This is a genomic window from Acidocella sp. (assembly GCF_027352905.1).
GTDB lineage: Bacteria > Pseudomonadota > Alphaproteobacteria > Acetobacterales > Acetobacteraceae > Acidocella.
In genome coordinates, this window is the sequence record NZ_DAIEIF010000003.1 from 1 (window position 1) to 49,091 (window position 49,091).

Genomic DNA, 49,091 nt, shown 5'->3' on the forward strand with positions numbered 1-49,091 from the left:
GCCGCCGGTATCTGGGCCTCGCTCCAGTCGGGCTACGCCCTTCTTGCGCGAGGCCCAGATACCGGCATATTACCAACCAAACCGGCAGAGCTTCCACTTATAGATTGCGAAACGGTGTTCAGACAAAGCCGGCCACCTCAGGCCAAGGGCCAGACCACACGCCTTAATACCCGGTAACGGGTGGCGTAAAGATCGAAGGCGGCTTCGACCAGGCGGGGATCTAGACGTTCCAAAGTGGCATAGATCGGCAACACCATGAAAAGCAGGAAAGTATAGACCAGCCCCAATAGAATGGCCGGCTGATTGTATAAGAGAGGCAGAGGATGGCTGATGACCCTGAGCCAGGATAACACGTTATTGATCAGCCCCTCATCACGCAGAATGAGAATCAGCAATAGGTACGGATCAGTGTGTTAATCCAGAACGGCAAGGTCACCAGCGTGAGAAGCAGGCGGCGCCGGCTGGCGGGCTGGCAAACGATATACCAGGCCACCGGAAAGCCAACCGCCAGAGACAGCACGGTGGCGAGCGTGGCAAGGTAGATGGAACGCCAGACGATGAGCAGGTAGCTCGGCGTGAAAATCAGGCTACCATCGAAATCCTGCGTGAAGAGCATCTGCACGTAGGCGCTGACGCTGGGCGGCCAAGTGACGCCGCCATAGGTATCGGCGGTGGCGAAGGAATAGATTAAGGCGATCAGCAGCGGGATCGCCATGAAGACGAAAATGATAGCGATGGCGGGCGAGAGAAGGGCGAGCGCCGTTTTAGCCCGCATGGCCAGCCTCACTCATCCAACTGCCACTCGGCCTCGTCCGGCCAGTGGAGCCGCACGGTTTGCCCTGGTCTCGCTTCCGCCGCGCTTCTGCGCAGGCGGGCGCGAATTGTTAATATTTCGCTCCCTTGCGGCACGGCGATTTCATACATCGTATCAGCGCTAAGAAACACGGCTTCCCGTACTTCGCCCTCGAGCCGGGCCGGTCCGGCGGGGGTGGAAGCAAGGGTAACCTGTTCTGGCCGCACGGCGAAAATTCCGTCCCGGTGTAGGGCCGCGCCGGGAATGAGATTCGCCTCGCCTATGAAATCCGCCACGAAGCGCGAGACCGGCCGGTGATAGATCTCATCTGGCGTGCCGGTTTGCAGTACCCGCCCCTTATTCATCACGGCGAGCCGGTCAGACATCGCCAGCGCCTCTTCCTGATCATGGGTGACCAGTACGAAGGTGATGCCGGTTTCGCGCTGCAAGCGTTTCAGCTCGCCCTGCATTTCCTTGCGCAGCTTGAGGTCGAGGGCGGAGAGCGGTTCGTCCAACAACAGCAACTCGGGCTGCGGGGCGAGGGCGCGGGCGAGTGCCACACGCTGTTGCTGGCCGCCGGAAAGCTGGGCTGGCTTGCGCGACCGAAACGCCTCCAGCCGCACCAAAGCGAGCATCGCGGTGACCCGCGCCGCGATGCGCTCCTTTTTCCAGCCCAGCATTTCAAGACCAAAGGCAATATTCTGTGTTACCGTCAAATGCGGAAACAGAGCGTAATTCTGAAACACCATGTTGACCGGCCGCGCCCGCGGCGGCAGATTTGCCACCGGCCTTCCATGCAGCCGGATTTCGCCACGGGTCGGCGTCTCGAACCCAGCCAGCATACGCAGCAGGGTCGTTTTGCCGCAGCCGGACGGGCCGAGGAGGGTGAAGAACTCCTTGTCGTAGATATCGAGGCTGACTCCGTCGAGGGCTTTATGCCCTTCCGTTCCGGCGCCAAAAATTTTATCGACGGCGTGAATCTCGATGCAGTGATGCGGCTTGGTGTCCGTCACGCGCGGGCCCAGAAAATCGCTCCAGCGTAATTCATTGAATTGCCCTTATTCCTGCGCCCAGAACGTGTTCAATAATATGTCACCGAGTCCGCTCTGATTGTCAACGAGAAGATAGTATTCCTGATACTCATTTCTCCATTTTGACAGGCGCGCGGCGGCGAAGCTATCGGTGGCGGCGGCCTGTGCAACCGGAGAAACGCGATGCCCCCTTGTCCGCCGCTGACGGAGGAATGTCTCGATATTCCGGGCCTTGAGAATCCGGTCGAGATCGTCATCGACCGCTGGGGAATTCCGCACATCACCGCCAGTTCCCTGCCGGATTTATTCTTTGCCCAAGGCTTTAACACGGCGCGGGACCGCCTGTGGCAGATTGATCTGGGGCGCAAGCGCGGACTCGGCTTGCTCGCGGCGGATTTCGGCCCGGGGTATCTGGAGCAGGATCGCGCCGCCCGGCTATTTCTCTACCGCGGCGATATGGGCCAAGAATGGCGCAGCTATGGCGAGGATGCCGAGGCGATCTGCACGGCCTTCGCCGCTGGCATCAACGCCTATATTGCCCTTACCGAGGCGGAGCCGGCTCGCCTACCGCCCGAATTCGGGCTCATGGGCACCAAGCCGCAACGCTGGCGGCCGGAGGATGTGGTGCGGGTGCGTACCCATGGCTGGGTCGGCAATGCCGGCTCGGAACTGGCGCGGGCGCAGGTCATGGCCCGGGCTGATGCTCGCACCGACCTGCTGCGCGTCCATCTCGAGCCGCCGGTCACCCCCATTCCGGCGGAAGGCCTCGATCTTGCCGCCATTCCTCCCGAGGTCATGCATATCCATGCGCTTTCCACCGCGCCGGTCACCTTCAGCCGCGCGCGGTTGGCGGCCACCCTCGCCGAGGTGGCGCGCTGGCGGGATGTAACGGCGCTGGAAGACGGTTCCGCTGGGCTGCAAGGCTCCAATAACTGGGTCGTGAATGGTGAGCGCAGCGGGACAGGCAGAGCCCTTTTGGCGAGCGATCCGCACCGTCTCCATTCCGTCCCCTCATTGCGCTATCTCATTCATCTCACCATGCCTGGCTTCGATGCGATCGGCGCGGGCGAGCCGTCTTTTCCTGGCATCATGATGGGCCATAACGGCTATGCGGCGTTTGGCCTGACATTGTTCTTGGGGCCGGATGTCGAGGATATTTATGTGTACGAGACGCGGCCCGGCGACCCGGAGCATTATGCCTATCAGGGGGGCTGGGAGAAGATGCGCGTCGTTACCGAGCAGGCGGATGTCAGGGGCTGCGCCGCCCAGCCTGTCATCTTAAAATTCACCCGCCACGGTCCTGTGATCCATGAGGATCTGGTCCGGCGGCGTGCCTATGCGGTGCGCACCGTGTTCACCGAGCCCGGCGCCGCCCCCTATGCCGCCAGCCTGATCTCGATGCGCAGCCGGGGATTCGCCCCGTTCCGCGCCGCCATGCGGCAATGGGGCGTGCCCGCCGTCAATCAGGTTTACGCCGATGCGGAGGGGAATATTGGTTGGGTGACCGCCGGCTATAGCCCGGTCCGCGTGGGCTGGACGGGGCTGTTGCCGGTGCCAGGCGATGGCCGCTTCGAGTGGCAAGGTTTTCTCGACCCCGAGCGCCTTCCCTGGGCGGAGAATCCGGTGCGTGGCGTCTTAGCCACCGCCAATGAGATGAACGTGTCGCCGGATTGGCCCACCCCGCCCGAGGCGATTGGCTATGAATGGGCCGGGCCCTCGCGCGCCCGGCGCATTGCGGAGGTGCTCGGCACGGACGCGGCTCATGGCGTGGCCGAGGCTAAATCGTTGCAAACGGATGTCGTCTCGCTAATCGCGCGGCGCGCGCTGGCCGTGCTTGCCCGTCTGGAAGGGAAAGATGTTGAAACCCTTGCCGCCTTGGCGCAGCTGCGCGGTTGGGATGGAGCGTTGCGGGCGGAAAGCGCCCCGGCCGCTTTGTTCGAGCTGTGGTGGAGCGCGCATCTCAAGCCGGGGCTGATTTCCCTGGCGGTGTCCGATAAAGCCGCGCGCACCGTCATCTTAGCCGAGGCGGATGACGAAACCGCCCTTGATGAGATCGAGACGCCAGGACGGTTTTTAGAGTCTGCGGCAGCGCGTGATGATCTCCTGCGCGTCACCCTGGCCGCAGCGTGGCGCGATGCGCGGGAACGGCTGGGGCCGGATCCGGGGGCTTGGTCCTGGGGACGGCTCCATCAAGCCAGGTTCACTTCCGCTCTGGCGCCGCTCCTGCCCATCTCGGAGGCGGCGCCCCTCACGATCGGACCGCTGCCCATGGGAGGCGGCGACAACACGGTCATGATGGCGGCCTATCGCCCTCAGGATTTCCAGGTTTATCTTGGGGCTTCGGTCCGCATCGTGGTGGACGTGGGCGCCTGGGATAATAGCGTCTGCATCAACGCGCCCGGTCAATCTGGTGATCCCCGCTCCACCCATTACGGCGATCTCGCGCCGCTCTGGGCAAAGGGGGAATATGTGCCGATGCTCTATAGCCGCGACGCCATTCTTGGCGTGGCGGAACGGCGCATTCATCTCATGCCGGGCTGAGCAGGGGTAGCAATCGGACTGATTGAATGGGATGCCCGCCGCGGCGGGGCTTCATCCTCAAATCCCGGACAATTCCTCCAGGCCATCCATTCAAATTGCATGAATGGGCCGTGCGATGTCGGGGATGCAGGCAAGCAGGCGGCGCGTATAATCGGCCCTGGGCGAGAGAATCACTTCCCGCGTGGGGCCGGCTTCGACGATCCGGCCTTCATGCATAACCAGGATACGGTCTGCGTATTTGGCGGCGGTGGAAAGATCGTGGGTGATCATCAATATGCCCATGCGTTCGGTGCGCCGAAGATCGTCCAATAAAGCGAGAATTCCGGTTCGTACCGAAACATCGAGCATGGAGACGGGCTCATCTGCCAGAAGCAGCTCAGGCTTGAGAATGAGGCTGGCGGCGATGGCCACACGTTGGCGCTGGCCGCCTGAAAGCTCGTGCGGGTACCGGTAGAGAAAATCCTCCGCTGGGGTGAGCGAGGTGCGTTTCAGCACGTCCTCGATCATGGCCAGACGCTCACGCGCCGTCGCGCCAATGCCATGGATCAGCAGCGGCTCCTCGATGATGTCCTTCACGCGATACCGGCTGTCGAGGGATTCATACGGATCTTGGTAGATCATTTGCACCCGGCGGCGCAGGGGGCGCCAGGCTCGTGCGTTAAGTGCCGTTGTTTCCATCTGACCGATCCGCACCGAGCCTTGAATGACCGGCACCATGCCCAATACGGCTTGGAGCGTGGTCGTTTTGCCGCTGCCGGATTGACCGACCAGCGCCACAAGTTCCCCGTACCCGACAGCGAGCGAGACATTGTTCACGGCCGCCATGGGTTGCGGTTGCCTGCGGCGGAACAGATCCCCTGGCGAGACCGTGCGTTGATAGACTACGGAAACATCCCGCGCCTCGAGCAGGGGGGCATGATCTTCGGGAGGGGGCGGGCGAGTCTCTGCGGCGGCGGATAAGGAAGGGATGGCGGAGAACAATTCGCGCGTATATGAATGGCGCGGCTGTGAGAAGAGAATGGGTACCGCGGCCTGCTCCACGATCGCGCCATGACGCATGACCGCGGCCCGCTGACAGACAGCGCCAACCACCCCGAGATCATGGGTGACCATCACAACCGCCAGCCGTAACTCCCCGGCAAGCCGGGCCAGGAGTTTGAGAATCTGATCCTGCACGATCACATCGAGCGCGGTGGTCGGCTCATCCGCGAGCAGGATGCGGGGGTTGCAAGCCAACGCCATGGCCATGACGGCTCGCTGGCGCATGCCGCCGGAGAATTGATGCGGGTAATTTTTGCCCGACGCGGGGGAAATGCCAACGAGATCGAGAAGTTCAGCGGTGCGCCGCCGGATATCCTCCCCGCGCAAGCTGGTATGGGCGCGAATGGCTTCGCCAATCTGCCAGGATATAGATTTTACGGGATTGAGGGCGTTCATGGCGCCCTGAAACACCATGGCGATGTCTTTCCACCTATGCTGGGCAACCGAGCCGGGCCCATAGGCGAGAATGTTTCGGCCTCCCAGCAGAATCTCGCCGCTCACCCTTGCCGCTGCGGGTAGCAAACCCATTGCCGCCAGAATGGTGGTGGTCTTGCCGGAGCCCGATTCCCCGACAAGGCCCATCAACTCTCCTGGACGGATGGAAAAATTTACATCCTTGACGACATGAGCGAAGCGGTGCCGCCCCTCGAACCAGACGTTCAAATCGCGGAATTCCAGAATAGGCGAGGGGTCTTGCTGGAGGCTGTTCATCCGTTTGCGCCCTTCCGGGGCTGGGCCGTTGGCAATAATTTCCATTCCCGTGGCGAAAGATAAGAAATCCGCAAACGAGGGTTGAGCGCGTCCTCGATGGCGCGCCCGATGAGATAGCCGCCCGTAGTGATGAGCGCGACCGCCATGCCCGCCGGCACTATGGCCCACCAGGCGCCGCTGCTAATCGCGGCGCGGTTGAAGGCGTGAGTCATAATGGAGCCCCAGGTGATGGCATCCGGGTCCGATAAACCAAGAAAAGAAAGTGCCGTTTCATTAAAAATAGCCACAGTAATTGCGAGAACCGTGTTCGCCACCAGAAGCGGGCCAAGCTGCGGCAGGATGTGGTGGAATATGATACGGGTATGGCCTGCCCCCAAGGATTCGACGCGCCTGACGTAGCTGCGCTCCTTGAGACTCATCACCTGGGAACGCACCAGACGGGCCGTGCTCGTCCACATGAGAATACCAATGGTGAGAATGACGTGCGAGATGCTCGCTCCCCAAACGGCGGCAATGACGATCATCAGAGGAATTTGCGGAACGACGAGAAAATAATCGGTGATTCTCATCAGAATTACATCGGTCCAGCCGCCGAAATAACCGGAGACGATGCCGATGGCGCCACCCAACCCAATGGCGATCACCGCCGAACAGGTTCCGACCAGCAGGGAGATGCGTCCGCCATGCAGCACCAGGCTGAAGACGTCGATTCCGCCATCGTCACATCCGAACCAGTGATGGAGGGAGGGTGGCGCGAAAACCGGGCAGCTTGCCTCACGCAGCGGGTAGGGCTCCAGAAATCCTGATGCCAGGGTGATAATCGTGATAAAGGCGACAATCGTCAGCCCTACCATCGCACCTGGTTCCCGGAAGGCTTCTGCCATTGTGGCCCAAAAGCCATACCCGGCCTGCACCTCGGCAGGAGGCTGCGAGGTTGTCATTTCATTCATAACTGTGATCCAAAGCTGTATCCTGGCTGGCGAGGTAAGAGGAGAAAGAAGGATCAATTTACCCGCGGATCGAGACGATAATAAAGTAAATCTGATATCAGATTGAAGAGGATGACGACGATGGTGATTACCAAGAACCCGCCCTGCAGCATGGGGTAATCCCGTTGAAGCACCGCTTGGTAAAGGGCCTGGCCGATACCGGGCCAGGAAAAAATCACCTCGACGAGGATGGAGCCGGTGACGATGCTGCTGAGTGACATCGCCACCATCGTCGTGATCGGTAGCATGGCGTTGCGCAGGGCGTGCGACCAGATGATTTTGAGAGATGACAGGCCTTTGGCCTTGGCGGTGAGAATATAATCCTCCCCCAATGTTTCCAGCATAGCGGAGCGGACGATGAGCACGTTGCCGGCGCAAAGCGTGAGCACGAGGGTGAGGACAGGCATGATCATGTGTTTGGCGATATCAATCGCCTGGCCGATGACCGAATTATCAAGTAGAAAAGGATCGACCATTCCCGCCGACGGCAATACGCCGGAGAAGGCGATGAGAATCATCATGCCAAGAAATTGAGTGGGAAACGCATAGAATATGACGGAGGCGGCGGTGACAATATGGTCCGCGACCGTGCCCCGCCTGACCGCGGAAAACACGCCGATCGCGATACCCAGAATGAGGGCAAGAACCGTACCAAGAGAGACCATGGGAATGGTATTGAGGAAAGATTGCCACAAAAGATCGGCCACCGGCTGGCGTGTGGCGAAAGAGACGCCTAGATTGCCCATCGCTGTCTGGCGGAGATAATCAAGAAACTGGATGAGAAGAGGCTTGTCCAGGCCGAATTGGACCTCAAGCGCGTGCCGCAAGGCGGGCGAGGCATTGGGGATGCGCGCAATTCGGTCCGCCGCGTTGCCCGGCAGAACGCGGAACAAGACGAAATTAAAAGCCACCGTAACGAATACAGTGATGAAGGCGACGCCGATCCGGTTCCAGATATAATCTGTTCGTTTAGCCAAAGGCGGACGTCCTCCAATTTCTGCTTGACCGTCAGTTGATATACTGACTATAATATAACCAAAATATCATACGTCAATCGTTTTGCGCGTGAACTTGGGGATGCGGTGCGGATGTCTCGGTTGGCTTTGCCCTGCGGCTTGGATGCGGGGGTCTGGTGTGGAGCGTTCTGGGGGATAAAATGAAGCGTTGGAATCCTGGTAAATATTTGCAAATTACCATTGTGGCGCTCGCGGCCTCCGGCAGCCTTGGGGCGGCCCGCGCGGGAGCGGATCCGCTTATTCTGCGCATTGGCGCAACGCAGCCCATCGATTCGCTAAATCCTTTCGTATCCCAATCGGACTACAGTCTCGTCATTTATGAATATATATACCCTCATCTCGTTCAATATGATCAGGACCTGAAATTCGTCCCGTATTTCGCCACGGATTGGCAAACATCTTCTGATGGGCTGAAGTGGATTTTTCATACGGTTCCCGGTGCAACCTGGTCTGATGGCACACCGCTCACCGCCCGGGATGTGGTTTTCACGCTCAACATGATCATGCAATACCAGAATGGTCCCACGGGGCAGCTCGCGGGGCTCGTTGCCCACCTCAACAAGGCGGAAGCGCCTGACGACAATACGGTCGTGCTGACCTATGCCCAGCCGGTTGCCAATGTATTGGCTCAGATGCAGGCCGTTCCGATTCTGCCCAAAAAAGTCTGGTCTTCTCTGGCAACGGGCAATGGCACCGGGATCACCACCTTCAATAACACGCCTCCTGAAATTTCGGGTGGTCCGTTTATCCTCACTAAAGCCGTTCCCAATCAGTCAGCGCTTCTGGTGGCTAATCCCCGATGGTGGGGCAGCGTCAAACCCAAAATCCAGGCGGTAGGATTTCAATTCTACGCAAATGATGATGCCATGGTAATGGCAATTTTGTCTCATCAAATTGATTTGGCCGGCGAGCAAATCCCCCCGACAGCGGTGGCCACTCTGAAACAGGCGGGGGTGTCTGTGGAGACGATGCCGAGCGTGTCGTTCAAAACATTCATCATAAATACCAACCCAAGCAAGAAAAATAATCGCGAGTTGTTGGATCCGCGAGTGCGGGAGGCCTTTGAGTATGCCACAGACCGGGACGCGATCATCCGCACCGCGTGGCTGGGCTTGGCGACGGCGGGCTCGACGATCGTCGCTCCGGTCACCGGGTGGCACGATGATTCCATCCAGCCTTTGCCTTTCGATCCAGGTAAGGCCAACCAAATTCTCGATTCTCTGGGCTATAAGAAACAGCCGAACGGAATCCGGCTCGCCAACGGTCATCCAATGGCCTATGATGTCGTGTTCCCGACCGAGGAGAACGGGACTGGTGACCGGACGTTCCAAATTTTGCAAAATGATTTCACGCAGATTGGAGTCTCCATCATCCAACGAAAAATGGATCCGACCGCCGCCACCACGGCAATCCAAGGAACGGATGGAAGATACACTGATTTCGACCTTGCCATGTGGAATTGGACGCCGGTGGTCGACCCTGATTTCGTTTTGAGCGTGATGACCTGTGCGGCCCTGGGCAATAATAGCGATAGCGGGTATTGCGACCACGGCTATGACCAGATGTATCAAGCGCAGAGCACGATGCTTGACCCGGCGCAGCGGCATCTCGAAGTCGATAAAATGCAGGAAAAAATTTACACTGACCGGCCCTATATCGTTCTCGATTATCCAGACGTCATCGAGGCCCACAGCAAGGATTGGACCGGTTTCGTTTTGTCGCCTTTGATCGGGTCGGTTAATAATTTATCTACACAAACTCTGCTCGCGGTAACAAAATCCGCTTCGCCCTAATTTTGGATCGGACAGAAAAAGCTGATGTTAGACGTGTCCAACTCGGTTGATCTCTCACTTTATCCGGATGGTACTATTTTCGATCCGAAAGACGGGCTGCGCATTGGCGGATGCCGGCTTGATGACGTCGCCAGAGAATTTGGCACACCCGCCTATGTCCTTGATGAGTTTTCATTGAGAAACCGGGCGCGGCGCTATATAAATGCGTTCCGGGCGCTTCACGCCAATTCCCATATATTTTTTGCATCCAAATCGTTCCCGTCCACACCTGTAATTCGGGTTCTTGCCGAGGAGGGGTGTGGCGTAGATGTGGCGGCCGAGGGTGAATTGCTGATGGCGCTGCGGGCGGGCGCCGACCCAGCTAGAATGGTCTTTCATGGCAATGCAAAATCAGACGCGGATGTGAAAGCCGCTATCAAGGCAAATATAGGTTATTTCGTTATCGATAATTTCGATGACGTGCGGAGGATTAAGGCTTTTGCCGAGCGGCCGGTAAAAGCCTTGCTGCGGGTTAGTCCGTCTATTGTGGCTGAGACTCATAAAAGTATGGCAACGGGCCATGACGAATCTAAATTTGGGATACCTTCGGTGCAGGTTGCCGATGCGATTAGCCTGATTCAGGCGGAACCGTTGATCGATTTGCGTGGCCTTCATTTTCATATCGGTTCCCAGGTATTAAAGCTCGATCAGTTCGAGGCGGCGATAGAGGCGGTGGCTAGGCTGCCGCGCTTCCCTGTCTATGACCTTGGTGGTGGCTTGGGGGAGCGCTATATACGGGGTGACCATGCGCCCAGCATCGAATTATATGCTGAGCGCGTGGTAAGAGCAGTGCACAAGCATCTGGGAGAGAATGTCGAGATCATTCTTGAGCCTGGCCGCTCCCTGATCGCAAAAAGCGGCGTGTCCTTATACCGTGTCGTTACGGTGAAGTGCGGATTGCGCACCCATGTCGCGGTGGATGGCGGCATGGGTGATAACCTTGAAGTCTCGCTTTATGGCCAGAAATTCGAGCCTGCGATGGTAAAGCCTGGCGGCAGAATGGAAATTTGCGACGTTGTCGGAAGGCATTGCGAATCCGGCGATACCCTGGCGGTGAACGCTCCCCTTAATGACCCGCAGGTAGGTGATCTGCTCGTCGTGCCGGTGACCGGCGCTTATTGTTTTACGATGGCTAATAATTACAATGCTGCCTTGAAGCCGCCAGTTGTGTTTTGTTCCGGCGGCCGGTCGCGTCTTGCGGTGCGGCGCGAGACCTTCGACGATTTGATCGCGCGGGATGTCTTGAACTGATGCAGAATCAAGATGAATATTTGCGGGAGATAGCGGGGTGGGCGGAAAGCCTCACGAAAATATGGCCGCTGCCGGGCGGAGTGATGGGTCTGCTCGACGCTGAGGGCCGGATGGAGGCCGTTGCGTTTGGTCGTTCGGACCTAGAGCGAAACATCGCTGCCCATCCTGACGACATGTTCATGATCGGCTCGATCAGCAAAATATTTCTGGCACTGATCACGGTTCATCTCGCCGGGCTCGGATTCTTGAACCTGGATGATCGCGTCAATGATCATCTTTCCTGGCTTCAGCCTTCCCTCGGCGCTGGTGTCAAAATTCGCCATCTCTTGCTTCATACGGGCGGCCTGGTGAAGGGGGCGGATGCGTTTCCTGATGAATTAGCCCAAATCTGGGAAGCGCGCCGTGGCACGAGCGGTGGCAAACCTGGGCATTTCTTTCACTATTCGAATCTTGGCTACATCCTGCTGGGGTGCATTCTGCGCGCCGCAACGGGGGAGAGTTTGCCCGTTCTGTACCGGCGTTGTCTGCTAGAACCGTTAGGAATGACGCGCAGCTTGGTTGGGGTGACAAATGCGGATCGTGCTCGCCTGGTCCAAGGCTATAACCCGGCGCGGGATGATTGGCCATGGGCGCCAGGAGACGCGCTGAGCCCGGCCCCCTGGTTTGAGGTCAACGGCGCGGATGGCAATATCGCCACGACTGTCCATGAGCTTTTGCGATTCGCCGCGCTGCTCCGCGATGACGGTCAGTTCGAGGGGCGTTCCATAGTTCCATCGTCCGTGCTTCAAAAAATGCGCGGATACCGTGCGCCGGGGGGTGAAGACATCGCCTTGTTCGGTGAGACGGTGAGCGAGAGCCGCTATGGCCTCGGCGTCAATGTTGAAACCGTTCTCGGCTCGCCCTGTCTTAGCCATGGCGGAGGAATGGTAGGGTATAGCAGTTTTTTATTGATAGACCTTGGCAGGCGGATCGCGCTGGTGGTGTTGACGAACGCGCCAGGAGAATGTCCCGTGGCGCAAGTGATCGCCCGTGTTGCGCACCTCGGATTATGCAATCCAGAACGGGTCGAGGCGGCGATGAAACAGAGCCTTCTCCGCGCGAATGATGATGGAATCGTCACTACTTCGCATAGGTTATTTTTGCATGCGACTGGATCGAGGCGAGGACGTCCGGCTGAGGTCACGCTGACGCCGAACGACGATGAAATTGAAGTGATCGGCGGTGGCATCAAGGCGACGCTGCACCGGGATTGGAGTGGACAGTTTGTCACGTCCCACCCTTTACTCCGGGATTTTCGCTTCTGCCGTACCAAGGATGGATGGGAGCATGGCGACGCCATATACAAGGCCAAAAAATCGGACTCGACGGCAAAGAGAGAGCCTCATCCCGCCGTGGGGCAATATCGCAGCTACTCGCCCTGGTTTCCCCGGTTTCGTATCATTGAGCGTGAAAATAGCCTGTTTTTGTCGGCTCCTGGCGGGGTGGAGGCCCCAGGCGGGGATATGCGTCTCGTCCAGCTATCCCCCGGATATTTTCGTATCGGAGATGAGGCGCATCTGCCTGAACGGTTGACTTTGGGCCCGATGGTGGAAGGTAAGGTAATAACGGTCAATCGGGATGGTTGCGTGTACTCCCGTGCATTTATGGAGTGATCTCCTCAATCGCATGATAGGAAAATTGGAAAAATAATTTGATACGGAGGCAAAAGTGAAATCATCGTGGTTTGAATTTCGGTTTCGTCTGGTATTGTTGTCGGCCTCGTCTTTGCTTTGTGCGCACAGCGCTTTCGCGCTGAGCCAACCCGATCCCATTATGATCGATGGGGGGCCGCTTGGCCCTATTCAGCTTTCGGGCGGGGCTGATGGATATTTTTATGAGCAGAGCGGAACATCCAGTAGCAGCGGCTCCAGTACATTGGGCAGCAACGAAAATGGCGTGAATCTCGGATCAGCCCTGATTCAGCTGCAAAAGACGACAGGCGTAATCCAATTCAACATGGAAATCGCCGCGACGGACGGAACCCCTACCCTTGGCGAAGCAATCGGCAAAGCAGATGTGGATTCGGTCGGCACCAGCCCGCTTTATGTGGGGACGATCACCATCGCTCCCACAGGGATGCCATTTAAACTCACAGCGGGCGAGGTGGACTGTGTGGAAGGCCCGGAATCATCCTTCAGTTGGAATAACGCTAATCTCTTCTTGAGTTCATTATATTCAGTGGAAAATGGCCCCAGCCGGGGCGTCGAAGTTGATTACACTCATGGCCCGCTGACCGCGACGGTGATTTACGGTGATGGCTGGGACACGGGCGTTTTTAACTTCCTCCAAGCCGCGCTTGATTTTCAGTTCAATGACAATAATGAGCTTGACATCTATTATGGCGGCAATCTCGGCCGGACAGGACTGAACACCCGCACCTATACCGGCACTTCTGTGGCCGATTTTGGTCCTTATTTCATGAACTCCCAGATGTTTGGCGCATATTATTCCTACACACACGGAAATCTAAATCTCTTGCCCGAAATCCAATATGTGTATGCGAAAGTTGACCATCAGATTGGCATTGATAATTTTACAAGCAATTTTGGCGCGGCGCTGATTACTGATTATAACTTCGAAAATTCTCCTTATTCATTGGGAGGAATGGCGGAATATTTCACCAGCAATGGTCTGGGGGACTGGTTCATTGCGCCCGGCGCCCAAGGATTCGGGGTGGAAGCGACTCCGTCCTGGCAATATAAACATCTCTTCCTCCGCGCATCGGTAGGCTTTCTGCACCTCATCACAGGCGGAGCCTACGGTAATAGCGGCAACGGTAAAAATGTCGTCCAGACAGGGCTAAACGGCGGAATAATTTTTTAAGTCCCAGGAGCAAAGAAAAAGCCGTCTTTGAGACGGCTTTTTCCAATTCTTCATGCCCGCCGGTTTTTTTTATACTTCATTTTCCGATTTTGAATTGACCATTCAATATCATCTTTTAAGGTAAGAATTTCTCCGGTTCGGTTACTCGTCGTGTAAAAAACAAAATCAGCGGCGCGGTAGCTCTGGCACCAGCAATCGAAGGCAGTGCCATCGCTGGTGAGACTAACTCCCCGTATACGCACGATCTGTTCATTCCGGCGCAGATGAAGTTCCTGCTGTTCCATCAAGGAAGGGCGCACCACCTCGAAATATTGTTCGGTGCGGTCATCAATGAGCGCGTAATGTTCCCGCAGGAACCGATAGAGCGAACCCCCCTGGCTTAGCTCTTGATGATCCAGGACCGGGACGAGGGTTAGAGGTAAGATCGCCTGTTCTAGGATGGAAGGGGAATTCCGGACCCGGCGCAAACGCACGATTTCCCATACCGTATCTTTTTCTTGAAGGTTCAAAACCTGCGCCACTTCCCGGTTGGGAAACCCGGTGCTGATACGCAAAAGCTCAGTGGAAAGTTCAACCTTAAAATCGGCGGGGGCCAGCGTTTCAAGGAGTCCGCCAGGCCGGCTCGGGTCACTTATAATGCGCTGATGTGCAACAAACGTACCCACGCCTTGCTGGCGGATGATCCGGCCTTCATTTTCCAGCCTGTCCAGGGCGTGGCGAACGGAGATGAGGCTAACTCCCGACATTTTCACCAGCTCGGTGGCGCTGGGCAGGCGGTCACCAGCATTCATGCTGTTTTCAGTGATCAAATTCAGGATCATCTCGTAAACAAGCTGATGACGCAGTTTCTTCTTCCTGTCGGGAGTGTCCGCGGCCGGATACAGCATTTTCCTCTCCTGGAAATTTGCCGGACCATATCAGAAAAGGCGTAAAAGCGCAAAAGCTCCTGCCATGCCCGGCTTGGTTTCAGCTTTTGCTGGATTTTATAATGCTAACGATATGCTTGACGGGTGATTGGCGTCCATGGAAAATATACTCAATATAATGAGGCGGTAGGCGCCGTTCTCGGTGGAAAATTTAACGGAATAGGAAAAAAGGAGAGGTTAACATGGAGGGTGATGGACTTAAGCGTAACGCGCTTGGCATTGGCGATGCCATCATCATTGGGCTGTCGAGTTCAGGACCAGCACAAACAATGGCTGTCAGCCTGGCGGGTATCGTCGCGGCCAGCGGCTACGCTGGGATTTTGCCGATTCTTATATCTTTCATCCCCATGCTGGGGATTGCCATCGCCTATCAGCGGCTCAACCGGTGGGACCAGAGCTCGGGCGCCACTTATAGCTGGGTGGCGCGGAGCCTCAATCCCATGCTCGGCTTTCTCGCCGGATGGATGATTCTTCTTTATTACACGGTTGGTACATCCAGCCTCACGATTCCCTGCGGCACCTATACGCTGCAATTATTGGCTCCGCATCTTGTTAACAATAATCTGGCGGTTGGCCTCGTGGGCGCCGCCTGGGATATTTTGGTCACATTATTGGCATTGTGCGCCATCCGCGTGGCCGCCCGGTTCGAGTGGATGATCGCGATTTTTGAATATCTCATTCTGGGTTTCTTTGCTTTGCTGGGGATTGTTTGGGTATTTACCAGCAAAACCGCCGTCCCGCTTTCCGCCGATTGGTTTACCATCAAAGGGGCTGGCGGTGTTAAAGGTCTGGTCGCCGGTATTCTCATCGCCTGCTTTATGTATTCAGGATGGGACGCGGCTGTGTACGTTAATGAGGAAACACACAATCCGGCCGTCAATCCGGGCCGGGCGGCGATTGCGAGCGTGGTGATTCTCGCCATTTTTTATAGTGTCGCGACTTTTGGCTTCCAAGGTGTGCTCAGCGGGCAGGAGTTGCAGGCAAATGCCGGCAACGCTTTGGCGGTGATCGCCAACCGCCTGTTGCCGGGCCCATGGAGTTCGGTGATGAGCCTGGTCGTCCTCACCGGCACCATCGCCAGCCTGCAGGCCGCAGTCATTTCCGCAGCCCGCATCGGCTTTGCCATGGCGAATGACCGGGTGATGCCCACCTTCTTCCGCCTGACAAGCCCGCGCAGCGGCTCTCCCTACGCGGTCACGATTTTTATGGGCGCTATTAATTTAATTTTTCTGGCCTTGTCTCTTTTCACCAGCGGCATCGGCAGCGCCTTGTCCAACATTGTCAGCGCTCTCGGCCTCATTGCCCTTTTGTTTTATGGCCTCACCGCGTTCACCGCCATTTGGTGTTTCCGCCGTGAGCTGCACTCCAGCCTCGCCAATTTTTTTCTGGGAGGGGTTCTTCCCGGTGTCGGCGTGATCTTCAGCGTGGCGATGATCATCCTGTCCATCACAACCGGGGCGACGAATACCATTATTCTGATTTACGGCCTCGGCTCCATCATCATCGGCGCGCTGGTGGCTCTCTTCCTGCGCTTCACGGGCAAAACCGGCTTCTTCCGGGGCGAAATCAACACGTAAAGGAATCAAAATAAAATCGAATGCCGCTATTGTACCCATTATACATACCCAGTATATTGAGTGGCGAGGAGAACAATCATGTCAACCGGCCACTACCGCAACGCTGACCGCTACACAAAGAGCGCCCGCATGTTCAAATCCGCCTGCGAGGTTATTCCCGGCGGTGTCAACTCCACCGCGCGAGCCACTTGGTCCGGTTGGGAGCCGCATCCGCTTTTCGCCTCGCATGGCGAGGGCGCTTATCTGTATGACGTGGATGGCAATCGCTACATTGACTATCTGCTCGGCCTGGGGCCGATGATCCTCGGCCATCGTCCGCCCGCCGTTACACAGGCGGTTGTGGACGCGATCACGGCGCGCGGCACGGTGTTCGCGCTGCCTACAGAGCCGGAGACGGCGCTTACCCATAAGCTCATTGCCGCCGTTCCCAGCCTGGAGCAGGTAAGGCTCTGCAACACCGGCACGGAGGCGGTTCTTTACGCCGTTCGCTTGGCGCGGGCCTTTACCGGGCGTCCCAAGATCATCCGGTTCGAGGGGATGTATCACGGCTTCTCCGATGGCGTTTACTGGAGCAAGCATCCGCCGTTGAGCGCGGCGGGGACAGATCGCCATCCCATGGCGGTACCGCAGGGGCCGGGCGTGCCCGCCGCTCTTTCGGAGGGGCTGATTATTCTGCCTTGGAACGATGTGGAGGCGTTGAAGGAAGCCCTGGAAACCCATGGGGGTGATATCGCCGCGGTGCTGACCGAGCCGGTGATGTGCAATACGGGCTGTATCTTGCCCAAGCCGGGCTATCTCGAGGCGATGCGCGAGCTTACCCAGCGTCACGGCGTGCTGCTTATCTTCGATGAGGTCATCACCGGGTTCCGCCTCGCTTTGGGCGGCGCGCAGGCGCATTATGGCGTTACGCCGGATCTCGCCACTTTCGCCAAAGGCGTTGGCGGCGGCTTCCCTCTCGCGGTCATGGGCGGGCGGCGAGACATCATGGCGCTGGTGGCGGATGGAACCGTTTCGATCGCGGGAACCTATTCGGCCAATGTCATCGCTGTCGCCGCCGCCAACGCGACGATGGATATTCTGGCTACGCCGGGCATGTATGAAAAGCTCTACGAGGTTTCCGACCGTTTGCGGCTCGGTCTTGAGAAAATTTTCACGGATGCCAGGATTCCCACGCAAGTCGTGGGGGTCGGGCCGGTTTTCCAGGTCTGGTTCAGTGAAAAGCCGATCCATAACTACCGGGATGCCGCGCGCCATGCGAGCCATGAGCTGTTCCGTATCTGGTGGGAAGGAATGCTGGATCGCGGCGTGTTGTTTCATCCCGGCGCTTTCGAAAATCTCTTCGTCTCGTTTGCCCATACGAAGGAGGATGTTGATCAGACGCTCGAATTGGCCCGGGACGTGGCCAAGCAGATCGCTCAAAGTCGCTAATGGCGGCGGGGTTTCGCCTCGGCCTGGATCTCGGTACGTCCTCGTTGAAGGCCGTGATCGTCGATGAAGCGGGAGGCGAGGTCGCCGCTGGCATGGCGGCCTATCCCACAGTGTCGGCGCATCCCGGCCAAGCGGAGCAGGACCCCGCCGCCTGGGCGGAGGCGCTTGTCAGGGCCGTGGCGGATGCGCTTTTGGCTTTAGGGCCGGAGCGGGCCGGGGAGGTAAAAGCCATCGGCGTGACCGGCCAGCTTCCCACCCTTGTCTGCCTTTCGGCGCAAGGAAAGGTGGTTGGTCCCGCCATCACGTGGTGCGATACCCGAGCGGAGGATTGGGTGAGCGAACGCCTCGATAGTGAACGAAGGCGCGCGCTCTATGAGGCGACGGGCATGCCCATAGACGGGCGCTATCTGGCGCCCATGTTTCGTGTCCATTTCTCAGAGACGGCCGAAGTGGCGCATATCGTCTCGGCCAAGGATTATCTTTGCTATCTTTTAACCGGGCGGTTGATCACCGATCCCAGCACCGCCTCGGGCTACGCGGTATATGACATCAATCAATCAAGCTGGAGCGAAGATTTATGCGTGTTCTGGGGCTTGGATCCAAGGCTGCTTCCGGAAATCGGCGCGCCTGATTCATGCGCCGGCGGCTTGCGGGAGGATTGGGCGGCCCGGCTCGGCTTGGCGGCGGGCCTGCCCGTCGCGGTCGGTTGCGCGGATTCGGTGGCGGGCGCCTATGCATTATGCGGCTATGAGGAGGGCACGGTTTCGGTGGTGATGGGGTCGAGCACGATCATCATCGCCCCCTCGGACCATCTCTGTCCCGACCCAAAATCGCGATATCTGCTGACACCTTATGCCCAGGCGGGCTGGTTCGCGCGTGAGATGGATCTGCTGGCCACCGGTACCGGCTTTTCATGGCTTAGCAATCTTCTGGGCCATCCCGCGAACATGATCGAGGCCATGGCGTTGCGTGCGCCACCCGGCGCGGATGGCTTGCTGTTCGCCCCCTATCTAGGGGAGGGCGAGCAAGGGGCGCTTTGGGATAGCCGGTTGCGCGGCGTTCTCCGCGGGCTCAAGCTCGCCCATGGCCCGGCCCATATCGCGCGCGCCTATTTCGAGGGCGTTTTGTTTGAAATCCGCCGGTGCCTGGACGTTCTGGAAGAATTCGGCCCGGTGCGCGGGGTCACCATTTCGGGCCAGTTTACCCATTCCCCCGGGCTCTTGCTGCTGGGTGCCAATGCGCTGGGGCGAAAGCTGACCCTGCGGGATGTTTCTTCCCCGTCTGCGGTAGGGGCGGCTCTTCTCACCCCAGGGAGCCCATATGGAATAGCGGCCAAGCCACGGGCGCTCATCGCTCCCACGGAGCATCAGGCGCGATATGACGAATTCTATTCCGCCTATCTGCAAATTTTTCCTCATCAGGCTCGATAAGGATTAAAAACGTGAACGTCGAATGGTTTCCTGGTCGTGCGGCGCTCAGCGAGCGGGCGTTTGGCCTGGTCGCGGATATGTTGAAGACCAAGGCCCGGACGGTAATGGCGTTGCCCACCGGCGAGACACCCCTGCGATTATATGAAAGGTTGATCCGGGCGGAACATTCCAAAGAGATACAGCTTTCCGAGGCCCGGTTTTTTAACCTGGACGAATTCGTGGGCAAGGGGCCGGCCGATCCCGGCAGCTACGCCTATTTCCTACACCGGAATTTCTTTGCTCCCGCCGGAATCGATCCGGCCCGCATCCGGTTGCTACGTGGGGATTGTGTCGATTGGCGGGCCGAGTGCGAAGCGTATGAAGCCGCGATCCTGGCGGCGGGCGGAATAGATTTGGCCATTCTGGGGCTTGGACGTAATGGCCACATAGCCTTCAACGAGCCGGGGTCGGATTGGGCCTCCCGCACCCGGCGCGTAACATTGGCAGAGAAAACGCGGGAGGCGCAGGCTCTCTTATACCCCAACCCAGAGGACGTGCCGCGGGAGGGCCTCACCATGGGCATTGGGACGATTTTAGAAGCCCGCCATATACTGCTCCTCGCCTCGGGAAGCGGAAAAAAGCGGGCGATGGCGGCATTGCTCAACGGTAAGCCTGACCCCGCTTGGCCGGTAACGGCTCTGCTCAGCCACCCTCGCGTGTCTGTGCTGGCCACGCAGGATTTAGGACCTGTCGATTAATATCACATTTGATGATCTGATGCCCTTACGCGGGGCGCGCGTTCTTATGCCCCCCGCGCCTCCTCTCCCTCCAGCCCATAAGCCGCCAGAACCCTCCCCATCCAGGCGATGACGAGGTCATCCGGCGCGAACAGGGGCTTGGCGGATATCAGCCGGGCCCATTGCAGCGCGCCGAAAACGAGATGGTCGGCCCAGTTTGGCGCCTCGCCCGCGATGAAATCCTGGCCCGCGAGCAGGCGCTGCAAGGGTTTCAGCGTGGCGCGCAGGGTCTTCTCCGCTTCCGGCCGCGCTGCCGCCATCTCCTCCAGGCTGCGCTTGAACATCGCCTCCCGCGTCTGGCGGAAATAGGGCTGGTCCCGCGGGTCCAGACGCTCGCAAATATCGGGCATCACCACCGCGGCGATGGCGGGGTGCAGCGCGCCCTCCGTCCAGCTTTTCACGAACATGCATAGGGCGCGCGCCGGCGGCTCGCCATATAAGGAGGGCGCGTTGGGATAGCTCCGCTCGAGATAATCCGCGATCATCTGGCTGTCCGAGACGATATTCGCCCCATCCACCAGCACCGGCACCTTATCCTGGCCCGAGGCGGCGATCGCCGCCTTGTCGGTAAACCGCCAGGGGATGGTCTCGTAATCCAGCCCCTTATGCGCGAGCGCCAGCTTGGCGCGCCAGCAAAACGGGCTGAAGCGCGTGCCGTCAGCGGCGGCGAGATCATAAAGCTTGCGGGTCATCGGGCGCTCTGCCCAAAAAGAACCGCCCGCGATTCCTCGGAGACGGTGGCGGCGGTATTGATCTCCCGCGCTTTCTCATAGGCCCGCTTTACCGCCGGCCGGGCGGCCATGCGCTGGAACCAGGCTCGCAGATGGGGAAAATCCTCCAGCTTTTGCTGCTGTCGCTCATAAGGCACGATCCAGGGGTAGCAGGCCATATCGGCGATCGAATACGCCCCCGCGATATACTTCCTGCCATCGAGCTGCTTGTTCAGCACGCCATAGAGGCGGCCGGTTTCCTTGACATAGCGCTCCATCGCGTAGGGGATGCGCTCCGGGGCGTATTGAACAAAATGGTGGTTCTGCCCGGCCATCGGCCCCAGCCCGCCCATCTGCCAGTAGAGCCATTCCAGCACCTTGAAACGCGGGCGGGGCGCCTTGGGCAGGAACTTGCCGGATTTGTCGGCCAGATATTCAAGAATGGCGCCGGATTCGAAAACGCTGAGCGGCCCGGCCCCGTCCTCCGGTGCCAGATCACGAATGGCGGGGATGCGGTTATTGGGCGAGATTTTGAGAAAATCCGGGTTGAACTGCTCTCCCTTGGAGATGTTCACCGGAAAAATTTTATAGTCGAGCCCTGCTTCCTCCAGAAAAATCGTGATCTTATGCCCGTTCGGCGTCGTCCAGTAATACAACTCGATCATGGTTTTTCTCCTTCAGGCAAGGGCCTTGGCCGCCATCTCGTATACGTTGGGGCTGAGCCGCTCCCGCGCGAGGATGCGCTCAAGCTCCGCCTTCATCAAGCTCTGGCGCGCCGGGTCGAACCGCCGCCAGGTGCCGAGCGCGGTGACGAGCCGCGCCCCGACTTGCGGGTTGGTCTCGTCCAGCCGCAGCACGATATCGGCGAGCAGCCGGTAGCCCGCCCCGGTCCTGTCGTGAAACACCGCCTGGTTGCCGGTGAACGCGCCTATGAGCGCGCGGACGCGGTTGGGGTTGCGCAGGTCGAAGGCCTCATGGCGCAACAGCGTTTGCACCCGCGCCAGCGTGTCCGCCGCCTGGCTGCGCGCCTGCACGGAAAACCATTTGTCGATGACGAGGGGCGTCCGCCGCCAGGCCTCATAAAACGCGGCGAGCGCCTCCTCCCGCGCCGGGCCGGGAAAATCGGCGAGCAGGGCCAGGGCCGCGAGCCGGTCGGTCATGTTGCCCGCCGCCTTGAACTGCGCGGCGGCGCGCTCCGGCCCCTCGGCGGCGGTAAGGTAGGCGAGGGCGGTGTTGCGCAGCGCCCGCGCGCCCATCGCGGCGGCTGAGATATCGTCCGGCGCGTGCTGGCCGAATGTCTCGTAAATCTCGGCGAATTTCGCTTTCAGCCCCTGGCCCAGCGCTTGCCGGGCGGCGGCGCGCGCCGCGTGGATGGCGTCCGGATCGGCGATTTCCATTTCATCGGCCAGCAGCGATTCCTGGGGCAGGCTCACCGTCTCGGCGGCAAAGGCGGGGTCCTCCGCCGCTTCCTCCAGCGTCGCGGCGATGGCGGCGCGCAGCCCCTCATCCAGGGTAAAATCCGCGCCCGCCTGCCGCGCGGCCACCGCCTCAAGCAGCGCGGCGGTGGCGTATTGCTGCAACGCGTCCCAGCGGTTGAACGGGTCGGTGTCATGCGCGGCGAGAAAGGCGAGGCGTTCGCGGCTTTGTCCCTTGAGCTTCACCGGGGCGGAGAAATGGCGGAACAGCGAGACCGCGGCGGGCGCGCGCGGCAGCGGAAAGCTGAAGCTCTGCTCCGCCTCGCGCAGCAGCAGGGTCTCGGCGCGCATGTCCCGCCCTTCCTCATCCAGCACTCCCATGGCGACGGGGATCAGCATGGGCTTCTTCTCCGGCTGGCCGGGGGTGGGCGGAATGCGCTGGCGCAAGGTGAGGGTGAAGACGCCGCCCGCCTCATCCCATTGCTCGGCGAAGCTGATCTCGGGCGTGCCGGCCTGCTCGTACCAGAGAAGTAACTGGCTGAGATCGGTCTTGGTGACCGATTGCATCGCCGCCCAGAAATCCTCCACCGTCGCGGCGGAGTTGTCATGGCGGGCGATATACAAATCCATGCCCCGGCGGAAGGCCTCGCGGCCGAGGATGGTCTGGTACATCCGCACCACCTCCGCGCCTTTTTCATAAATCGTCGTGGTATAGAAATTATTGATCTCGAGATAACTGGCCGGGCGGACAGGGTGGGCGAGCGGCCCGGCATCGTCGCGGAATTGGGTGGCGCGCAGCATCCGCACATCGGCGAGGCGCTTCACCGCCGCCGAGAAGCGGTCGGCCATATATTCCTGGTCGCGGAAAACCGTGAGCCCCTCTTTCAGGGACAGCTGGAACCAGTCGCGGCAGGTAACGCGGTTTCCCGTCCAGTTGTGGAAATATTCATGGGCGATCACCCGCTCGACATTCTGGAAATCCGTGTCGGTCGCCGTCTCGCTGCTCGCCAGCACATAGGCGGTGTTGAATATGTTGAGGCCCTTATTCTCCATCGCCCCCGCGTTGAAATCCGAGACGGCGGCGATATTGAAAATATCGAGATCGTATTCGAGGCCGAAAACCTCTTCATCCCATTTCATCGCGCGTTTGAGCGATGCCATGGCGTGGCCGCAGCGGGGCTCGTCGCCGCGCTCCACCCAGATGGCAAGCTCCACCGGGCGGCCCGAGCGGGTGGTGAAACCATCCCGCACGGAGACGAGGTCGCCGGCCACCAGGGCAAACAGATAGGAGGGTTTGGGGTGCGGGTCCTCCCATTCCGCCCAGGCCCTGCCGTTTTCCTCGCCGCTGGCGAGACGGTTGCCATTGGAGAGCAGCACGGGGAATTTTTGCGCGTCGGCGTGCAGGCGGACCCGGTAGCGGGCCATCACATCCGGCCGGTCCGGAAAAAAGGTGATCCGGCGGAATCCTTCCGGCTCGCATTGGGTGAACAGGCCGGAGCCGGAGGCGTAGAGGCCGGAAAGCTCGGTATTGGCGGCGGGGTGGATGCGCACGCTGGTTTCCACCAGCGCCGCGTCCGGCGCGTCATGGATCGTCAAGCCATCGGCGTCCAGCACATAGCGGTTATCGCCCAGCGCCTCGCCGTTGAGGGAGATGGAGAGCAGCTCCAGGGCGCGGCCGTCCAGGCGCAGCGGGCCGGGAGCGTTGCGGCGCAATTGCAGCCGGGCATGGACGAGCGTGGCTTCGGTGTCGAGTTCGAATTCCAGGGCAACCGTGTCAGCCTGGTAGGCCGGCGGCTGATAGTCGGCGAGTTTCACCGGGTTGCGCGGCGTCGTCTGTCCATCGGCCATCGTCTTGCATTTCCCTTCGCTCTGGCGGAACGCCCTGAGGCCGCGCATATGGGGGGCATGGCGGATCAGACGTTTCCCGAGGCGCGGATTTATTCACGCATCGCCGAGATCGGGCAAGAGGCATGGGATGGCTGCGCGTCCAGCGGCAATCCCTTCACCTCCTACGCCTTTCTTTCAGCGCTCGAGGATAGCGGCTCGGTAGGGGAGGGGACCGGCTGGCATCCCCGCTATCTGGCGCTGGGCGGCCCGGGCGGCGCGCCCGCCGCGGTGGCCCCGGCCTACGCGAAAACCCACTCCTACGGCGAATATGTGTTCGATCAAGGCTGGGCCCAGGCTTTCACCCAGGCGGGAGGACGCTACTACCCCAAGCTTCAGGTCGCCGCGCCGTTTTCCCCCGTGCCGGGGCCGCGCCTGCTGGGCCGGGCCAGCCCGGCGGAAATGGCGGCGGCGCTGGAGGCCGCGCGCGCCGCGCGCCATTATTCCTCGGTGCACGTGACCTTCTGCACCCGGACGGAATGGGAGGAGCTGGGCGCGGCGGGCTGGTTGCGCCGGCTCGGCATGCAATTCCATTGGGAAAACCGCGCCTATGCGGATTTCGAGGCGTTTCTGGCCGCTTTATCCTCGCGCAAGCGCAAGGCGGTCCGGCGCGAGCGGCGGGAGGCGCGGGAAGGGCTGCAATTCCGCACCCTGCATGGGCCGGAGATCACGCCCGGGCTGTGGCGGGTGTTTTACGAATTCTACCTTTCCACCGTCGAGCGCAAATGGGGCGGCGCCTATCTCACGCCGGAATTCTTCCCGCTGCTCGGCGCGCGGCTGGGCGGGCGCGTGGTGCTGATGCTGGCCGAGCGCAATGGCAGGCCGGTCGCCGGGGCGCTCAACCTGCTGGGCGAGGGTGTGCTCTATGGCCGCAACTGGGGCGCGGTCGAGGACGTGCCCTTCCTGCATTTCGAGCTTTGCTATTACCAGGCCATCGAATACGCGATCGCGCACGGGCTCGCGCGGGTGGAGGCCGGCGCCCAGGGCGAACATAAAATCCAGCGCGGCTATCTGCCCCGCCCGACCTATTCAGCCCATTTCATCGCGCATCGGGGCCTGCGGGAGGCGGTGGCGCGCTTCCTGGAGGTCGAGCGCCGGGAGATCGCCGCGGCGATGGTGGCGCTGGAGCGGGAGGGTCCGTACCGCCAGGATGGCGGGTAACCCGCGCCGGCGGGATCAGATCGGCAGCGGGCTTTCCTTCATCCGCTCCATGGCGAAACGGCTCGAAACATTGCGCAGGGACACGTGGCCGATCAGCTTGCGGTAGAAATTGTCATAGGCGGCGATATCCGGCACGACGACGTGCAGCAGATAATCCACATCGCCGCTCATCCGCCAGGCGCCGACGATCTCCGGCATGGTTTTCACGGCGTTGTGGAATGTTTCCAGCCATCCGGCGGAATGGTCGCCGGTTTCCACCGAGACGAAGACCGAGACCGGCAGGCCGAGCTTGTCCGGGTCCAGCACGGCGACCCGGCTCTTGATGATGCCGTTCTCCTCCATCCGTTTGATACGCTTCCAGCAGGGCGTGGCGGTCAGCCCCACCTTGTCGGCGATCTCGTTGAGCGAGAGCGAGGCGTCAGCCGCCAGCAAGCGGAGAATGGAACGGTCGATCTGGTCTAGCTCGGTCAAGTCAGCACTCCGGGCGGCCCGTGGCGGCGGCGCGTCCTCGGCGGCTTGCGGCGGTTGCGGAAACGCGATACAGGCCAAACCGGGTCACGCCCCCCCACCGGGGCGCTTTTCTTCTGCAAGGGAGATGTTTCATGGCTGATTTTTCTCCAGCCGCCAAGCCCGTGCTGCGTCCGCGCAATCCCCATTTCTCCTCCGGCCCCTGCGCCAAACGCCCCGGCTATTCCCTCTCGGCGCTGGAAGGCGCGATGCTCGGCCGCTCGCACCGGGCCAAGGAGCCCAAGGCGCGGCTCCACGAGGTCATCACCCGCTCCCGCGCTTTGCTCGGCATGCCGGAGGATTGGCTGCTCGGCATCGTTCCCGCCTCGGATACCGGGGCGATGGAGATGGCTTTATGGTCCCTGCTGGGCGCGCGCCCGGTGGATGTGCTGGCGCATGAGAGCTTTTCCTCCGGCTGGGCCACGGATGTGGTGAAGCAGCTCCAGCTGAAGAACGCCAGGGTGATCGAGGCGGTGTATGGCCGCCTGCCTGATCTCTCGCGGGTGGATTTCAGCCACGACGTCGTGCTGGCCTGGAACGGCACCACCTCCGGCGTGCGCTTTCCTGATGGCGGCTTCATCCCCGCCAACCGGGAGGGCCTGGTCATCGCCGATTCCACCTCCGCCGCCTTCGCCATGGACTTGCCCTGGGACAAGTTGGACGTCGTCACCTGGTCCTGGCAGAAGGTGCTGGGCGGTGAGGCGGCGCATGGCATGCTGGCCCTCTCGCCCCGCGCGGTGGAGCGGCTGCTCACCTACACCCCCCCCTGGCCTCTGCCCAAAATCTTCCGTCTCACCGCCAAGGGCAAGCTGATCGAGGGCATTTTCGCCGGCGAGACCATCAACACCCCCTCCATGCTATGCGTCGAGGATGCGCTGGACGGGCTGCGCTGGGCCGAGAGCATTGGCGGCCTGCCGGGACTCATCGCCCGCGCCGAGGCCAATCTCGCCGCCATCGCCAAATGGGTGGAGGGCAATCCGCGCATTGTTTTTCTGGCCGAGACGCCGGAGATCCGCTCCTGCACCTCCATCTGCCTGGTCATCGCCGCGCCCTGGTTCACCGCCCTCGACGCGCAGGGCCAGGCCAAGGCGGCCAAGGCGGTGACGGCGCTGCTGGAGACGGAAAACGTCGCGCTGGATGCCGGGGCGTATCGCGACGCGCCGCCCGGCCTGCGCATCTGGGGCGGGGCGACGGTGGAAACCACCGACATCGAGCGTCTGCTCCCCTGGATCGATTACGCCATCGACACGCTCGCCCAGGGCTGAGCCCCGAATTTCTCCAAGGAATACCCATGGTCAAGGTTCTCATCAGCGACAAGCTCTCGCCGGCGGCGATCGAGATTTTCAAAACGCGCGGCATCCAGGCGGATGTGAAGACCGGCCTCTCCCCGGCGGAATTGCGGGCGATCATCGGCGATTATGACGGCCTCGCCATCCGCTCCGCCACCAAGGTCACCAAGGAGGTTCTGGACGCGGCCCGCAACCTCAAAGTGGTCGGGCGCGCCGGCATCGGCGTGGATAATGTCGATGTCAGGGCCGCCACCTCGCGCGGGGTGGTGGTGATGAACACGCCGCACGGCAACGCCATCACCACCGCCGAGCACGCCATCGCCATGATGTTCGCCCTGGCCCGGCAGATCCCCGAGGCCTCCGCCTCCACCAAGGCGGGCAAATGGGAGAAGAACCGGTTCATGGGCGTCGAGCTTTACGCGAAGACGCTGGGGCTCATCGGCTGCGGCAATATCGGTTCCATCGTCGCGGACCGCGCGATCGGCCTGAAAATGAAGGTGCTGGCCTACGATCCCTTCCTCACCGAGGCGCGGGCGGTCGAACTCGGCGTCGAGAAGGCGGAGCTGGACGTGATTTTCGCCCGCGCGGATTTCATCACCCTCCATACGCCGCTCACGGAGGCGACGCGCGATTTGATCTCGCGCGAGGCGCTGGCCAGGATGAAGCCGGGCGTGCGCCTCATCAACTGCGCGCGCGGCGGGCTGGTGGACGAGGCGGCGCTCTATGAGGCCATCCGCTCCGGCCATGTCGCGGGGGCGGCGCTCGACGTGTTCGAGGTGGAGCCCGCGACCGCGAATCCGCTTTTCGAGCTGGAAAACGTGGTCTGCACCCCGCATCTCGGCGCGGCCACGGCGGAGGCGCAGGAGAATGTCGCCTTGCAGGTGGCGGAGCAGATCTCGGATTTCCTGCTCACCGGCTCGGTGGTCAACGCGCTCAACATGCCGAGCGTGTCCGCCGAGGAAGCGCCACGCCTGCGCCCTTATATGGATCTCTGCCGCCTGCTCGGCTCTTTCGCCGGCCAGCTCACCCAGGCCCAGGACGGCACGATCTCCCGCATCCTCATCGAGTATGAGGGCGCGGCGGCGCCGCTCAATCACCGCCCGCTCAACGCCGCCGCGCTGGCGGGGCTGCTGGCGCCGGTGATGGAGGGGGTGAATATGGTCAACGCCCCGGTTCTGGCGCGCGACCATGGCATCGAGGTCTCCGAGGCCTCGCATGACCGCACGGGGGATTACCAGGCGCTGGTCCGCATCTCGGTGACGACGGAGAAGAGCACCCGCGCCGTGGCGGGAACGCTGATCGGCAATGGCCGCCCGCGGCTGGTGGAGATCAAGGGGATCAAGGTCGAGGCCGATTTCGCCCCGCACATGCTCTATGTCACCAACAAGGACAAGCCCGGTTTCATCGGCCGTTTCGGCATGATTCTCGCGGAGGCGGGCGTGAATATCGCCACCTTCCACCTCGGCCGCGCCACCGAGGGAGAGGACGCGATCTGCCTCGTCTCCACGGATGGCGAGACCCCCGAGCCAGTGCTGGAAAAGGTCCGCGCTTTGCCGCTGGTGATGCAAGCGACGAATCTCAGTTTTTAAACCCCCGGCCGCGGCACGGGGGACACGCCGGAGACAAAAATAATCACCCCGGCTTCGATTCAACCTTAAGGATAGGTCTTCGGGCCTCATGCGCTCGGCCCCAGGATGGCCAACGGGCGTTCTTCATCCTCAAATGGCCCGCAAAACCGATCCAGGAAAAATGTTACGGAATGACAGGTTGTTGTTTCATAATGTTTCGTCCTTGGGAGTAAAAATTATTGTTTCTCTAGACACTTATTTAAGCCATAATTTATATTTAAACCGAAACGGGAAGGGCGTAAGCCCTAGTAAAAGGGGTATAAGATGGCGACAAAAATAGGAAATGTTGATCTCAAATGGCGAAATCTGGAGATTTACGGGTTTACTGGGGAAATCCTGGAAAATCAGCGCAGTTCAGAAACGAGAGTAACCGGTCATTCGAACAGCTTTACGGGTCAGGCGCAGATCCAAAGTCATACGACGCATTACCAGCATTTGTTTTTGCGCAGTCCTGATGGACGCGAGGACAATCTGGAGTTCCCGGCCAAAGTGGGGTTTCGCGCTGGTCAGACGGCTACCCTGGTCTGGGCCTCGACCAAGGGGCCAACCAAAGGCGAATATGTCGCGGTCTACAACAACACATCCGGCCAGATCAATCCGATCCGGCGCGGCAACAACCGGATGGCCTGTATTCCGGGATATACCTGGTTCGCCATCCTCGCTATCATCTTGGCGGTTGTCGGGGTGGCCACGGGCTCCCTCATCGTTGCGGCGCTCGGCATCGCCTATCTTGTTTTCATGATCTGGAGCCAGCGCCGTCTATTGAAAGGCGTGGAGAGACTCATGTTGAATTATCAGCCCGTCGCGGCGGGATCATGATTCGGCGCGGTTTCACACAAAAAAGGAAAGCTCATGCGTAAATGGGGATGTTTGGCTCTGCTGGTGTTTGGCGCCATGCCTGCCTATGCGGACGCTACCGATATAAGCGCCACGGCGGCGATTTTCGATGAAGCCGTCGGCACCGGCCATGCGAAAGCCTATTCTCTCGATGGCCCGGTGGTCGTCACCCAGGCGAGCACGGCAAATTGCGTTACCCATCTCCGGTCGGGTAAAGACGATTGGTCGATTGATTGGACGGCCTCTTCCATTAATGCCGACGAAACCACCGATAAAATATTGATGATAAGCATGGGGCCGACGCAGGATTTCGCTCTGCTTTTCAACGATACCGGCAAATTGCGGGCGGCGCGATCCGCCGGGGAGACATTGGCAACGGCATGCGCGAAATGAAAGTGGCCGAGGTGGCGGTGCCGCGCGACCTGTTCCGCCGTATCCTTGGCATGATCGACGACCTGCGACCACGAGAACCAGCACCGTGTTGACGGCCGAGGTCATCGGCACCCGGCGAGCGACAGGAGACGTGCGTCCACCGTGGGACGAAATGGCCGGAAATCGCGCTGTCGGGGGCGATCATGGCAGTCAGGGTGGCGAATTTGCCGCGGCGGACACGGTCGTCACGACATTCCGCCTTCCGATAGGGCTGGGATCAGGCTATCCCGCCGTCAATAGGCACCGGATTGACCGCTCATATGGGAAATGTCAGATATATTCGACTTTCTTGAAATCATCCAAACTTGGAACGAATATATTTTGAAGCACTCTCGAGTTCGGAGAACATAGCTTGATCATTGAAGCCGAAAAGATCTAATTCTTTCTGAAGGTCACGTTTGTGTTTTGCTTCGATTCTAATTTTATCAATCTTGAAATTATCAGGATTTTTTTCCAATGATTCATGCCTGAGGCCAAACAGTATGAACGCACCATTTTGCGCAACTATTCGCCTGTTATTGAGCTTTGGTCTCACCAGCAAATTTCGTTTCAGGTCGGACGGAATGATCTCAGGTGAGAAGTAAGGCTTTTCAGATTTAACAAAATGCAGGAGTCGACTCACCTCTTTTTCCTCATTGAAACTTCGAACCTTGCCTTCGCTCCCGTCAAAATTTTTCATATCTGGCGCGTGTCTAATGGCATTCCGTTCCCGAGGATTCATATATGCGAGATTAGCAACGCAACTAGCCGTATCACTGTCAAAAAATTTATCATCATTACGGCTAACGCCAATAACAACGACATCGCCGTCTGAGTTTTGTTCGTCCTTAACACAAAAATAAAGTGCTACGAGAGGGTTCCATGTGACGTCGAGTAAACGAGTCGGAAGAGAGAAATGCTGCATCCGCGCAAGTTTTTCTAATGTAGACTGATCATCCAGAAAGCTGTCAGGCTGAGAGGCCAAAAGCGATCGCAGGATTGATTTTCGGAGGAATAAAGCTTTTTATTTCTAAATAGTGACGGACTGGTTTCCCACTTGATGTTTCCATGGCCTCTATACACGATAACATAATTCTTTTTTTGTTCGCGATTTTGAACGAATGAAACAAAATCAGACAAACGTTTGATTGTTGGTTGGTTATCAGTAAAAAAGAAGAAGACACGACCCTCCGAACGCACAAGCCGAAACTAGGGATTGCGTACCTATTATAAATGCACACAATAATTGGTCAAGAATTCGTCGGCAGATCAACAGCAAGCGTAGCAAGGATGGGTGGACCGTAGTGTAACCCATCGCTTTGTTCCAGCCCCCGGCTGTTTTATGGGTTACGCTACGCTCCACCCATCCAAAGGACCGCTTTCGGGAAGGCTTCCGGCCCTCGGGAACGACCAAAGCGGGCGCAATCCCGCCGATAAACTTGGTGATTCCCAGGAAAGTAAATCATTTCGTCCCAAACGCGGGCAGCCGCTTCTTCCCGCTAGCCTCTTAAGGGGAGTTGATCCTGAGATCTCAGTCCAGCCGGGCCGCATGCGGGGGTCGAGCGATCGCGCGATGCCGGAATCATCGCGCGCCCACCAGGGGCGCGAGGATTCACGCCTGGCCCGGCTCCTGCGTCACCCTCACCCATTCTCCCTGAACAAGCTCGGCCAGACGGTCCGGGGACATACGCAAGGAGGCATTGACGGCCCCCGCCGCCGGAATAACGGTATCAAATCGTTTCTCCAGCGGCGGCGCCCCCTCCGGCAGGCGGGAGCGGATTTCCGCCCGCACCCGCGCCCCCAGCGGTACCCGCCCAAGCGGAAACCGCCGCGAAAAGGCTTCGGCCGCCAGCCGGGCGAAGCGGGCCGCCTCGGCGCCGGAGGGGCCGAGCAGGGTAAAAAATTCCCCCGCCCTCACCGTGAGATCGAGCCGCGCCAGCGCCACCGCGCCGCCATAGGATTTGGCGACGCCCCTCAAGCTGCACGATGGGTGGTCCGCGATCGGCAAAACGCTTTCCTGGGGAAGCCAGCGGCCAGCCTGCCACGCCCGACCCTGCCCGCTATTGACCAGCGACCACAAGGCGGAAGGCGCTGGCCCCGCCAAACGGTGTAATTATTTTACATGAAACTGTAAGCATCATCCGGACCGGCCGGGCGCCACCCCTCCCGCTTTTGCATGGCTGAAACCCATTGGAATGGGGCCTCCGCCGCCCATGTAAACCCCAGGCATCATCCAAACGGGGGTAGTGTGACAGATACAAACAGCCCGGCGGCGCGGCTCGCTCAGCGCCCTTACGCGCAAACCCTCACCGGCCATAAGGCCCTCGTCACCGGGGCGAGTTCCGGCATCGGCCGCGCCACCGCCCTCGGCCTCGCCCGCGCCGGCGCGGATGTCGTCATCAATTATATCGGCCCCGCCGCCGGGGCGGAGGAGGTCGCGCAGGAGATCACCGCGCTTGGCCGCCGCGCCCTTACCATCGCGGCGGATGTCGCCCAGGAAGACGCGGTGGAGCAGATGTTCGCCACCGCCCTGCGGGAATTCGGCACGCTTCACGCCGTGGTCAGCAATGCCGGGCTGCAACGGGATTCGGGCTTCACGGAGATGACGCTCGAACAATGGAACACGGTCATGGCCGTCAACCTCACCGGCCAGTTTCTCACCACCAGGGCCGCCGTGCGGGAGTTCAAGCGCCGCGGCCCGCAGGAAGACATCACCATCGCCCTCGGCAAGATCGTCTGCATGAGCTCGGTGCATCAGGTGATTCCCTGGGGCGGGCACGTCAATTACGCGGCCTCCAAGGGGGGCATCAACATGATGATGCGCAGCATCGCCCAGGAGGTCGCGCCCCTGCATATCCGCGTCAACGCTGTGGCGCCCGGCGCCATCCGCACCCCCATCAACCACGATGCCTGGGCGACGCCGGAGGCGTATCAGGCCCTGCTCAAGCTCATCCCCAATGGCCGCATCGGCGAGCCGGATGACATCGCCCGCGCCGTCGCCTGGCTGCTCTCGGATGATTCGGATTACGTCACCGGCGCCACGCTCTACGTGGATGGCGGCATGACGCTCTATCCCGGCTTCGCGACCGGGGGTTGAGATGACGCTCAAAATCGAGGATTACGCGGTCATCGGCAATTGCGAGACCGCGGCGCTGGTGGGCCGTAACGGCTCGGTGGACTGGCTTTGCATGCCGCGCTTCGATTCCGGGGCCTGCTTCGCGGCCTTGCTGGGGGATGAGTCGCATGGCCGCTGGCGGATCGCCCCGGCCGGCCCCCATGAGAGCTGCCGGCAATACCGGGATGAAACACTGATTCTCGAAACTTGTTTCGAGACGGAGACGGGCTCGGTCACGGTCACCGATTTCATGAGCCGGGAGGAGGGGCGCTCCTACCTTCTCCGCCGCGTCACCGGCACCAGCGGCGCGGTGGAAATGGAGGCCAACCTGGTCATCCGTTTCGATTACGGGGCCTCGGTGCCCTGGGCCAGCCGCCTGCCGGATGGCCGGGTCAAGTTCGTGGTCGGGCCGGACATGCTGGTGCTGCAAAGCCCGGTGGACTTCCATGGCCACGATCTGCGCAGCGAGGCCCGTTTCACCATCAGCGAGGGCGAGACGCTGGATTTCGTTCTCGGCTGGTCCCTTTCCTACCGGGCGGTGCCGCCGCCCATCGATCTGGCGGAAACGCTGAACGATATCGAGAATCAATGGAAGGGCTGGGCGGCGCGCTTTCCCGGCGCGGGCAAATATAGCGAGGCGGTGGCCCGCTCGCTCCTCACCCTCAAGGCCCTCGCCCATTTCGAGACAGGGGGCATCGTCGCGGCGGCCACCACCTCACTGCCGGAACAAATCGGCGGCCCCCGCAATTGGGATTACCGCTATTGCTGGCTGCGCGACGCCACGCTCACCCTCTATGCCCTGCTCGAATCCAATTATATCGAGGAGGCGAAGAGATGGCGGCACTGGCTCACCCGCGCCATCGCCGGCTCGGCCGAGCAATTGCAGATCATGTACCGGGTGGATGGCGCCCGCTGGCTGCATGAATGGGACGTGCCCTGGCTGCCGGGCTATGAAAACTCCGCCCCGGTGCGCATCGGCAATGCCGCGTCCGGCCAGATCCAGCTCGATATTTACGGCGAGGTTCTCGATGCCCTCTATTTCGCGCGGCAAAAGGGCCTGCCGGAGGAAAAAGACGCCTGGAACGTCGTTCTCGAACTGCTCGACCATCTCGCCAAAATCTGGGACCAGCCGGATGACGGCATTTGGGAGATGCGCGGCGGGCGGCGGCAATTCACCCATTCCAAAATCATGGCCTGGGTCGCGTTCGACCGCGCGATCCGCATGGTGCGGGAATTCAACCATCCCGGCCCGGCGGAAAGCTGGGAAAAAATCCGCGCCGAGATTCACGCCCAGGTTTGCGAGCAAGGCTTTGACCGCGAGCGCAACAGCTTCGTTCAATATTACGGCGGAAAACGGTGGACGCGGCGTTGCTGCTCATCGCCCTCACCGGTTTCCTGCCGCCTGAGGACCCCCGCGTCGCCGGCACGGTGAAGGCGATCGAAGATGAGCTTCTGCAGGACGGTTTCGTGCTGCGCTACCGCACGGAAACCGGGGCGGACGGGCTGCCGGCGGGAGAAGGCGCCTTCCTCGCCTGCAGCTTCTGGCTGGCGGATAATTACGTTCTGCTCGGCCGGCGGGCCGAGGCGCAAATTCTTTTCGAGCGGCTCTTATCGCTGCGCAACGATGTCGGCTTGCTGGCGGAGGAATACGATCCCCATCTCAAGCGGCAGGTCGGCAATTTCCCGCAGGCCTTCACCCACATCGCCTTGATCAACACGGCCTATAACCTCGTCAAGAGCGAGGGTCCGGCGGCGCAACGGGCCGATGCCCCGTCCGAGGCCGCCCGTGCCTGAGCATTACGATGTCATCGTCATCGGCTCCGGGCCGGGCGGCGCCAGCTTCGCCCAGCGCCTCGCCGCCAGCGGCAAGAAGATCTTGATTCTCGAGCGTGGCGATTATCTGCCGCGCTCGCAGAAAAACTGGAGCGCGGATCACGTCTTTCTCAAAAATGAATACCAGGCCGACGAGGTCTGGGAGGATGAGCGCGGCCGCCCTTTCCATCCCGGTCTCCATTATTTCGTCGGCGGCAATTCCAAGGTTTACGGCGCGGCCTTATTAAGGCTGCGCGAGAAGGATTTCGGCGAGATCCGCCATGAAGACGGCGTCTCCCCCGCCTGGCCGCTCGGTTATCAGGATTTCGCCCCCTGGTATGACGAGGCGGAAGCCTTGTTCGAGGTGCATGGCCTGGCGGGGGAGGACCCGCTCGAACCCTCCCGCAAAGCCTTCCCCCATCCGCCCGTCTCCCATGACCCGGTCATCGAGGATCTCGATCGGCGGCTCGGCAAGGCCGGGCTGCACCCGTTTCATCTGCCCCTCGGCATCAGGCTGCGCGAGCATAGCGGCCTGCCCGCCCCGCGCAGCGTGTGCATACGCTGCGACGCCTTCGATGGCTTTCCCTGCCTGCTCAATGGCAAGGCCGACGCCCAGGTCATGTGCGTGGACCCGGCCCTGGAGCGCTACCCCAATCTCAGCCTGCGCACGCAAAGCTATGCCCGCCGCCTGCTCACGGATGCCCAGGGGCGCCGGGTCACGGGGGTGGAAGTCGTCACCCATGGCGAGGCGGAAACGCTCACCGCGGATATCGTCGTCTCCGCCTGCGGGGCGCTCTCCTCGGCCCTGCTCTTTTTGCGCTCCGCCAACGCGGCGCATCCGGATGGCCTCGCCAACCGCTCCGGCCAGGTCGGGCGCAATTACATGCGCCACAACCAATCGGTGCTGATGGCGCTGCTGCGCTGGCCCAATGAGGGCGTGTTCCAGAAAACCCTGGCCTTCTCGGATTTCTATTTCGGCGGGAAGCACGCGGATTATCCCTACCCCCTCGGCCTCGTGCAGATGTGCGCCAAGGTCCATCCCGGCCAGATCATGAGCGAGATCCTGCCGCCCTGGCTGCAATGGCTGCCGCGCCCGCCCTTCAACTGGCTCGCCCGCCACGCCATGGATTTCTGGCTCTCCAGCGAGGATGTGCCCCTGCCGGAAAACCGCGTTTTTTACCGTGACGGCAAGGTCCGGCTGGAGGTGCGGGAGACCAATGCGCGCGCCCACCGGCTTCTGCGGCGGGAGACCATCCGCGTCCTCTCCCAGGCCTATGGCTTCGGCCGGGACAGGCTGGCCTTCTTTTTCAAGCCCGTGCCGCTCGCGGGCACCTCCCACCAGGCGGGCACGCTCCGCTTCGGCCAGGACCCCGCCAGCTCGGTGCTGGATCTCAACTGCAAGGCCCATGAGATCGACAATCTCTACGCCGTGGATGCGGGGTTCTTTCCCTCCATCGGCGCGGTCAACCCCACCCTCACCATCATCGCCAACGCGCTGCGCGTCGCCGCCCATGTGGAGGAGAGGCTGGCATGAATTTCATCACCCATGTCTTGCCGGACCTCATCGCGCGCGTGCTGCTCGTCTGCATGTTCCTGCCCTCCGCCTGGGACAAGGTGGCCCATTGGGGGGAGGCGATGCAGCAGGCCAGCAGCGCGCCGGTTCCCTGTCCCGCCTGCCTGCTCATCCTCGGCATGCTGGTCGAGGCGGTCACCGCCATCTGCATCATCATCGGCTGGCACGACCGGCTGGCGGCGTTCATCCTCGCCGGGTTCTGCGTCGTCACCGCCATCCTCTACCACCCTTATTGGAAATTTCCCGGCTATTGGCGCAACCCAGGCGAGGGCCGCCAGCATTTCTGGGATTTCTACAAAAATCTCGGCCTCGCGGGCGGGCTCGGCCTGCTGGTCATCAGCGGCGGCCCGGCGCCGCTCGGCTACGTGCTCGCCCACCCGTTCTCCTCCGCCCCCTATGCGGCGGCCAGCCAACCGTAACCATGTGAGGATCCACCATGCCCCGCATTCCCTATTGGCATCTCTGGGCGGATGAGAACGGCGTCAGCCATTTCGCCGAGGCCTTCCTTGAAAATTTTGAGTTCAAGGGCGTGGGGGATGCCGACCCGCAATGGAACAATCAGCTCTACGCCGGCGGGTCGGAGCTGGTCTTCACCGTGCAGCCCGTCGGCTGGGTGGGGGAGTGGCACGAAAATCCCAAACCCCAATGGATCGTCCCCGTCTCCGGCCGCTGGTGGGTCGAGGCGATGGATGGCACCCGCCGCGAATTCGGCCCCGGCGAGTTTCATCTGGGCGAGGACCAGGATTGCCGCGCGCAAAACGGCCGCCAGGGCCACCGCTCCGGCACCATCGGCGACACGCCCTGCGTGCTGATGTGCGTGCGGCTCGACGCGCCGCCCCTCCACCGGCCCGGCCATTTCAAATGAGCCTCACAGAGAGCCTCGACCCCCGCTTCAACCGCCTCATCCTCGGCAATGCGCAAATCGAGGTGCTGGCCGAGAATTGCCGTTGGCTGGAAGGGCCGGTCTGGTTCGCGGATCACGGGCTGCTCCTCTTCAGCGACATTCCCAATAACCGGGTCATGCGCTGGTGCGCGGGCCAGGTCAGCGTCTTCCAATCCCCGTCGGATTTCGCCAACGGCCATGCCCGGGACCGTGAGGGCCGGCTTCTCTCCTGCCTGCATCATGGCCGCGCCGTCACCCGGCGCGAGCTGGACGGGCGCGTCACCGTGCTGGCGGACCGCCTCGCGGGCAAGCGCCTCAATTCCCCCAACGATGTCACGGTCCAGCCGGGCAACGGCGCCATCTGGTTCACCGATCCCATCTACGGCATCACCACGGATTACGAGGGCGGCAAGCAGGAATCGGAGCGCCCGCCCGCCCTCTACCGGCTGGGGCCGGATGGCCGCCTCTCCGTCGCCGCCGATGATTTCATTGGCCCCAATGGCCTCGCCTTCTCGCCGGATGAGCGCCGCCTCTACGTGACCGAAACCGGCGACCAGTTCGACCCCGCCACCGAGCGCCACATCCGGGTCTTCGATGTCGAGGAGAACGGCCATCTCCGCCATGGCCGCGTCTTCGCCCGCATCAGCCCCGGCTACGCGGATGGCATCGCCTGCGATGAGGCGGGCAATCTCTGGTGCAGCGCCGGAGACGGGGTGCATTGCCTCTCGCCGGAGGGCGAGACGCTGGGCAAAATCCACACCGGCGGCACCGTCGCCAACCTCGCCTTCGGCGGCCGCCATCGCTCCCGCCTGTTCCTCTGCGCGGGCACGCGGCTGCTGGCGCTCCACACCAACACCCGCGGCGCGCATGAGCCTTTTGCGAATCGCCCGTAACGTCTCGGACCTCGCCCGGCTGGCGTCGTTCTACTGCGCCCTCGGCTTCCAGCAGCGGGAGCCGCCGCGCCAGGATCCCGCGCTGGCGGCGCTGCTGGAGGTGGAGCGCGTCACTTCCCTGCATTTGGTCAGCGGCGGCCAGAGCCTCGAACTCACGGCCTGCGAGCCGGCGGGCCGCCCCTACCCGGCGGAGGCTCCGGCCAATGCCCGGCTGTTCCAGCACATCGCCTTGTTGACGCCGGATATCGCGGCCGCCGCCGCCCGGGCCCTGGCGGCGGGGGCGGTGCCCGTCTCGCGCGGCGGCCCGGTGCGGCTGCCGCCTGCCTCCGGCGGCGTCACGGCGTGGAAATTCCGCGATCCAGACGGCCACCCGCTCGAATATCTCGAACGCGCGGCGGGGGAGGGGTACGACCACTCCGCCATCGCGGCGGCGGATGTCGCCGCCTCCACCCGCTTCTACACGGCGCTGGGCCTGGCGCCGCGCCACCGCCAGCGCAATAGCGGGCCGGAACAGGAGCGGCTGGACGGCGTTCCCGGCGCGGCGGCCACCATCGTCTCCCTGCGCGGCGCCATGGGGCCGGGGGTGGAATTGCTGGGCTATGACCGGATCATCGCCACGCCGCCCCCAGCGGCCAACGACATCGCGGCGGACCGGCTGGTGATCGCGGCGGGCGCGGCCGGGCTGCGCCGCGACCCGGATGGGCATCTCATCCTCCTGGCGCCGGAGCGGGGCTAACCCGCCCTTCGCTCAGCCCCGTTCCGCCAGGGCCAGCTCCCGCCTCGCCGGGGCGGCGGCCTCGCCGGTCCGGAAGCGGGCGAGGCGGCTCAAAATCTCGGCGCCGTCGCGGGCGAGGCTCTGCGCGGCGGCGGCCACCTCCTCCACCATGGCGGCGTTTTGCTGGGTCATCTGGTCCATCTGGCTCATGGCCGTGTTCACCTGCGCCACCCCCTCTGATTGCCCGGCGGCGGCGGCGGCGATCCCCGCTATGGCGCCGCCAATGCCCTCGACCTGGGCGATGATCCGTTCCAGCGCCGCCCGGGCGTCTCCCACCGACTTCACCCCCGCCGCCACCTGGAAGCCGGAGGCGCCGATCAGGTCTTTGATCTGCCGGGCCGCCTCGGCGGAGCGCTGGGCCAGGGCGCGCACCTCGGTGGCGACCACGGCGAAGCCTCGCCCGGCCTCACCCGCCCGCGCCGCCTCCACGCCCGCATTCAGGGCCAGCAGGCTGGTCTGGAACGCGATCTCGTCGATCACGCCGATGATTTGGCTGATCTGGGCGGAGCTTTCATCGATCCTGGCCATCGCCTCCACCGCCCTTGCCACCACGCCGCCCGAGGCGCTGGCGTCGGCCTTCGCCTCCTCTGCCGCGTTGCGCATCCGCTCGGCGGTGGCGGCGGTGTCGCGGGCGCTCACGTTGATCTCCTCCATGGCCGCGGCGGTCTGTTCCAGCGTCGCCGCCTGGCGTTCGGTGCGTTGCGCCAATTGTCCGGCCGTGCCGGCCACCGCGCCTGAATGGTCGCCGATGGCGCGGGCGGAGTCGAAAATGCCGCGCATCGCCTGGCGCAGGGCCTCGGCGGCGGCGTTGAAATCCAGGCGCAGCCGGTCGAGGGAAGGGATCAGCGCCTCGCCCATCCTGTAATTCAAATCCCCCCCGGCCAGGTTGGCGAGGGCGTCGCCCAGTTTTTCCACGCCGCGCATATGCTGGGTGATGTCGCTGGCGATCTTGACGATCTTCACCAGCCTTCCCCGGGAGTCGAATATGGGATTATAGCTGGCCTGCAGCCAGATTTGCCGGCCATCCTTGCCGATGCGGGAAAACTCGGAGGAAATGAACTCGCCCTCGCGCAGCCTGCGCCAGAAGGCGGCGTAATCCTCGCTGGCCGCGCAGGCGGGGTCGACGAACATCCGGTGATGCCTGCCCTGGATCTCCGCCAGCCCGTAGCCGATCACCTTAAGAAAATTCTCGTTGGCGGTGAGGATGACGCCCTCCACGGTGAATTCGATGATGGCCTGGGAGCGGCGGAAGGCCGCCAATATGCTGGCGTCCATCGCCGCTTTTTCATGCTGGCTGGTGACGTCGAGCGCCAGTTTGAGCACCCGGCTGACCTTGCCGCCAATCCCGCGCACCGGGGTATAGGAGGCCTGGAGCCAGACATCCCGCCCATCCTTGGCGATGCGGTGATATTCCCCGGTATGGAAGTCCCCCGCCGCGAGGCTCGGCCAGAACTCCCTGTAGGCGGGGTCGGCGGCCTCCTCCGGGGTGAGCAGCACGCGGTGGGGCCGTCCGGCGAGTTCGGCTTTGCTGTAGCCCATCACCCGCGCGAAATTCCCGTTAATGTCGAGGATCGTGCCGTCCGGCGCGAATTCGATGACCGCGAAGGCGCGCGCCAGCGCCCGCATCGCCGCCCTTGCCCTGAATGCCGATACCACGCCGCGCGCCGCCATTACCCGCCCTCCGCAACTCTTCTTCATTCATAGGGCGAAATGTTTAACCCCAGCTTTCCAGCCCGCCGGGATGTCAGACGATGCGCGTGCCCGCCTCTCCCGCCAGAATCGCGGCGGCGTCCTGCAAGCGGCCGATGGCGGCGGGGCGGCCCGTCTCGCGGGCGAAGCGGCAGGCCGCCGCCACTTTCGGCCCCATGCTGCCGGCGGCGAAGGGCAGGGCCGCCAGCTCCTCCGGCCGCGCCTGGCGGATGGGGCGCTGGGCCGGGGTGCCGTAATCCAGATACACCGCCTCGACATCGGTCAGCATCATGAAGAAATCCGCCCGCAGGCGGATGGCGAGCAGGGCGCTCGCGGCATCCTTGTCGATCACCGCCTCCACCCCCCGCCATTTGCCCGCCGCGTCCCGCGTCACGGGGATGCCGCCGCCCCCCGCGCACACCACCACGACGCCCGCCTCCGCCAGCCGGGTCAGGCTGGCCTCGTTCAGCACCGCCACCGGCGCGGGGGAGGGCACGACCCGCCGCCAGAATTTGCCATCCGGCGCCACTTGCCAGCCGCGTTGCGCGGCCAGGGCGCGCGCCGCCGCCTCGTCATAGACCGGGCCGATCGGCTTGCTCGGGCGGGCGAAGGCCGGGTCATCCGCCGCCACCTCCACCCGGGTGAGCAAGGTCGCGATCTCCGCCCCCGCGGGCAGCGCGTTGGCCAGCTCCTGCTCCAGCACATAGCCGATCCAGCCCTCGCTCTCCGCGTCGAGATCGTCCAGGGGCTGCGCCGCGCCGGGCGGCCCGGCCTCGGCCTGCAAGGCGAGCAGCCCCACTTGCGGGCCGTTGCCATGGGTGACGATGAGATGGTGCCCGGCCTGGCCGAGCACCGCGAGCTGCGCCGCCGCCGCCGCCACATTCGCCTTCTGCGCCGCCGCGCTCGGCGCCTCGCCGCGCTTGAGCAGGGCGTTGCCGCCCAGCGCCGTGACGATCCGCATCACGCCAGCGTGGCGACGAGCATCGCCTTGATCGAATGCATGCGGTTCTCCGCCTCGTCGAAGACGATGGAGGCGGGGGATTCGAACACCTCCTCCGTCACCTCCAAGGCGGAGAGGCCGAAGCGCCGCTCGATCTCACGCCCCACCGCCGTCTCGGTATTATGGAAGGCGGGCAGGCAATGCATGAATTTCACCGCGTCATTGCCCGCCGCGCGCATCAGCGCCGCATCCACCTGGTAGGGCCGCAGCAGCTTGATCCGCTCTTCCCACAGGCTGTCATCCTCGCCCATGGAGACCCAGACATCGGTATAGATGAAATCCACCCCCTGCACGGCCTGTTTCGGGTCGGCCTCATAGAGGATCTCCGCCCCGCTCACCTCCGCCGCCGCCGCCAGCCGCGCCTTGTCCTCCGCCGCCGGCCACAACGCCTCCGGCGCGCCAAAGCGCATCCTCATGCCGAGCTTGGCCGCCCCCATGGCGAGAGAGAGCGCCACATTGTCCTGCCCATCGCCCATGAAGGCGAAGCTGACCTGTTTCAGCGGCTTGTCGCAGAATTCCCGCATGGTCATGAAATCCGCCAGCACCTGGGTGGGATGGGCGGAATCGGTGAGGCCGTTGTAAACCGGCACGCCGGCATGGCGCGCGAGCAACTCCACATCCGCCTGGGCGAAGCCGCGAAACTCGATCGCGTCATACATGCGCCCCAGCACCCGCGCGGTGTCCTTCACGCTCTCCTTATGGCCGATATGGCTGCCGCTCGGCCCCATATAGGTCACGTGCGCGCCCTGGTCGTAGGCCGCCACCTCGAAGCCGGAGCGCGTGCGGGTGGAATCCTTCTCGAAGATCAGGGCGAGCGCTTTGCCCTTGAGCCGCTGGGCCTCGTAACCGCCCCGCTTGGCCGCCTTCAGCTCGGCGCCCAGCCGCAGCAGGTCGAGAATTTCCGCCTGGGTGAAATCATCCAGCCGCAACACGGAGCGGCCACGCAAATGGGTCATATCGGTCTCCTTAAATCGCGTCGCGGCGGATGGGGCAGGTCATGCAATGCGCGCCGCCGCGTCCGCGCCCCAGCTCCGCCCCCTCGAGGGTGATCACCTCCACCCCGGCCTTGCGCAGCAGGGTGTTGGTGTAGACATTGCGGTCATAGGCCATGATCACGCCCGGCTCCAGCGCGAAGACGTTATTGCCGTCATCCCATTGCTCGCGCTCGGCCTCGTAGGAATCGCCGCCGGTCTCGATCACCCGCAGCGCCTTCAACCCCAGCGCCTCCGCCACCGTGTCGAGGAAACTCGCCGTCTCCTCGACGATCTTGAGCGCCCCCTTCTGGCTGCCGGGATAGAGCGAGAAGGGCCGCAGCCGCCGGGCCACGTCCGGATAGATCGTCACGAGATCGCGGTCGCAAAAGGTGAAGACGGTGTCGAGATGCATGTAGGAGCGGTCGCTCGGCATCTGCGCCGCGATCACCCGTTCCGCCGCTCCCGCCGCGAAGAGCCGCCGCGCATAGAGCGAGACCGCCTGCGGGGTGGAGCGCTCGCCCATGCCGATCAGCACGACCCCCTGGCCGAGCGGCATCACATCGCCGCCCTCCAGGCTGATGGGCCCGTGCGGCTCCTCCGGCGCGCTGAACCAGGTCTCGAAGCGCGCGGCGGCGAAGCGGGGGTGGAATTTATACACCGCCGCCACATTCGCCGCCTCCTGCTGGCGCGCCGGCCAATGCATGGGGTTGACGAACACGCCCGCCCCCGCCCAGCAGCTCGTGTCGCGGGTGAAAAGCTGGTTGGGCAGGGGCGGCAGAATGAAGTCGTGCGGCGCGCGGGTCATGCCATAGAGCGTGCGCGGCGCGAACGGCAATTCCGCCCGGGCGATGCCGCCCACCATATAGGCGGCGAGCTGCGGCGCGGGTATGCCGTCCAGCCAGGCGCGCAACTCCTCGTCGGGGCTGCCCGCCTCGGCCGCCTCCAGCCGCTTGTCCAGCAGCCAGGCCCGCGCGGCGGGAATCGCCATCGTCTCCGCCAGGGCCGCGCCAAACTCCATCACCTGCACGCCGCGCTCGCGCAGCGCGTCCACGAAGGCGTCATGCTCCTGGCGTGCCTTTTTCACCCAGATCACATCGTCGAACAAAAGCTCGTGGCAATTGGCCGGCGTCAGGCGGGTCAGGCTGAGATCGGGCCGGTGCACCAGCACCTCGCGCAATTTCCCCACCTCGGAGAACACGCCGGGATCGGGCACGGATTCGCTCATGATAGATCTCCTCTGTAACGAATGAGAGAGAGGCGCGGCCCGGAGTTCAGGATATCGAGATGTCGCCCCGCGCGAACAGCACCGCCGCGCCAACCGCGACGATGAACAGCAGCACCGCCGCGCCCCGCTCATAGGAATTGAAGAGCGGCTGGCCCGGCCGGTTCTCCCGCTGCGCCCACCAGAACACCGGAATGCCGAGCGCGAAGACGATGGTGGACATCAGCAGGAATTTCGGTCCCGCGGCATAGAGCATCCACAGCGCGTAGATGGAGCCCAATATCCCGGCGGTCAGCGCCGTCCGCCGTCCCTCGCCCTGGCTCGCCACATAGCCGCTCCCCCCGGCATAAACCGCGAGAAACAGCGTGCTGGCGAAATATGGTGGCAGGATCATCACGCCGGTGATGGAGACGAGCCACAGCCAGGCATTATGCGCGAACAACACGACGAACATGATGACCTGCATCACCGCGCTCGAAACCAGCAGGCTGGGCGCGGCGGCGTGGAAGCGGTTCTCGCGGGCGAGGAAGCGCGGAAACACCCCGCCCTTGGCGCCCTCGAAAGGCAGCTCCGCGAACAGGATCGTCCAGGCGAGCCAGCAGCTCAGCACCGCGATCAGCAAGGCGACATTGACGAAGATCGCGCCCCATTTGCCCACCGCGGCCGCCAGCACATAGGCGGCGGAGGGGTTGGCCAGCCCGGCCAGCTCCTTCTGGTGCATGAGGCCGAAGGGCAGGATCGAGAGGAGCGAATATAAAACCGTGCAGACCCCCAGCCCGATGAAGGTGGCGAGGCCGACCTGGGACATGTCGCGCGCCCGGTCCGAGATCACCACCGCCCCCTCGATGCCGATGAACACCCACAAGGTCACCAGCATCGTGCTCTTCACCTGGCCGAAGACGCTGCCCAGCCCCTCGCCATGCCCCCAGAAATCGTAGGAGAAATAATCGGACCGGGCGAACACCGCCATGATGACGAGCGCGGTGAGAATGGTGGTGATGTTGAGGCAGCTCGCGAGCGTGTTGAGCGCCGCCGAGCGCTTGACGCCCGACATCACGATCCCGCACATCACCCAGATCAGCACCGAGCCGCCGATGATGGAGGGCCAGTTCTGGCCATTGCCGAACACCGGAAAGAAGAAGCCTAGGATCTGCATCACCAGCACGGCGAAGGCGACATTGCCGAAGGCGGAGGAAAGCCAGTACCCCCAGGCCATCAGAAACCCGGCCAGGCGTCCGAAACCTTCCTGCGCGTAGGTATAGATCCCCGCTTTGAGATCGGGGCGCTTATCCGCGAGAATGCGGAAGGAATTGGCCAGAAAATACATGCCGACGAAGGTGACGACCCAGGCGATGATGATGGCGCCGAGCGCGGCGGCGCCGGACATGTTGGCGGGCAGGTTGAAGGCGCCCCCGCCGATCATCGAGCCGATCACCACCCCGCTCAGCATCCACAGGCCGAGCTTGCGGGTTTCCGGGTGCGCGCTCGCCCCCGTTCCCGGCTGGCGGGGCAGGGCGGGTGGGCTTGAATCGGCAGGCATGGCACTCCTCCACTGTATGATTATGCCGGCTCAGTTAGCGCGCCCGGCGCCGGGCCGCCTTGATCCGTATCAATCAATCAGCGGGCGGCGCTCTGGCCGCGGCGGCTCGCGGCATAGGCGCTGGGCGTGTGGCCGTAGCGCTGGCGGAAGGCGCGGTTGAAATTGGAAATATCGCGGAACCCGGCGGAAAAGGCGATCTCGGTGATGCGCGGCTCCGCCCGGCGGCGCAGGGCAAGGTCTATCAGCTCCCGCGCCAGCTTCAGCCGCTTCTCGCGCAACAGCCCGACGAAACTATGGTCGTGGGCCTGGAAATCCCGCTCCAGCTGCCGGGGGGAGACGCCGGTGCGCGCCGCCAGCCAGGCGAGATCCAGCTCCGGGTTGGCGATCTCGGCCTCCATCTCCCGCACCGCGTATTCATAGCGCAGGCCGGGCGGCTGGCGGCGCAGGCTCTCCCGCCCGTCCGGGCTGCCGGCCTGGAAGGCCATGCGGGCGAGGCTGAGAATGGAGGCGGGGTCGTCCCGGGCCGTCTCCTGGCCCGGCGGGCCGAGCGCCGCGGCGCAGGCCCAAAGCCGCCGGGCGAGAAAAGAGGCCGGGGCGGGGCAGGGGCCGGGGCGGAACGGCGCCGGCGTCTCGTGCAAGAACACCCCGCGCGGCAGATGCACCGAGAGGCAATGCGCCGCCTCCTCGCCGAAGCTGATCGCCACCGGCCTGGTCGAATCGAGAAGATATAGCTGGCCCGGCTCCAATATGGCGCGCTCCTCGCCCTGCTCGATCCGCGCCTGTCCGGAAATCTGCATCAACAAATAGAAATATTCCATGTCGTCCTGGCGGACGTCGCGCAGGGTCCGGTTTATATGCCTGATATCGCAACAGAAATCGGCGACATCGAGGCCCCGCAGGCTCCGCCGCCGGAAATACCCGGCGACATGGCGCTGCCCCTGGCGCGGAATGGCCTGGTAATGGCCGCAAATGGTCCGGAGGCTGTCATTCCATGCCTCGAAAAGCATTTCCTCACCCGGATGCTGGTGTCAGGCGTTTTCCCCCGCATCATCATCCAAATCCGGCGGCAATTCAATAACGGCGTCCCGCCATGCCGTTTGGCGGAAAAGTCCAAGCCAGGGCCGGGGGCGCCGGACTAGGCTTTCAGTCTCAACGATCACGAAGCGAAGGGGAAAACATGTCCGACTATAAATTACTCATCGATGGCAAGCTGGTGGATGGCGCCAGCACCATGGAGGTCGTCAATCCGGCGACGGAACAGGTTCTCGCCATTTGCCCGCGCGGCTCGGAGCAGCAGATGGATCAGGCGGTCAAGGCCGCCAAGGCCGCCTTTCCGGCCTGGTCCCGCCGCAAGGTGGAGGAGCGGCGGGCGATGCTGATGACCCTGGCCGACCGGATCGAGGCGCGGCAGGAGGAGCTGGCCCGGCTGCTGACGGAGGAGCAGGGCAAGCCCATCGCCGAGGCCACGGCCGAGATCATCTATTCCGGGGCCTTCATCCGCTCGATGGCGAGCCTCGATCTCCAGGTGAAGACGCTGGAGGATAACGAGACCCGCCGGGTCGAGGTTCACCGCCTGCCGCTCGGCGTGGTCGGCGCGATCATTCCCTGGAACTTCCCCGTGCTCCTGCTCACCTTCAAGGTGCCGGCGGCGCTCATCGCGGGCAACACGGTGGTCATCAAGCCCGCCCCCACCACCCCGCTCACCTCGTTGCGGTTGGGCGAGATCATGGCGGAGATCTTCCCGCCCGGCGTGGTCAACATCGTCACGGACCAGAACGATCTCGGCGCCTATCTCACCCAGCATCCGGATGTGGCCAAGATCTCCTTCACCGGCTCCTCGGCCACCGGCAAGAAGGTGATGGCCGCCGCCGCCAGCACGCTCAAGCGTATCACCCTTGAACTCGGCGGTAACGACGCCGCCATCGTCCTGCCTGGCGCCGACCCGGAGACCGTGGCGCCCGGCATTTTCGGCGGCGCCTTCATGAATGCCGGCCAGGTCTGCCTCGCGATCAAGCGGGCCTATGTGCATGAATCCATCTATGACCAGGTGGTGGACCGCCTGGCCGCGCTCGCCAACGCCGCGGTGGTGGATAGCGGCCTCCACCAGGGCACCACCATCGGCCCGTTGCAGAACCGCATGCAATACGAGAAGATCAAGGATTATCTTGAGGTCGCGCGCAAGGATGGGCGCATCGTCGCCGGCGGTGAGGTCGAGGACCGGCCCGGCTATTTCATCCGCCCCACCATCGTCGCCGATATCGACGATACCTCCCGCCTGGTGGCGGAGGAGCAGTTCGGCCCGGTCCTGCCCGTCGTCAAATACGCCGATCCGGAGGACGCGCTGAAACGCGCCAACGCCTCGCCCTGGGGGCTGGGCGGCTCGGTCTGGGGCAGCGACCGGCAGAAGGCGCGCGAGATCGCCCTGCAGATGGAAACCGGCACCGCCTGGATCAACAAGCATCTCGATTTCGGCCCCAACATTCCCTTCGGCGGCGCCAAGCAATCCGGCCTCGGGGTGGAGCTGGCCGAGGAAGGCCTGGCCGAATTCACCCAGGTCCATGTCATCAACGAGGCGCTCTAACTCGGCGCTCGCATAACAAACAAAGGAAGGAAAGCCCCATGAAAGCCGCCATTCTCACCCGGCATTGCGAAGCGCTGGAAATCAAGGATATTCCCAAGCCCACCCCTGGCCCGGACGACGTGGTACTCAAGGTCGAGGCCTGCGGCATCTGCCGCTCGGACTGGCATGCCTGGCAAGGGGATGGGTCATGGATTGGCATCGCTCCGGATCTGCCGATCACGCCCGGCCATGAAATAGGCGGCGCGGTCGAGGAGATGGGCGCGAATGTGAGGAAGTTCAAAAAGGGCGATGCGGTCACCGTGCCTTTTCATTCCGCCTGCGGCCGCTGCCAATATTGCCTGGAGGGCCGGCCCAATATCTGCGAGAATCTCCTCATTTTTGGGTTCACCACCGGCTATAACGGGGGCTACGCCCAATATGTCCTGGTCCGCAACGCGGACTTCAACCTCATCGCTCTGCCGGAGGGGGTGGATGCCAAGACCGCCGCCGCCATCGGCTGTCGGTACATGACCGCCTATCACGGCGTGGTGCGGGCCAACGGCAAGCCGGGAGATTGGCTGGCCGTGCAGGGCGTGGGCGGCGTCGGCCTGTCCGCCGTGCAGGTGGCGGCGGCTTTGGGCAAGAACGTCATCGCAGTGGATATCGACGACGCCAAGCTGGCAAGAGCCAAACAGGAGGGCGCGGTCGCGGTTGTCAACGGCAAAAGCAACAACGTGCCGGAGGCGATCAAGGAAATCACCAAGGGCGGCGCTCATGCTTCGATCGATGCGCTGGGCATCGGCGCCACGGTGCTCAATTCCGTTCTTTCCTTGCGGCGCGGCGGTCGCCACGTGCAGATCGGCCTTACCACCAAGGCCGAGGCGGGAATGGTAACCCTGCCGGTTGATATGATCACGGCGATGGAGCTGGAATTCGCCGGCAGTATCGGCAACCCGCATCCGGATTATGCCGGGTTGCTGGCGCTCATCTCTACCAAGCGGCTCAACCC

At 62.3% G+C, this 49,091-nt stretch carries 41 protein-coding genes and 1 pseudogene; 23 read left to right on the plus strand and 19 right to left on the minus strand.

The features are described from left to right. Positions 1 to 137: 137 nt before the first annotated feature. Genes M7H45_RS00165 through M7H45_RS00175 form a run of 3 tightly spaced genes read right to left on the minus strand, consistent with a single transcriptional unit; the run spans position 138 to position 1,806 of the window. A complete protein-coding gene (locus M7H45_RS00165; RefSeq protein ID WP_298213482.1) occupies positions 138 to 395 on the minus strand; it encodes an ABC transporter permease in 258 nt (85 codons plus the stop codon). After that, positions 389 to 775, minus strand: coding sequence for a hypothetical protein (locus M7H45_RS00170; protein ID WP_298213484.1), 387 nt, complete (start codon positions 773 to 775; stop codon positions 389 to 391). The genes M7H45_RS00165 and M7H45_RS00170 overlap by 7 nt, the downstream gene beginning before the upstream one ends. Positions 776 to 783: 8 nt before the next feature. Further along, positions 784 to 1,806 (minus strand): ABC transporter ATP-binding protein, encoded by a 1,023-nt coding sequence (locus M7H45_RS00175; RefSeq protein WP_298213486.1) that lies wholly within the window; start codon positions 1,804 to 1,806, stop codon positions 784 to 786. Between the two features lie 201 nt (positions 1,807 to 2,007). On the opposite strand from M7H45_RS00175, the gene M7H45_RS00180 reads away from it, so the two are divergent. Then, positions 2,008 to 4,365, plus strand: a complete 2,358-nt coding sequence (locus M7H45_RS00180; RefSeq protein WP_298213488.1) for a penicillin acylase family protein — start codon at positions 2,008 to 2,010, stop codon at positions 4,363 to 4,365. 90 nt (positions 4,366 to 4,455) lie between these two features. Here M7H45_RS00180 and M7H45_RS00185 read toward each other — a convergent pair whose 3' ends face one another. From M7H45_RS00185 to M7H45_RS00195, 3 genes are read right to left on the minus strand one after another with little or no spacing between them, the layout of a single operon-like run. Then, positions 4,456 to 6,117: an ABC transporter ATP-binding protein gene (locus M7H45_RS00185; protein ID WP_298213490.1), complete on the minus strand. Its 1,662-nt coding sequence runs from the start codon at positions 6,115 to 6,117 to the stop codon at positions 4,456 to 4,458. Further along, positions 6,114 to 7,067 carry an ABC transporter permease gene (locus M7H45_RS00190; protein WP_298213492.1) on the minus strand — a complete coding sequence of 318 codons (954 nt, stop codon included), beginning with the start codon at positions 7,065 to 7,067 and terminating at the stop codon, positions 6,114 to 6,116. The genes M7H45_RS00185 and M7H45_RS00190 overlap by 4 nt, the downstream gene beginning before the upstream one ends. Positions 7,068 to 7,120: 53 nt before the next feature. Beyond that, on the minus strand, positions 7,121 to 8,083 hold the full coding sequence (locus tag M7H45_RS00195) for an ABC transporter permease (protein WP_298213494.1): 963 nt from the start codon (positions 8,081 to 8,083) through the stop codon (positions 7,121 to 7,123). Between the two features lie 179 nt (positions 8,084 to 8,262). Between M7H45_RS00195 and M7H45_RS00200 the strand changes: the two genes are divergently transcribed. Genes M7H45_RS00200 through M7H45_RS00215 form a run of 4 tightly spaced genes read left to right on the plus strand, consistent with a single transcriptional unit; the run spans position 8,263 to position 14,067 of the window. After that, positions 8,263 to 9,915: an ABC transporter substrate-binding protein gene (locus tag M7H45_RS00200; RefSeq protein ID WP_298213496.1), complete on the plus strand. Its 1,653-nt coding sequence runs from the start codon at positions 8,263 to 8,265 to the stop codon at positions 9,913 to 9,915. Between the two features lie 24 nt (positions 9,916 to 9,939). Continuing rightward, positions 9,940 to 11,205 carry a diaminopimelate decarboxylase gene (lysA, locus tag M7H45_RS00205; protein ID WP_298213497.1) on the plus strand — a complete coding sequence of 422 codons (1,266 nt, stop codon included), beginning with the start codon at positions 9,940 to 9,942 and terminating at the stop codon, positions 11,203 to 11,205. Then, positions 11,205 to 12,857, plus strand: a complete 1,653-nt coding sequence (locus tag M7H45_RS00210) for a serine hydrolase (RefSeq protein ID WP_298213499.1) — start codon at positions 11,205 to 11,207, stop codon at positions 12,855 to 12,857. The genes lysA and M7H45_RS00210 overlap by 1 nt, the downstream gene beginning before the upstream one ends. Before the next feature lie 55 nt (positions 12,858 to 12,912). Continuing rightward, positions 12,913 to 14,067, plus strand: a complete 1,155-nt coding sequence (locus M7H45_RS00215) for an outer membrane beta-barrel protein (RefSeq protein ID WP_298213501.1) — start codon at positions 12,913 to 12,915, stop codon at positions 14,065 to 14,067. Between the two features lie 50 nt (positions 14,068 to 14,117). Here M7H45_RS00215 and M7H45_RS00220 read toward each other — a convergent pair whose 3' ends face one another. Then, complete coding sequence (locus tag M7H45_RS00220; RefSeq protein WP_298213503.1) at positions 14,118 to 14,954, minus strand: GntR family transcriptional regulator; 837 nt, start codon at positions 14,952 to 14,954, stop codon at positions 14,118 to 14,120. A gap of 221 nt (positions 14,955 to 15,175) precedes the next feature. Here M7H45_RS00220 and M7H45_RS00225 point away from each other — a divergent pair, with 221 nt between their 5' ends. The 4 genes from M7H45_RS00225 to M7H45_RS00240 all read left to right on the plus strand — a co-directional run bounded on the left by M7H45_RS00225 (position 15,176) and on the right by M7H45_RS00240 (position 20,165). After that, positions 15,176 to 16,570, plus strand: a complete 1,395-nt coding sequence (locus tag M7H45_RS00225; protein ID WP_298213505.1) for an APC family permease — start codon at positions 15,176 to 15,178, stop codon at positions 16,568 to 16,570. A 78-nt stretch (positions 16,571 to 16,648) separates the two neighbouring features. Then, a complete protein-coding gene (locus M7H45_RS00230; protein ID WP_298213507.1) occupies positions 16,649 to 17,998 on the plus strand; it encodes an aspartate aminotransferase family protein in 1,350 nt (449 codons plus the stop codon). Then, positions 17,998 to 19,428 (plus strand): FGGY-family carbohydrate kinase, encoded by a 1,431-nt coding sequence (locus M7H45_RS00235; RefSeq protein WP_298213509.1) that lies wholly within the window; start codon positions 17,998 to 18,000, stop codon positions 19,426 to 19,428. Before M7H45_RS00230 ends, M7H45_RS00235 begins: the two co-directional genes overlap by 1 nt. 11 nt (positions 19,429 to 19,439) lie before the next feature. After that, positions 19,440 to 20,165: a glucosamine-6-phosphate deaminase gene (locus tag M7H45_RS00240; protein WP_298213511.1), complete on the plus strand. Its 726-nt coding sequence runs from the start codon at positions 19,440 to 19,442 to the stop codon at positions 20,163 to 20,165. A 44-nt stretch (positions 20,166 to 20,209) separates the two neighbouring features. Here the strand turns inward: M7H45_RS00240 and M7H45_RS00245 are convergent, their stop codons facing one another. From M7H45_RS00245 to pepN, 3 genes are read right to left on the minus strand one after another with little or no spacing between them, the layout of a single operon-like run. Next, positions 20,210 to 20,896, minus strand: a complete 687-nt coding sequence (locus M7H45_RS00245; protein ID WP_298213513.1) for a glutathione S-transferase N-terminal domain-containing protein — start codon at positions 20,894 to 20,896, stop codon at positions 20,210 to 20,212. Next, a complete protein-coding gene (locus M7H45_RS00250) occupies positions 20,893 to 21,579 on the minus strand; it encodes a glutathione binding-like protein (RefSeq protein WP_298213515.1) in 687 nt (228 codons plus the stop codon). Before M7H45_RS00250 ends, M7H45_RS00245 begins: the two co-directional genes overlap by 4 nt. 12 nt (positions 21,580 to 21,591) lie before the next feature. Continuing rightward, positions 21,592 to 24,177 carry an aminopeptidase N gene (gene pepN, locus M7H45_RS00255; protein ID WP_298213560.1) on the minus strand — a complete coding sequence of 862 codons (2,586 nt, stop codon included), beginning with the start codon at positions 24,175 to 24,177 and terminating at the stop codon, positions 21,592 to 21,594. A 48-nt stretch (positions 24,178 to 24,225) separates the two neighbouring features. On the opposite strand from pepN, the gene M7H45_RS00260 reads away from it, so the two are divergent. Next, positions 24,226 to 25,374: a GNAT family N-acetyltransferase gene (locus M7H45_RS00260; RefSeq protein ID WP_408832202.1), complete on the plus strand. Its 1,149-nt coding sequence runs from the start codon at positions 24,226 to 24,228 to the stop codon at positions 25,372 to 25,374. A gap of 15 nt (positions 25,375 to 25,389) precedes the next feature. Here the strand turns inward: M7H45_RS00260 and M7H45_RS00265 are convergent, their stop codons facing one another. Continuing rightward, positions 25,390 to 25,845: an Lrp/AsnC family transcriptional regulator gene (locus M7H45_RS00265; RefSeq protein WP_298213519.1), complete on the minus strand. Its 456-nt coding sequence runs from the start codon at positions 25,843 to 25,845 to the stop codon at positions 25,390 to 25,392. Positions 25,846 to 25,976: 131 nt separating this feature from the next. On the opposite strand from M7H45_RS00265, the gene M7H45_RS00270 reads away from it, so the two are divergent. From M7H45_RS00270 to M7H45_RS00285, 4 genes are all read left to right on the plus strand, one after another. Then, positions 25,977 to 27,146: a phosphoserine transaminase gene (locus M7H45_RS00270; RefSeq protein WP_298213521.1), complete on the plus strand. Its 1,170-nt coding sequence runs from the start codon at positions 25,977 to 25,979 to the stop codon at positions 27,144 to 27,146. Between the two features lie 26 nt (positions 27,147 to 27,172). After that, positions 27,173 to 28,759 (plus strand): phosphoglycerate dehydrogenase, encoded by a 1,587-nt coding sequence (gene serA / locus M7H45_RS00275; protein WP_298213523.1) that lies wholly within the window; start codon positions 27,173 to 27,175, stop codon positions 28,757 to 28,759. Between the two features lie 303 nt (positions 28,760 to 29,062). After that, entirely contained in the window at positions 29,063 to 29,617 is a 555-nt protein-coding gene (locus M7H45_RS00280; protein ID WP_298213525.1) for a hypothetical protein, read from the plus strand. Between the two features lie 33 nt (positions 29,618 to 29,650). Continuing rightward, positions 29,651 to 30,028, plus strand: coding sequence for a hypothetical protein (locus tag M7H45_RS00285; RefSeq protein WP_298213527.1), 378 nt, complete (start codon positions 29,651 to 29,653; stop codon positions 30,026 to 30,028). A 334-nt stretch (positions 30,029 to 30,362) separates the two neighbouring features. Here the strand turns inward: M7H45_RS00285 and M7H45_RS00290 are convergent, their stop codons facing one another. After that, positions 30,363 to 31,031 (minus strand): FRG domain-containing protein, encoded by a 669-nt coding sequence (locus tag M7H45_RS00290; protein WP_298213529.1) that lies wholly within the window; start codon positions 31,029 to 31,031, stop codon positions 30,363 to 30,365. A gap of 627 nt (positions 31,032 to 31,658) precedes the next feature. Next, positions 31,659 to 32,054, minus strand: a complete 396-nt coding sequence (locus tag M7H45_RS00295; protein ID WP_298213531.1) for a hypothetical protein — start codon at positions 32,052 to 32,054, stop codon at positions 31,659 to 31,661. 240 nt (positions 32,055 to 32,294) lie between these two features. Between M7H45_RS00295 and M7H45_RS00300 the strand changes: the two genes are divergently transcribed. From M7H45_RS00300 to M7H45_RS00330, 7 genes and pseudogenes are all read left to right on the plus strand, one after another. Beyond that, positions 32,295 to 33,143: a glucose 1-dehydrogenase gene (locus M7H45_RS00300; RefSeq protein WP_298213533.1), complete on the plus strand. Its 849-nt coding sequence runs from the start codon at positions 32,295 to 32,297 to the stop codon at positions 33,141 to 33,143. Between the two features lies 1 nt (position 33,144). Beyond that, positions 33,145 to 34,955: pseudogene (locus tag M7H45_RS00305) on the plus strand (glycoside hydrolase family 15 protein). Then, on the plus strand, positions 34,927 to 36,507 hold the full coding sequence (locus tag M7H45_RS00310) for a GMC oxidoreductase (protein WP_298213535.1): 1,581 nt from the start codon (positions 34,927 to 34,929) through the stop codon (positions 36,505 to 36,507). Before M7H45_RS00305 ends, M7H45_RS00310 begins: the two are co-directional and overlap by 29 nt. Beyond that, positions 36,504 to 36,965: a DoxX family protein gene (locus M7H45_RS00315; RefSeq protein ID WP_298213537.1), complete on the plus strand. Its 462-nt coding sequence runs from the start codon at positions 36,504 to 36,506 to the stop codon at positions 36,963 to 36,965. Before M7H45_RS00310 ends, M7H45_RS00315 begins: the two co-directional genes overlap by 4 nt. Before the next feature lie 17 nt (positions 36,966 to 36,982). Beyond that, a complete protein-coding gene (locus M7H45_RS00320; RefSeq protein WP_298213539.1) occupies positions 36,983 to 37,411 on the plus strand; it encodes a cupin domain-containing protein in 429 nt (142 codons plus the stop codon). Continuing rightward, positions 37,408 to 38,322, plus strand: coding sequence for an SMP-30/gluconolactonase/LRE family protein (locus tag M7H45_RS00325; RefSeq protein ID WP_298213540.1), 915 nt, complete (start codon positions 37,408 to 37,410; stop codon positions 38,320 to 38,322). Before M7H45_RS00320 ends, M7H45_RS00325 begins: the two co-directional genes overlap by 4 nt. Further along, positions 38,297 to 39,058 carry a VOC family protein gene (locus M7H45_RS00330; RefSeq protein ID WP_298213542.1) on the plus strand — a complete coding sequence of 254 codons (762 nt, stop codon included), beginning with the start codon at positions 38,297 to 38,299 and terminating at the stop codon, positions 39,056 to 39,058. The genes M7H45_RS00325 and M7H45_RS00330 overlap by 26 nt, the downstream gene beginning before the upstream one ends. A 12-nt stretch (positions 39,059 to 39,070) precedes the next feature. Here the strand turns inward: M7H45_RS00330 and M7H45_RS00335 are convergent, their stop codons facing one another. The 6 genes from M7H45_RS00335 to M7H45_RS00360 form a co-directional block, all read right to left on the minus strand. Then, positions 39,071 to 40,768 carry a PAS domain-containing methyl-accepting chemotaxis protein gene (locus M7H45_RS00335; RefSeq protein WP_298213544.1) on the minus strand — a complete coding sequence of 566 codons (1,698 nt, stop codon included), beginning with the start codon at positions 40,766 to 40,768 and terminating at the stop codon, positions 39,071 to 39,073. A gap of 73 nt (positions 40,769 to 40,841) precedes the next feature. Next, positions 40,842 to 41,747, minus strand: coding sequence for a carbamate kinase (gene arcC, locus M7H45_RS00340; protein ID WP_298213546.1), 906 nt, complete (start codon positions 41,745 to 41,747; stop codon positions 40,842 to 40,844). Then, the gene (gene argF, locus M7H45_RS00345; RefSeq protein WP_298213548.1) at positions 41,747 to 42,742 is read right to left on the minus strand and encodes an ornithine carbamoyltransferase; all 996 of its coding nucleotides are present in this window, start codon (positions 42,740 to 42,742) and stop codon (positions 41,747 to 41,749) included. Before argF ends, arcC begins: the two co-directional genes overlap by 1 nt. Positions 42,743 to 42,752: 10 nt before the next feature. Further along, entirely contained in the window at positions 42,753 to 43,985 is a 1,233-nt protein-coding gene (locus tag M7H45_RS00350; RefSeq protein WP_298213550.1) for an arginine deiminase, read from the minus strand. Positions 43,986 to 44,031: 46 nt separating this feature from the next. Next, a complete protein-coding gene (locus M7H45_RS00355) occupies positions 44,032 to 45,522 on the minus strand; it encodes a basic amino acid/polyamine antiporter (RefSeq protein WP_298213551.1) in 1,491 nt (496 codons plus the stop codon). 77 nt (positions 45,523 to 45,599) lie between these two features. Then, a complete protein-coding gene (locus M7H45_RS00360) occupies positions 45,600 to 46,529 on the minus strand; it encodes a helix-turn-helix domain-containing protein (RefSeq protein WP_298213553.1) in 930 nt (309 codons plus the stop codon). 170 nt (positions 46,530 to 46,699) lie between these two features. Between M7H45_RS00360 and M7H45_RS00365 the strand changes: the two genes are divergently transcribed. Both M7H45_RS00365 and M7H45_RS00370 read left to right on the plus strand, forming a co-directional pair. Further along, on the plus strand, positions 46,700 to 48,103 hold the full coding sequence (locus M7H45_RS00365; RefSeq protein ID WP_298213555.1) for an aldehyde dehydrogenase family protein: 1,404 nt from the start codon (positions 46,700 to 46,702) through the stop codon (positions 48,101 to 48,103). A gap of 38 nt (positions 48,104 to 48,141) precedes the next feature. Continuing rightward, positions 48,142 to 49,091: alcohol dehydrogenase catalytic domain-containing protein (locus M7H45_RS00370; RefSeq protein ID WP_298213557.1), on the plus strand; the 950-nt coding region annotated here is incomplete at its 3' end.

What these genes read in the sequence shown, in the direction of transcription:
- serA (WP_298213523.1), top strand. Translation starts at nt 27,173, where the DNA reads ATGGTCAAGGTTCTCATCAGCGACAAGCTCTCGCCGGCGGCGATCGAG.
- M7H45_RS00315 (WP_298213537.1), top strand. Translation starts at nt 36,504, where the DNA reads ATGAATTTCATCACCCATGTCTTGCCGGACCTCATCGCGCGCGTGCTG.
- M7H45_RS00230 (WP_298213507.1), top strand. Translation starts at nt 16,649, where the DNA reads ATGTCAACCGGCCACTACCGCAACGCTGACCGCTACACAAAGAGCGCC.
- M7H45_RS00310 (WP_298213535.1), top strand. Translation starts at nt 34,927, where the DNA reads ATGCCCCGTCCGAGGCCGCCCGTGCCTGAGCATTACGATGTCATCGTC.
- pepN (WP_298213560.1), bottom strand. Translation starts at nt 24,177, where the DNA reads ATGGCCGATGGACAGACGACGCCGCGCAACCCGGTGAAACTCGCCGAC.
- M7H45_RS00180 (WP_298213488.1), top strand. Translation starts at nt 2,008, where the DNA reads ATGCCCCCTTGTCCGCCGCTGACGGAGGAATGTCTCGATATTCCGGGC.
- M7H45_RS00285 (WP_298213527.1), top strand. Translation starts at nt 29,651, where the DNA reads ATGCGTAAATGGGGATGTTTGGCTCTGCTGGTGTTTGGCGCCATGCCT.
- M7H45_RS00225 (WP_298213505.1), top strand. Translation starts at nt 15,176, where the DNA reads ATGGAGGGTGATGGACTTAAGCGTAACGCGCTTGGCATTGGCGATGCC.
- argF (WP_298213548.1), bottom strand. Translation starts at nt 42,742, where the DNA reads ATGACCCATTTGCGTGGCCGCTCCGTGTTGCGGCTGGATGATTTCACC.
- M7H45_RS00200 (WP_298213496.1), top strand. Translation starts at nt 8,263, where the DNA reads ATGAAGCGTTGGAATCCTGGTAAATATTTGCAAATTACCATTGTGGCG.
- lysA (WP_298213497.1), top strand. Translation starts at nt 9,940, where the DNA reads ATGTTAGACGTGTCCAACTCGGTTGATCTCTCACTTTATCCGGATGGT.
- M7H45_RS00235 (WP_298213509.1), top strand. Translation starts at nt 17,998, where the DNA reads ATGGCGGCGGGGTTTCGCCTCGGCCTGGATCTCGGTACGTCCTCGTTG.
- M7H45_RS00280 (WP_298213525.1), top strand. Translation starts at nt 29,063, where the DNA reads ATGGCGACAAAAATAGGAAATGTTGATCTCAAATGGCGAAATCTGGAG.
- M7H45_RS00350 (WP_298213550.1), bottom strand. Translation starts at nt 43,985, where the DNA reads ATGAGCGAATCCGTGCCCGATCCCGGCGTGTTCTCCGAGGTGGGGAAA.
- M7H45_RS00320 (WP_298213539.1), top strand. Translation starts at nt 36,983, where the DNA reads ATGCCCCGCATTCCCTATTGGCATCTCTGGGCGGATGAGAACGGCGTC.
- M7H45_RS00360 (WP_298213553.1), bottom strand. Translation starts at nt 46,529, where the DNA reads ATGCTTTTCGAGGCATGGAATGACAGCCTCCGGACCATTTGCGGCCAT.
- M7H45_RS00365 (WP_298213555.1), top strand. Translation starts at nt 46,700, where the DNA reads ATGTCCGACTATAAATTACTCATCGATGGCAAGCTGGTGGATGGCGCC.
- M7H45_RS00210 (WP_298213499.1), top strand. Translation starts at nt 11,205, where the DNA reads ATGCAGAATCAAGATGAATATTTGCGGGAGATAGCGGGGTGGGCGGAA.
- M7H45_RS00245 (WP_298213513.1), bottom strand. Translation starts at nt 20,896, where the DNA reads ATGACCCGCAAGCTTTATGATCTCGCCGCCGCTGACGGCACGCGCTTC.
- M7H45_RS00185 (WP_298213490.1), bottom strand. Translation starts at nt 6,117, where the DNA reads ATGAACAGCCTCCAGCAAGACCCCTCGCCTATTCTGGAATTCCGCGAT.
- M7H45_RS00270 (WP_298213521.1), top strand. Translation starts at nt 25,977, where the DNA reads ATGGCTGATTTTTCTCCAGCCGCCAAGCCCGTGCTGCGTCCGCGCAAT.
- M7H45_RS00250 (WP_298213515.1), bottom strand. Translation starts at nt 21,579, where the DNA reads ATGATCGAGTTGTATTACTGGACGACGCCGAACGGGCATAAGATCACG.
- M7H45_RS00325 (WP_298213540.1), top strand. Translation starts at nt 37,408, where the DNA reads ATGAGCCTCACAGAGAGCCTCGACCCCCGCTTCAACCGCCTCATCCTC.
- M7H45_RS00330 (WP_298213542.1), top strand. Translation starts at nt 38,297, where the DNA reads ATGAGCCTTTTGCGAATCGCCCGTAACGTCTCGGACCTCGCCCGGCTG.
- arcC (WP_298213546.1), bottom strand. Translation starts at nt 41,747, where the DNA reads ATGCGGATCGTCACGGCGCTGGGCGGCAACGCCCTGCTCAAGCGCGGC.
- M7H45_RS00335 (WP_298213544.1), bottom strand. Translation starts at nt 40,768, where the DNA reads ATGGCGGCGCGCGGCGTGGTATCGGCATTCAGGGCAAGGGCGGCGATG.
- M7H45_RS00260 (WP_408832202.1), top strand. Translation starts at nt 24,226, where the DNA reads ATGGGGGGCATGGCGGATCAGACGTTTCCCGAGGCGCGGATTTATTCA.
- M7H45_RS00355 (WP_298213551.1), bottom strand. Translation starts at nt 45,522, where the DNA reads ATGCCTGCCGATTCAAGCCCACCCGCCCTGCCCCGCCAGCCGGGAACG.
- M7H45_RS00170 (WP_298213484.1), bottom strand. Translation starts at nt 775, where the DNA reads ATGCGGGCTAAAACGGCGCTCGCCCTTCTCTCGCCCGCCATCGCTATC.
- M7H45_RS00220 (WP_298213503.1), bottom strand. Translation starts at nt 14,954, where the DNA reads ATGCTGTATCCGGCCGCGGACACTCCCGACAGGAAGAAGAAACTGCGT.
- M7H45_RS00190 (WP_298213492.1), bottom strand. Translation starts at nt 7,067, where the DNA reads ATGAATGAAATGACAACCTCGCAGCCTCCTGCCGAGGTGCAGGCCGGG.